Source organism: Lactovum odontotermitis, from assembly GCF_054658595.1.
The window spans coordinates 1-57,671 of sequence record NZ_BAAGGQ010000001.1 but is presented as its reverse complement, the minus strand read 5'-3'; the positions used below and the strand labels follow the sequence as shown (position 1 = coordinate 57,671).

Annotated in this window: 51 protein-coding genes, 1 other RNA gene and 2 pseudogenes (1 of these 54 running past the window's edge); 50 read left to right on the top strand and 4 right to left on the bottom strand. The window is 42.2% G+C overall.

Annotated elements, in window-relative coordinates; all coding sequences use genetic code 11:
- The 31 genes and pseudogenes from ACYQ2E_RS00270 to ACYQ2E_RS00120 all read left to right on the top strand — a co-directional run.
- Window positions 1-1,383, top strand: partial view of an alpha-galactosidase gene (locus ACYQ2E_RS00270; protein WP_460016041.1) — the 3' portion only. 822 nt of this gene lie to the left of the window's left edge; the window shows 1,383 of its 2,205 coding nt (coding positions 823-2,205); its start codon lies off the left edge, out of view; its stop codon occupies window positions 1,381-1,383.
- 13 nt (window positions 1,384-1,396) lie between these two features.
- Window positions 1,397-2,821: a glycoside hydrolase family 1 protein gene (locus ACYQ2E_RS00265; protein WP_460016040.1), complete on the top strand. Its 1,425-nt coding sequence runs from the start codon at window positions 1,397-1,399 to the stop codon at window positions 2,819-2,821.
- Window positions 2,822-2,900: 79 nt separating this feature from the next.
- Window positions 2,901-3,617, top strand: a complete 717-nt coding sequence (locus tag ACYQ2E_RS00260) for a GntR family transcriptional regulator (RefSeq protein WP_460016039.1) — start codon at window positions 2,901-2,903, stop codon at window positions 3,615-3,617.
- 28 nt (window positions 3,618-3,645) lie between these two features.
- Window positions 3,646-4,602 carry a mannose-6-phosphate isomerase, class I gene (gene manA, locus ACYQ2E_RS00255; RefSeq protein WP_460016038.1) on the top strand — a complete coding sequence of 319 codons (957 nt, stop codon included), beginning with the start codon at window positions 3,646-3,648 and terminating at the stop codon, window positions 4,600-4,602.
- Window positions 4,603-4,658: 56 nt separating this feature from the next.
- Window positions 4,659-5,165 carry a hypothetical protein gene (locus ACYQ2E_RS00250; RefSeq protein WP_460016037.1) on the top strand — a complete coding sequence of 169 codons (507 nt, stop codon included), beginning with the start codon at window positions 4,659-4,661 and terminating at the stop codon, window positions 5,163-5,165.
- A 108-nt stretch (window positions 5,166-5,273) separates the two neighbouring features.
- Entirely contained in the window at window positions 5,274-5,858 is a 585-nt protein-coding gene (locus tag ACYQ2E_RS00245) for an ECF transporter S component (protein ID WP_460016036.1), read from the top strand.
- A 71-nt stretch (window positions 5,859-5,929) separates the two neighbouring features.
- Entirely contained in the window at window positions 5,930-6,691 is a 762-nt protein-coding gene (locus ACYQ2E_RS00240) for an HAD-IIB family hydrolase (RefSeq protein WP_460016035.1), read from the top strand.
- Window positions 6,692-6,807: 116 nt separating this feature from the next.
- On the top strand, window positions 6,808-7,791 hold the full coding sequence (gene yidC, locus ACYQ2E_RS00235) for a membrane protein insertase YidC (protein WP_460016034.1): 984 nt from the start codon (window positions 6,808-6,810) through the stop codon (window positions 7,789-7,791).
- Between the two features lie 246 nt (window positions 7,792-8,037).
- Window positions 8,038-9,471, top strand: coding sequence for a 6-phospho-beta-glucosidase (locus ACYQ2E_RS00230; protein ID WP_460016033.1), 1,434 nt, complete (start codon window positions 8,038-8,040; stop codon window positions 9,469-9,471).
- A gap of 106 nt (window positions 9,472-9,577) precedes the next feature.
- Window positions 9,578-10,438 carry a fructokinase ScrK gene (gene scrK / locus ACYQ2E_RS00225; RefSeq protein WP_460016032.1) on the top strand — a complete coding sequence of 287 codons (861 nt, stop codon included), beginning with the start codon at window positions 9,578-9,580 and terminating at the stop codon, window positions 10,436-10,438.
- Window positions 10,439-10,511: 73 nt separating this feature from the next.
- Window positions 10,512-11,471, top strand: a complete 960-nt coding sequence (locus tag ACYQ2E_RS00220; protein ID WP_460016031.1) for a hypothetical protein — start codon at window positions 10,512-10,514, stop codon at window positions 11,469-11,471.
- Window positions 11,472-11,651: 180 nt separating this feature from the next.
- Window positions 11,652-11,744, top strand: a pseudogene (locus ACYQ2E_RS00215) (hypothetical protein); the annotation flags it as partial.
- A 199-nt stretch (window positions 11,745-11,943) separates the two neighbouring features.
- Window positions 11,944-12,807 (top strand): hypothetical protein, encoded by an 864-nt coding sequence (locus ACYQ2E_RS00210; RefSeq protein WP_460016030.1) that lies wholly within the window; start codon window positions 11,944-11,946, stop codon window positions 12,805-12,807.
- A 492-nt stretch (window positions 12,808-13,299) separates the two neighbouring features.
- Window positions 13,300-14,454 carry a PD-(D/E)XK nuclease family protein gene (locus tag ACYQ2E_RS00205; protein WP_460016029.1) on the top strand — a complete coding sequence of 385 codons (1,155 nt, stop codon included), beginning with the start codon at window positions 13,300-13,302 and terminating at the stop codon, window positions 14,452-14,454.
- Window positions 14,455-14,635: 181 nt separating this feature from the next.
- A pseudogene (locus tag ACYQ2E_RS00200) lies at window positions 14,636-15,369 on the top strand (EcsC family protein).
- A gap of 270 nt (window positions 15,370-15,639) precedes the next feature.
- Window positions 15,640-15,987 carry a 50S ribosomal protein L19 gene (gene rplS / locus ACYQ2E_RS00195; RefSeq protein ID WP_460016028.1) on the top strand — a complete coding sequence of 116 codons (348 nt, stop codon included), beginning with the start codon at window positions 15,640-15,642 and terminating at the stop codon, window positions 15,985-15,987.
- An 89-nt stretch (window positions 15,988-16,076) separates the two neighbouring features.
- Window positions 16,077-17,546, top strand: a complete 1,470-nt coding sequence (cls, locus tag ACYQ2E_RS00190; protein ID WP_460016027.1) for a cardiolipin synthase — start codon at window positions 16,077-16,079, stop codon at window positions 17,544-17,546.
- Between the two features lie 98 nt (window positions 17,547-17,644).
- An RNA gene (ffs, locus tag ACYQ2E_RS00185) (signal recognition particle sRNA small type) lies at window positions 17,645-17,742 on the top strand.
- A gap of 220 nt (window positions 17,743-17,962) precedes the next feature.
- Window positions 17,963-19,246, top strand: a complete 1,284-nt coding sequence (locus ACYQ2E_RS00180; RefSeq protein ID WP_460016026.1) for an RsmF rRNA methyltransferase first C-terminal domain-containing protein — start codon at window positions 17,963-17,965, stop codon at window positions 19,244-19,246.
- Window positions 19,239-20,219, top strand: coding sequence for a GNAT family N-acetyltransferase (locus ACYQ2E_RS00175; RefSeq protein ID WP_460016025.1), 981 nt, complete (start codon window positions 19,239-19,241; stop codon window positions 20,217-20,219). Before ACYQ2E_RS00180 ends, ACYQ2E_RS00175 begins: the two co-directional genes overlap by 8 nt.
- On the top strand, window positions 20,219-21,106 hold the full coding sequence (rapZ, locus tag ACYQ2E_RS00170) for an RNase adapter RapZ (RefSeq protein ID WP_460016024.1): 888 nt from the start codon (window positions 20,219-20,221) through the stop codon (window positions 21,104-21,106). Before ACYQ2E_RS00175 ends, rapZ begins: the two co-directional genes overlap by 1 nt.
- Window positions 21,107-21,147: 41 nt before the next feature.
- Entirely contained in the window at window positions 21,148-22,146 is a 999-nt protein-coding gene (locus ACYQ2E_RS00165; RefSeq protein WP_460016023.1) for a gluconeogenesis factor YvcK family protein, read from the top strand.
- Complete coding sequence (gene whiA, locus ACYQ2E_RS00160) at window positions 22,143-23,057, top strand: DNA-binding protein WhiA (RefSeq protein WP_460016022.1); 915 nt, start codon at window positions 22,143-22,145, stop codon at window positions 23,055-23,057. The genes ACYQ2E_RS00165 and whiA overlap by 4 nt, the downstream gene beginning before the upstream one ends.
- Before the next feature lie 360 nt (window positions 23,058-23,417).
- Entirely contained in the window at window positions 23,418-23,735 is a 318-nt protein-coding gene (rplU, locus tag ACYQ2E_RS00155) for a 50S ribosomal protein L21 (RefSeq protein ID WP_460016021.1), read from the top strand.
- Window positions 23,736-23,748: 13 nt separating this feature from the next.
- The gene (locus tag ACYQ2E_RS00150; RefSeq protein WP_460016020.1) at window positions 23,749-24,084 is read left to right on the top strand and encodes a ribosomal-processing cysteine protease Prp; all 336 of its coding nucleotides are present in this window, start codon (window positions 23,749-23,751) and stop codon (window positions 24,082-24,084) included.
- A 40-nt stretch (window positions 24,085-24,124) separates the two neighbouring features.
- On the top strand, window positions 24,125-24,409 hold the full coding sequence (gene rpmA, locus ACYQ2E_RS00145; RefSeq protein ID WP_460016019.1) for a 50S ribosomal protein L27: 285 nt from the start codon (window positions 24,125-24,127) through the stop codon (window positions 24,407-24,409).
- A 164-nt stretch (window positions 24,410-24,573) separates the two neighbouring features.
- Window positions 24,574-25,914, top strand: a complete 1,341-nt coding sequence (gene rlmD / locus ACYQ2E_RS00140) for a 23S rRNA (uracil(1939)-C(5))-methyltransferase RlmD (RefSeq protein WP_460016018.1) — start codon at window positions 24,574-24,576, stop codon at window positions 25,912-25,914.
- A 123-nt stretch (window positions 25,915-26,037) separates the two neighbouring features.
- Window positions 26,038-26,631, top strand: a complete 594-nt coding sequence (locus ACYQ2E_RS00135) for a type IV toxin-antitoxin system AbiEi family antitoxin domain-containing protein (RefSeq protein WP_460016017.1) — start codon at window positions 26,038-26,040, stop codon at window positions 26,629-26,631.
- Complete coding sequence (locus tag ACYQ2E_RS00130) at window positions 26,628-27,470, top strand: nucleotidyl transferase AbiEii/AbiGii toxin family protein (protein ID WP_460016016.1); 843 nt, start codon at window positions 26,628-26,630, stop codon at window positions 27,468-27,470. Before ACYQ2E_RS00135 ends, ACYQ2E_RS00130 begins: the two co-directional genes overlap by 4 nt.
- A 128-nt stretch (window positions 27,471-27,598) precedes the next feature.
- Window positions 27,599-28,594 (top strand): Fic family protein, encoded by a 996-nt coding sequence (locus ACYQ2E_RS00125; RefSeq protein WP_460016015.1) that lies wholly within the window; start codon window positions 27,599-27,601, stop codon window positions 28,592-28,594.
- 19 nt (window positions 28,595-28,613) lie between these two features.
- The gene (locus ACYQ2E_RS00120; protein WP_460016014.1) at window positions 28,614-29,237 is read left to right on the top strand and encodes a class I SAM-dependent methyltransferase; all 624 of its coding nucleotides are present in this window, start codon (window positions 28,614-28,616) and stop codon (window positions 29,235-29,237) included.
- A 60-nt stretch (window positions 29,238-29,297) separates the two neighbouring features.
- Here ACYQ2E_RS00120 and ACYQ2E_RS00115 read toward each other — a convergent pair whose 3' ends face one another.
- Window positions 29,298-30,173, bottom strand: coding sequence for a helix-turn-helix domain-containing protein (locus tag ACYQ2E_RS00115; RefSeq protein ID WP_460016013.1), 876 nt, complete (start codon window positions 30,171-30,173; stop codon window positions 29,298-29,300).
- Between the two features lie 129 nt (window positions 30,174-30,302).
- On the opposite strand from ACYQ2E_RS00115, the gene ACYQ2E_RS00110 reads away from it, so the two are divergent.
- The 4 genes from ACYQ2E_RS00110 (at window position 30,303) to ACYQ2E_RS00095 (ending at window position 39,911) form a co-directional block, all read left to right on the top strand.
- The gene (locus tag ACYQ2E_RS00110; RefSeq protein ID WP_460016012.1) at window positions 30,303-31,910 is read left to right on the top strand and encodes a glycoside hydrolase family 43 protein; all 1,608 of its coding nucleotides are present in this window, start codon (window positions 30,303-30,305) and stop codon (window positions 31,908-31,910) included.
- A gap of 27 nt (window positions 31,911-31,937) precedes the next feature.
- Complete coding sequence (locus ACYQ2E_RS00105; protein ID WP_460016011.1) at window positions 31,938-33,395, top strand: PTS mannitol transporter subunit IICB; 1,458 nt, start codon at window positions 31,938-31,940, stop codon at window positions 33,393-33,395.
- An 86-nt stretch (window positions 33,396-33,481) separates the two neighbouring features.
- Complete coding sequence (locus tag ACYQ2E_RS00100; RefSeq protein ID WP_460016010.1) at window positions 33,482-34,669, top strand: AI-2E family transporter; 1,188 nt, start codon at window positions 33,482-33,484, stop codon at window positions 34,667-34,669.
- Between the two features lie 139 nt (window positions 34,670-34,808).
- Window positions 34,809-39,911, top strand: coding sequence for an accessory Sec-dependent LPXTG-anchored adhesin (locus ACYQ2E_RS00095; RefSeq protein ID WP_460016009.1), 5,103 nt, complete (start codon window positions 34,809-34,811; stop codon window positions 39,909-39,911).
- A gap of 111 nt (window positions 39,912-40,022) precedes the next feature.
- On the opposite strand, the gene ACYQ2E_RS00090 is transcribed toward ACYQ2E_RS00095, so the two are convergent.
- On the bottom strand, window positions 40,023-41,135 hold the full coding sequence (locus ACYQ2E_RS00090; RefSeq protein WP_460016008.1) for a hypothetical protein: 1,113 nt from the start codon (window positions 41,133-41,135) through the stop codon (window positions 40,023-40,025).
- 148 nt (window positions 41,136-41,283) lie between these two features.
- Between ACYQ2E_RS00090 and dprA the strand changes: the two genes are divergently transcribed.
- Together dprA and ACYQ2E_RS00080 are read left to right on the top strand one after the other, a co-directional pair.
- On the top strand, window positions 41,284-42,141 hold the full coding sequence (gene dprA, locus ACYQ2E_RS00085; protein ID WP_460016268.1) for a DNA-processing protein DprA: 858 nt from the start codon (window positions 41,284-41,286) through the stop codon (window positions 42,139-42,141).
- 35 nt (window positions 42,142-42,176) lie between these two features.
- The gene (locus ACYQ2E_RS00080) at window positions 42,177-43,097 is read left to right on the top strand and encodes a phosphodiester glycosidase family protein (protein WP_460016007.1); all 921 of its coding nucleotides are present in this window, start codon (window positions 42,177-42,179) and stop codon (window positions 43,095-43,097) included.
- 52 nt (window positions 43,098-43,149) lie between these two features.
- On the opposite strand, the gene ACYQ2E_RS00075 is transcribed toward ACYQ2E_RS00080, so the two are convergent.
- Both ACYQ2E_RS00075 and ACYQ2E_RS00070 read right to left on the bottom strand, forming a co-directional pair.
- Entirely contained in the window at window positions 43,150-44,103 is a 954-nt protein-coding gene (locus ACYQ2E_RS00075) for an LCP family protein (RefSeq protein WP_460016006.1), read from the bottom strand.
- Window positions 44,104-44,420: 317 nt separating this feature from the next.
- A complete protein-coding gene (locus tag ACYQ2E_RS00070) occupies window positions 44,421-44,726 on the bottom strand; it encodes a hypothetical protein (protein ID WP_460016005.1) in 306 nt (101 codons plus the stop codon).
- A gap of 58 nt (window positions 44,727-44,784) precedes the next feature.
- Here ACYQ2E_RS00070 and ACYQ2E_RS00065 point away from each other — a divergent pair, with 58 nt between their 5' ends.
- The 13 genes from ACYQ2E_RS00065 to ACYQ2E_RS00005 all read left to right on the top strand — a co-directional run bounded on the left by ACYQ2E_RS00065 (window position 44,785) and on the right by ACYQ2E_RS00005 (window position 57,567).
- On the top strand, window positions 44,785-45,336 hold the full coding sequence (locus ACYQ2E_RS00065; RefSeq protein WP_460016004.1) for a hypothetical protein: 552 nt from the start codon (window positions 44,785-44,787) through the stop codon (window positions 45,334-45,336).
- A 227-nt stretch (window positions 45,337-45,563) separates the two neighbouring features.
- Window positions 45,564-46,325, top strand: a complete 762-nt coding sequence (locus ACYQ2E_RS00060) for a Wzz/FepE/Etk N-terminal domain-containing protein (RefSeq protein ID WP_460016003.1) — start codon at window positions 45,564-45,566, stop codon at window positions 46,323-46,325.
- On the top strand, window positions 46,325-47,038 hold the full coding sequence (locus ACYQ2E_RS00055; RefSeq protein WP_460016002.1) for a CpsD/CapB family tyrosine-protein kinase: 714 nt from the start codon (window positions 46,325-46,327) through the stop codon (window positions 47,036-47,038). The genes ACYQ2E_RS00060 and ACYQ2E_RS00055 overlap by 1 nt, the downstream gene beginning before the upstream one ends.
- A 37-nt stretch (window positions 47,039-47,075) precedes the next feature.
- Entirely contained in the window at window positions 47,076-47,768 is a 693-nt protein-coding gene (locus ACYQ2E_RS00050) for a sugar transferase (protein ID WP_460016001.1), read from the top strand.
- Window positions 47,769-47,770: 2 nt separating this feature from the next.
- Window positions 47,771-48,541, top strand: a complete 771-nt coding sequence (locus ACYQ2E_RS00045) for a tyrosine-protein phosphatase (protein WP_460016000.1) — start codon at window positions 47,771-47,773, stop codon at window positions 48,539-48,541.
- 15 nt (window positions 48,542-48,556) lie between these two features.
- Window positions 48,557-49,714, top strand: coding sequence for a beta 1-4 rhamnosyltransferase Cps2T (cps2T, locus tag ACYQ2E_RS00040; protein ID WP_460015999.1), 1,158 nt, complete (start codon window positions 48,557-48,559; stop codon window positions 49,712-49,714).
- Between the two features lie 2 nt (window positions 49,715-49,716).
- Entirely contained in the window at window positions 49,717-51,021 is a 1,305-nt protein-coding gene (locus tag ACYQ2E_RS00035; protein WP_460015998.1) for a glycosyltransferase, read from the top strand.
- A gap of 134 nt (window positions 51,022-51,155) precedes the next feature.
- Window positions 51,156-52,355, top strand: a complete 1,200-nt coding sequence (locus ACYQ2E_RS00030) for an EpsG family protein (RefSeq protein WP_460015997.1) — start codon at window positions 51,156-51,158, stop codon at window positions 52,353-52,355.
- Between the two features lie 43 nt (window positions 52,356-52,398).
- Window positions 52,399-53,388 carry a stealth conserved region 3 domain-containing protein gene (locus ACYQ2E_RS00025; RefSeq protein WP_460015996.1) on the top strand — a complete coding sequence of 330 codons (990 nt, stop codon included), beginning with the start codon at window positions 52,399-52,401 and terminating at the stop codon, window positions 53,386-53,388.
- Complete coding sequence (locus tag ACYQ2E_RS00020) at window positions 53,348-54,367, top strand: glycosyltransferase (RefSeq protein WP_460015995.1); 1,020 nt, start codon at window positions 53,348-53,350, stop codon at window positions 54,365-54,367. The genes ACYQ2E_RS00025 and ACYQ2E_RS00020 overlap by 41 nt, the downstream gene beginning before the upstream one ends.
- Window positions 54,364-55,452: a glycosyltransferase family 4 protein gene (locus ACYQ2E_RS00015; protein WP_460015994.1), complete on the top strand. Its 1,089-nt coding sequence runs from the start codon at window positions 54,364-54,366 to the stop codon at window positions 55,450-55,452. The genes ACYQ2E_RS00020 and ACYQ2E_RS00015 overlap by 4 nt, the downstream gene beginning before the upstream one ends.
- A 76-nt stretch (window positions 55,453-55,528) precedes the next feature.
- Complete coding sequence (locus ACYQ2E_RS00010) at window positions 55,529-57,004, top strand: lipopolysaccharide biosynthesis protein (RefSeq protein ID WP_460015993.1); 1,476 nt, start codon at window positions 55,529-55,531, stop codon at window positions 57,002-57,004.
- Window positions 57,005-57,306: 302 nt separating this feature from the next.
- Window positions 57,307-57,567, top strand: a complete 261-nt coding sequence (locus tag ACYQ2E_RS00005; protein ID WP_460015992.1) for a hypothetical protein — start codon at window positions 57,307-57,309, stop codon at window positions 57,565-57,567.
- Window positions 57,568-57,671: the final 104 nt, after the last annotated feature.

Below are 57,671 nucleotides of genomic sequence, written 5' to 3'. Positions count from 1 at the left end.
GGCTTAGGTGACGAACATTTTTCCTGGGAGTTGAAAAAAGCTGCTGTTTTTGAAAGTCCAGAAGCCGTCATGACTTTTTCAGCACATGGATTCGAGGGCCTTTCACATCACTTTCATCGGCTGATACGTCAAAATCTGTGCAGAAGCAAATACAGTCGCAGTACGAATCGGCCGATTCTGATAAATAGCTGGGAAGCAGCGCTTTTCGATTTTACAGGACAAAAACTGATTGAGTTAGCAGAGTCTGCAAAGGACATCGGTGTAGATTTGCTGGTCATGGATGACGGCTGGTTCGGGAACCGATATGATGATAACCGTGCACTAGGGGACTGGACTGTCAATGAAGAGAAACTCGGCATGAGCCTGCAGGAGTTGACAGAGAGAATTAGTGAGCTAGATTTAAAATTCGGCATCTGGTTTGAACCAGAAATGATTAGTGAAGACAGTGAACTTTATCGCTGTCATCCTGACTGGGCCATGAAATTCCCGAATCGTCAGCCTAATTTAGCTCGGAATCAGCTTGTTTTGGACTTATCAAAAGCAGAAGTCATCGATTATTTATTCGAAAAAATATCTGCTGTCCTGGATTCTGCAGACATCTCCTATGTTAAGTGGGACATGAACCGCCCGGTCACCGACTGGTACTCTGACCAGCTGCCGGCTGAGCGAATGGGTGAACTACAGCATCGTTATGTTCTGAATCTCTATCAGCTGCTTGAACGTCTCACCTCAAAATATCAGGATATTCTATGGGAGGGCTGCTCAAGCGGCGGTGCAAGATTTGACCTAGGCATGCTGGCTTATCAGCCGCAGATTTGGACTTCAGATAATACAGATGCGATTAACCGTCTGAAAATCCAATACGGGACAAGCTTTCTCTATCCACTGTCTGCAATGGGTACGCATGTGACAGATGTTCCAGCCGGCTTGACTGGCAGAGTAACTGATGTACAAACACGTGCTTATGTGGCGATGGCGGGGACTTACGGCTATGAGTTTGATACAAGGAAACTGTCAGAGGCTGAGAAAGCTGAATTGTTGACATTCACAAAGTTTTACCAAAGGAACCAGGCGCTTATTTTTGACGGTGACTATTACCGTTTGTCCAGTGCGGCAGACAGTGACAGAGCTTACACCGCCCGGCAGATTGTCGCGCCAGATAAGTCGATGAGTCTCATCACAATTGTTTACACAGATGTTTGCGCTTATCCGGCACCAGTTTATTTGAAATTGAGAGGATTGGACAGCGCGTCAAAATACCAGGTTCAAGGAGCGGAATTTTTAGGAAGTACTTTGATGAACGCAGGCTTGAAGTTGAAGATTCCCAGAGGAAGTACACCTTCAGAGCAATTACTCATTAAAAAAATTAGATTAGAAATATAGGAAAACAAAAAACATGAGAGTAGAATTTCCAAGTGATTTTTTATGGGGTGGAGCGACCAGCGGACCTCAGACAGAAGGGCGATTTAAAAAGCAGCATGACAATATCTTTGACTATGATTTTGATTATCATCCCGAACATTTTTGGCATCAAGTAGGTCCAGATACGGCGAATGATTTCTATCATGACTTTCGTGAGGACATCAAACTGATGAAGACCTCCGGTCTGAAATCTGTCAGAACCAGTATTCAATGGAGCCGGCTGATTGACGATTTCGAAAGCGCAAGTGTCAATCAAGCAGCCGCCGAATTTTACAACAATGTGATTGATGAATTCATTGCCAATGGGATTCGTCCTATGATTAATCTTCATCACTTTGACCTTCCAGTTGAGCTGATTCATCAGTACGGCGGCTGGACGAATAAAAAAGTGATTGAGCTCTATGTCAAATTTGCCGAAAGATGTTTCGAGCTCTATGGTGACCGAGTGAGCGACTGGTTTACACATAATGAGCCGATGGTAGTAGTAGACGGCGGATATTTGTATCAGTTCCATTTTCCGGATTTGGTGGACGGGAAAAAAGCTGTGCAAGTGGCTTATAATCTGCAGTTGGCATCAAGCATGGCCATTCAGAAATTCCGCCAAGTAAACCAAAACCCCAAGGCAAGAATTGGAATTATTCTGAATCTCTGTCCAAATTACCCAGCTTCCCAGGAGCCAGCCGACAAATCCGCCGCGCATTTTGCCGACCTTTGGCAGAATCAGCTGTTCATGGATGCTTCAGTTAAGGGTGAATTTCCAGCTGAATTAGTTGAGATTCTTCGAAAAGACGGCGTCATCTGGGAATCAACAGACGAAGAACTGGCGATTATCAAAGAAAACCCAGTGGACTACCTTGGAATAAACTTTTATCATCCAAATCGTGCGATACGTCCCCATTTTTCTAGCGACAGCCTTGCGGTTGACTGGATGCCGAATAAGTACTTTGACGATTATGAAATGCCGGGAGCCAGGATGAACGTAGACAAGGGCTGGGAGATTTATCCTCAGACACTCTATGAAATCGCTAAAAATATTCAGGAAAATTATGGAAATATTCCCTGGTATGTGTCAGAGTGCGGAATGGGAGTCAGTCGTGAAGAACGTTATCTCAATGCGGATGGACGAATTGATGATGATTACCGGATTCAATTCCTCAAAGAGCATCTTTACTGGCTGCAGAAAGCAGTTGCAGAAGGCTCAAACTGTTTCGGCTTTCATGTCTGGACACCGATTGACTGCTTCAGCTGGCGTAACTCCTTTCGCAACCGCTATGGCCTAGTATCAGTAAACATTCATACTCAAGAAAAGCAGCTCAAAAAGTCCGCCTATTTTTTCCGCGACTTAACCGAGCAGTCCGGATTCGAAATTTCAGAAGAAATTGTTAGAAAATTCCAGTAGTGTCTGTTCTGGGATAAATAAAAATGTCCGAATTCTGCTATACTATAATAATAGAAAATACATTTAGGATGTTTTTATTATGAATAAATATTTAAAAATTCGTAATGATGTCAGGAATGACATCATTTCCGGAAAATATAAACCAGGTGAACTGCTGCCGAACGAAAATGATTTTACCGCCATTTACAACACGTCAAAAATGACCGTCAAACATGCGATGGATGAATTGGTGCGTGAAGGCCTGATTATAAAACGGCGCGGCAGCGGAACCTTCGTGAAAGAGCTGAATCAGCAGGAACTCGAAAGCCTGAAAGTTGCGAGTCAATTTCAAGGAACGACAGCTCTTTATCCCAACAAAAAAATCAAAAGTGACGTCCTGGTTTTTGAATTAGTCCTTCCGAGCAGAAAATTAATGGATGAGCTGCACGTCAACGCGCTGGAGAAGCTTTACCATGTCAGGCGTGTCCGGACGATTGATAACGTTCCGTTTGTGATTGAAGATATCTATATGCCTGCGGATATCATCAAAGACTTGACACTTAGTATCTGTGAGAGCTCGATTTACGAGTATATAGAGGACCAGCTCAAGCTATCTTTAGGCAGCGCGCACCGAAAAATTGAAGCGCGGAAAGTCACCGAGGAAGAAAGAGGTTATCTAGAGTTAGAACCAGGTGAGCCAGTAGTCGTGAGCTCACAGGTAGCCTTCCTATCAGACGGAAGAGCCTTTGAAAGCTCTCAGTCAATCCACCGCGCAGATCACTTTGCCTTCGAGACAGTCATCATACGGAGAGTGTGAACGCTCTTATTCATGCTATAATAAACCTATGGAAAAAGAACCTTTATTTTTAAAATCAGAACTTCACGAGAAAATCTGGGGCGGCGACCACCTCAAAGAATTCGGCTATGACCTGCCGTCTGACAAAATCGGCGAGTACTGGGCGATTTCGGGGCACCGCAACGGTGTTTCTACTGTAAAAAACGGCGAATTTGCGGGGCAAAGCGTGGCTGAGCTCTGGCAGAATCACCGGGAGCTTTTCGACAATGCACAGGGCGACGTCTTTCCCCTCCTGACCAAAATTCTCGATGCCAATGACTGGCTGTCTGTCCAGGTGCATCCTGACGATGACTATGCGCGCCTGCACGAAGGACCACAGGAGTTAGGCAAAACGGAGTGTTGGTACGTCATCAGCGCAAAACCGGGGGCAGAAATCGTTTATGGACATAATGCCAGAACACGTGCAGAATTGGCCGAAATGATTAGCGCAGGCGAATGGGACAAGCTTTTGCGCAAAGTACCGGTCAAAGCTGGTGATTTCTACTACGTTCCAAGCGGCACGATGCATGCGATTGGCGCTGGAATCATGATTCTCGAGACGCAGCAGTCGTCGGACACGACTTATCGTGTTTATGATTTTGACCGCCGCGATGCAGACGGCAATCTGCGTGAGCTGCATATTCAGCAGTCGATTGACACGCTGACGATTCCCGGCGATAAACTGCCGTCAAATCAGACGACGACTGAGAAGTTTGACGGCGTCAGTATCACAACGCTGGTTAAGTCTAAATTTTTCGACGTTTACAAGTGGGAGATCAGCGGGAGCCATGAGTTTGTGAAAACGGGGGCTTACACACTGGTTTCGGTACTGGATGGCAGTGGTAAATTGATAATAGACAATAGTGATTACCCTGTCCAAAAAGGTGACCATTTCATTTTGCCGTCTCAGATTGAAAAGTGGACACTGTCTGGAGACCTGATGCTGATTGCGTCAAATCCAGAGTAAAAATTTATTACAAAAGTCACTTGCTTGGCAAGCGATTTTTTGGTATACTTAAGAAAATGAATATTAAAAAATTCGGAATTTTTTTCGCTTTGTTTCTGTCAATCATTAGTTTTTCAGCTTGCGGCAAAAAAAAGGACACGGCTGCGTCAAACTCATCTTCCACGTCTTCCTCTTCTTCATCGCTGCCGGCAATAAGCACTGACCTTCCGACAGATAAAGTGACAGACGCCAGCAAGGCCGCAGCCAAGTCAGAGTTGGCTCTCGACGTGTATTTGAGTCAGGTCATTCCGCAAGTTAACAACATTAAATCGCAAGTTGCAGATACATACAGTGATATCGGCGTTGTCAAAGACGGGACGCACGGTTTGAGAATTACCTATCAGCTCAATAAACCTTACACGATTGAAGATGATACAGCTCAGCAGATTCGTGATTCTTTAAAGTCGTTCAATGGCTCATTGTTAGAAAATATGGGGAAAGCCGGCGTCGTTGACCCTACCTTGCATTTTGTCGTCCTGAACGGCGATGGCTCGGCGGTCATTGATGAAATGTTTACTCAATAACGGGAATTAGGACAAAAATTGTTAGAGTGTTCAAAAAAGTGAAAATTATGAGATAATTAAGCAAAAAAGTGGAAAATTTCCATTTTTTTTAGTATAATGTTTACCAATATGAAAAAATCAAAAGCTTCTGATATTGCAATCCTGTCACTCTTAGTGGCGCTCATCATTGTTATTCAATTTCTCTCCAGCTATGTTTATCAAGTTTGGCCGATTCCTGTGCAGCCGACGCTCGCAAGTATTCCGGTTATCGTCGGAGCTTGTATTCTCGGCTGGCGCAAAGGTGCGATTCTGGGCTTTTTTATGGGTCTGATTCTCTTTGTTCAGGCTTCAATGACGGCCGGACCGACAAACTTCCTCTTTACACCGGTTTACCCTGTACCAGGCACACATTCAGGCTCATTTTGGGCAATCATCATCACTTTTGTTCCGCGTATCTTGATTGGCGTGTTTGCCGGTTTAGTTTATAAAATCGGGAAAAGTCGTGTGACAGCCGGGATTGCCGGATTTGTTGGCGCCATCACAAATACAATCTTTGTGCTAGGCTTTATGTATCTCTTTTTCGGAACTGTGCTTAAAATGACCTTTGGTCAGCTCCTCGGCATGATTATTGCCGGAAATTCTATTGTCGAAGTCATTGCGGCCGTAATTCTGACAGCAGCAATTGTTCCTGCGCTTGAAAAGAATCGTCATTGATTGATGATTTTTTTTTACAAACATGTTATAATAATTCTGAAATCGAATTCATAACAAATGGAGGCTGTCTAATGACAAAGAAAATTCTGAGTTTCGACATCGACAATACACTTAACGAGCCAAAAATGCCCATTTTCCCTGAAATGGCTGAGCTGCTTGCTGAACTGTCGCAAAAATATATTGTGGCACCTATTTCCGGGCAAAAATTTGATCAGTTCCTGATTCAGATTATCAATAACCTGCCTGCCAGTGCAAAGCTTGAGAATTTCCACCTTTTTGTAGGCCAGGGAACTCAGTATTATTCCTATGTTGACGGCGAATGGAAGCAAATTTATAATTATGCCTTGACTCCGGAGCAAGTTGACGGAATCTGCGGAGCGCTTGAGAAAGCAGCGAAAGAACTGGGCTATTGGGACGAATCCGTCCTCGCACCTGGAGATGAAATCATCGAAAACCGCGAGTCCATGATTGCTTACTCAGCTATTGGCCAAAAAGCCGGTGTCAAAGAGAAGCAGGACTGGGACCCAGACATGGTCAAACGTAATAAAATTGCGAAATTAGCTGCTCAATACGCACCAGAATATGAGTTTGAAGTAGCCGGCACGACGACTATTAACGGCTTCGTACCAGGCCAGAACAAGGAATTCGGCATGAATCACATGATGGAAGAACTTCACGTGACGAAGCCGGAAATTCTGTATTTCGGCGACATGACGCAGCCCGGCGGTAATGACTATCCAGTCGTTCAGATGGGCATTGAGACCATCACCGTGGCCAATTGGCAGGAAACAGCCAATATTCTTCGCGGCATTATTGCGACAACAATTGAATGATTACTCATGCGGAAAAGGAAGCTTGTTCTTCCTTTTTTGTATTTGTCTGAAAAAATTTGGGGAAAATACTACTTTTGTTGCAGAAAAACACTGTGTAATATGATACAATGGAAATTATGAAAAAATTGAAGAAAAAACTGATACTGCTGAGCTTTGTTTTCTCGGCGTTGGTTTTGTTGGCCGGCTGTGTGCAGACAACGAAGAATTCGGCCGGTGAAATTGTGCCGACAGGTGACGGCTGGGTTTATAACATTCTTGTTCGGCCGATGTCGGCTTTTGTTGACTTGTTTGCGATACATCATGACGGTAGTATTTGGCTGGGCTACGGCTGGGCGATTATTCTTGTGACGCTGATTATTCGCTTGTTCTTGCTGCCTTTGGCGCTGAATCAGCAGTATAAGGCCACTTATATGCAGGAAAAGACAGCTTATCTGCAGCCGGTTTTCGCACCCATCAATGAGCGTTTGAAACAGGCACGTGCCAATAAAGACCAGGCTGGCATGATGGCGGCGCAGCAGGAGATGATGCAGGCGCAGAAAGACAACGGCATTAATATGCTGTCATCCATCGGCTGTCTGCCGATATTGCTGCAGTATCCGTTCTTCATTGCCTTGTATAATGCAGCGCGATACACAAAAGGAATTTCCGATTATCAGTTTGGTCCGATTGATTTGGGCGCGATTTCAAGCTCAGGTTATGGCTTGATTCTGGTTGCACTGGCTGCGTTTTTCTATGCCGCGCAAACTCTGATTATGTACCTGGCAATGCCTGAGGAGCAGCGCAAGCAGCAGCGGACGATGATGATTATCTCGCCTGCCATGATTGTAGTCTTCAGTTTTATGTCGCCGAATGGTGTAACATTATACTGGGTAGCCGGCGGTTTGGTCATTGTGCTGCAGCAGATTATTGTGACTTACGTCATTAAGCCGCGTTTGAAGATTCGTATTGACAAAGAGTTTAAGGAAAATCCTCCGAAGATTGCAGATTTACCGAAAGATGTGACGCCTGCTTCTGCGGTTTCTGAAGGCGAAAAACTGATTTCTCAGTCGAATTCAAAACCAAAAAAGGGGCGGAATGCCGGAAAGCAGCATCGGAATTAGAGCAAACTTTTCCTTTTATAAAATAACTAATAATAACGAATCGCTGTTCGAGATGAATAGCGATTTTTGTATGAAATAATCTACTGGTCTTTCACTTTGTGTTGTGATAGAATCTTATTAAAGAACCAGAAAATTTAAATGGTTAAAATGTTAATTTGATAGTCTAGTAATGGACTGCGCTTATCGAATAAAAGTGTTTGAAAATAAATGAAAGGAAACAGATGATTCAATCGTCTGGATAAAAAAATGACATTAAGAAAAGACTTTCTCTGGGGAGGCGCAGTGGCTGCCCATCAGCTGGAGGGCGGCTGGAAGGCCGGCGGAAAAGGTGTCTCGGTTGCGGACGTCATGACGGCAGGCAGTAACGGAGTACCGCGCCGCATCACAGATGGCGTGCTGCCGGGAGAAAACTACCCGAACCACGAAGCGATTGACTTCTATCATCGCTACAAAGATGATGTCAAGCTCTTTGGCGAGCTGGGAATCAAGTGTTTCCGCACCTCAATCGCCTGGACACGCATCTTCCCGAACGGTGACGAAACTGAGCCAAACGAAGAGGGATTACGATTCTACGACGACCTCTTTGACGAGTGCCTGAAATACGGCATTGAGCCTGTGATTACGCTCTCGCATTTTGAGATGCCTTATCATCTAGTCACCGAATACGGCGGTTTCCGGAATCGCAAACTGATTGACTTTTTTGTACATTTTGCCGAAACTGTCATGACACGCTACAAAGATAAGGTCAAATACTGGATGACCTTCAATGAAATCAACAATCAGTCCAATTTTGAGCGTGATTTTGCGCCGTTTACAAATTCCGGCCTGAAATTTGCACCAGGTGAAGACCGTGAAGCAGTCATGTATCAAGCAGCGCATTACGAGCTAGTCGCGAGCGCCAAAGTGGTCGAAATCGGTCATCGCATCAATCCGGATTTTCAAATCGGCTGCATGATTGCCATGTGCCCCGTTTACCCGGCAACATGCAAGCCCGAGGACATGATGGCCGCAACCGTGGCCATGCAGCGCCGCTACTGGTTTGCTGACGTACACGTTCGCGGACATTATCCAACTTATTTGGAGACCTATTTCAAGCGTAAGAACTTCCAGCTGGACATCACAGAAGAAGACCTGGAAGAATTGGCGCTAGGCTGCGTTGATTACATCGGTTTCAGTTACTACATGAGTTTTGCTATCGCAGACCGGAATCCTTCAGGCGCCCCTTATTTCGACTACAATGAAAGTCTCGACCTGGTCAAAAACAACTATGTCAAAGCTTCCGAGTGGGGCTGGCAGATTGATTCACTGGGCTTACGCTGGAGCCTGAACTGGTTCTATGAGCGCTACGAAAAACCTCTTTTCATCGTCGAAAACGGCTTCGGCGCTGTTGACAAGATTGAGGCGGACGGCAGTATTCACGATTCATATCGTGTGGACTACCTGAAAGCTCACATTGCCGCAATGAAAGAGGCAGTCGACATTGACGGCGTGGACCTGATCGGCTACACGCCCTGGGGCTTTATCGACCTCGTTTCAGCTGGCACAGGCGAGATGAAAAAGCGCTACGGCATGATTTATGTTGACAAGGACAACGAGGGCAATGGGACGCTGGCGCGTCGCAAGAAAGACAGTTTTGACTGGTATCAAAAGGTAATCGCTACAAATGGCGAAGAACTCTGAATTTGACAAAATTCCTGCCAGAAATAACATCTTAAAAAATCCGCTTTCAGCGGATTTCTGCTATAATCTAGATAGATTACAAATACAGAAAACGAAGGTAAGAACAATGAAATTCGGCTCAGTAGAAGCTGGCGGCACAAAATTCGTCGTCGCCATCGGCAATGAAGATTTCAAAATTCTGGAAACAGAGCAATTCCCGACGACAACACCCGCAGAAACAATCGCAAAGACGATTGATTATTTTACAGCCCATCCTGTAGATGCACTGGGCATCGGCTCATTCGGCCCGATTGACATCAATCCGGACAGCTTGACCTACGGCTACATCACAACAACGCCCAAGCCCGGCTGGGAGAATACAGACTTGCTGGGCGAGATTCAGACAGCTTTGCAGATTCCTGTTGCCTTCACGACCGATGTCAATAGCTCGGCCTATGGCGAAGCAATGGTAACAGGCGAAGACAGCCTCGTCTACTTTACCATCGGCACAGGCATCGGCGGAGGTGCCCTGCAGCACGGCCAGTTCGTCGGCGGTGTCAGCCATGCGGAGATGGGGCACCAGCTAGTGAAGCGTCATCCGGATGATTTGGATTTTGCCGGAGTTTGTCCATTTCACGGCGACTGTCTAGAAGGCGTCGCGTCTGGCCCAAGTCTAGAAGTGCGCACGGGAATACGAGGCGAGGATTTGCCGCTGAATCATGAGCTTTGGGACATCCAGGCCTACTACATCGCTCAAGCGGCGGTAAATACAACGCTGACGCTTCGGCCAGGAAAAATTATTTTCGGCGGAGGAGTGATGGCTCAGACACACATGATGGCGCGTGTCCGTGAACAGTTTGCCAGTCTGCTCAACGGCTACGTCCAGCTCCCATGCCCGCTAGAAGATTACCTGCTCACACCAAGCGTGCTGAACAACGGCTCCGCCACAATAGGGAATTTTGCACTAGCTGCTCAAAAATTATTGTAAAAAATGCAGTTTCCTGAACAATTTTTGATAAATGTTGAAAAATGAAGCATATTACAAGGAGATTTAAATACACATGGTACAAAACACAATTGCCATCGTCTGGGACTTTGACAAGACACTGATTCGCGAATACATGCAGACGCCGATTTTTGAGAAATTCCAAGTAGACCAGGCAAAATTCTGGGCAGAAGTCGACCAGCTGCCCAAAAAGTATGCCGAGCAAGGCGTGAAAGTCGAGCGTGACACGATATACCTGAATCACATGATTACCTGCGTCAACCAGGGCATCTTCCCAGGTCTGAACAACCAGATGCTCTACGATTTAGGCAAACAACTGAGTTTTTATGCCGGCGTTCCGGAAATTTTTGACAAACTGCGTAAAGTTGTTCAGGAAAATGCAAAATACAGAGATTGCCGCATCGAAGTCGAGCACTACATCGTCAGCACAGGCTTGACCCAAATGATAAAAGGCTCCGCCGTGAATCCGTTCATCAACGGCATCTGGGGCTGCGAGTTCATCGAAACCCCCGTGAAGTCGCAGCTAGTCTCGGCCAACACGGAACAGCCGATTGTTTTCGACATTGACCCAGGCAAGGCGATTTCGCAAATTGGGACAATTATCGACAACACGTCCAAAACTCGCGTCATTTTCGAGCTGCGCAAAGGCGTCAACAAGCATCCGGAGATTAACGTCAACGGCAAGATGAACGCCGATGCCTACCGGATTCCTTTCAAGAACATGATTTACATCGCCGACGGGCCAAGTGACGTGCCGGTTTTCTCCGTGCTCAAGAAAAATGGCGGCAAGTCTTTCGCAGTTTATGGACGTGGTGACGAAAAAGGTCTAGAACAAGTCGACGCACTCCTGCAGGACGGCCGAATCGACGCCTTCGGCGAAGCCGATTACACCGAGGGCAGCACCTCTTTCCTCTGGCTGAAAAACAAAGTCGAGCTGACGGCCGACCGGATTTATCAGGAGTATCTGGAGGAGATTAAGGCGGCTACTAGTGTGGCGCCGGGGCATTTGGCTTGATGTGGAGTGAAAGGATAGAGTGAAATACTTGCCTCACTCGTCATGGCAGAAAGAATAATTGGGGCAATCGCCATGGTAATTGGTTCACCCCCTATCTGCCCTGTTTTTTATAACATATAGTTTATGTTGTGCAAGCGCCATTGTCGACGGGATGCCGCATGGTAAACTAATAATACAACTAGATTCGGTGAAACACTGGACAGTGTCGCTGATTTTGTTTTTAGAGCGATTGTCTTTGTAAGTTTTATTTCGCTTCTCAAATGGGAATCCTAGATGTTTTGCTGGATAGCGGTAATCGCTTTGTTGCGATTTTTATCATTAGGTATTGGTGCCCTAAAGTATCGTGCCTTTTCTTTCTTACACACCTGAACAAACAAAGTAACGGGGGTAACCTTGGCTTTCTTAGCACAATCAAGTTTGCTGCAGTGAATTCTAATAAAAATGACGATAGGTTAAAGTTAGGAGGACTTTTATGTCAGAAAGAGCATACAGTATTGAACTCAATAAGTCTATAATGGCAAAGCAAGCAAGTGAATTATCAAGAAAGGGGGTTCTGATAGATTCGAAAAAGTTTCGTTGTAGTGACCCCATTTGTGCCATTGATTTAACCTGCACAAACTGGAATCATAATGGAAAAAAATATTATTTTACCCCCTCTTCAAAAGATGATTTGCATATTGTCGGCTGTACAGAAATTTCTGTTAGTGAAGCAAGAGAACAATCGAAAAGAGAAGCACTAGGGGCAAAGGAAACCATTAACAAAAACGGTTTGATCAAAATGACTAAATCTGTTAACAAAGCAAGTACAACTATTAAGCCAACAACTATTAATGGGCAACTAGATACAGAGAACTCATCTTCCAATTTAAACATTGGAATAAAAACAAGAGAAGAAACTAGACATATGTATTCAATTGCAAGTTTTGTGGACTTGTTTACTGACATTGATGTGGATAATGATAAGCAATTTGTAGTTATTGAAAATCAAAAGATATCTTTAAATACTCTGTTTGTAAAATCTAGTGAACCATATGTTGATGGGAGTATAACAAGAATTTTCTACGGAAAGGCGAAACTTAAGTCTACTGCATTTAACAGAGAAAAGTTAAACTCTAATAAAGGAGATGTTGTCGAAATAGAATTCATTGATAGTAACTTCCCAAAAATTTATTCTAATATTGTTATGCTTTCTGAAAGAGCAGTCACTTCAAATATTCTTGAATATCTTGATTCAAATAAATATCCTACTGTATTTTTTCGTGGGAAGTTATTGACTGATGGCAAAAAATTTGAACCATTTAATGATAAGTTTTACAAGGATTTGCAATTTATTTAGGCGGTATGAACAAGTAGAGATGAAGAGAAAGCCGCTTTTTCAGAATAGCTTATCATGACAGGGCAAAGCTATGATATTTCTCAGCAACTAGCAGAATATAGCATCCGTTGGGGGCTTTTTGTTGAGATGAAGTGATGCTATTTCTCTCCTTATTTCAAGATAAAGCATTAGGTCGAAACAAAAGGGCTATATTTTGCTTGTTATTCCAAGTTACTCGACTAAGTCAAAATAAGAATGATAAAATACTGCTATTTCAAGTATGGGACGTGAATATTGATGAAGTATCTTGAGGTATATGGGCAGGTTAAAATTCAAGAAAATTCAAAATATATAGTATATTTTAATCCTGTTTCTTGACAACCGTAAGAAATAGGACTAAAGCACCTACCGGTAAATTCTTTGAGATAATAAAATGTCTGCGAAACAGCCAAAACACTGCTGGAGTTTCATATTTGCGATATAATAAAAGTATCATAATTTTTAAGGAGAAAGATGGATTTTACTGAATATGAGCAGCTCTTATCAAACATTCCGAATACTGATGTGGCTGAAAAATCATTCTCTATTGAAGAACTGACAAACGTGGTACTGAATGCACCTCAAAGTGTCGTCAAAACAAAAACTGAGACTATTGCCAGAATTTTTGGAAAAACAAGAGGTGAAAATTTTATTTCTGATTGGCTGGCATTTTTGATGAAACATAACCCCGAAGTACTGCGAGCTGTATTTCAAAGTGCGGATATACCCGCAGAAGATTTAGAGTTTGATGTTGAGAGAGAACATGTTTTTTCTGATGGAAGACGAATTGATCTCCTACTTACGGGAGAAAATGTTATCGTTGGCATTGAGAATAAAATTGATTCTGGAAAACAAAATGACCAGCTGAAGGACTATTCTAAGTCACTTGAAGGGCTTGCGTCTGGAGAAAAATCTGTTGTAAAAATATTTTTGAAGCCGGCATCTAATGAATCTGAGGCTACCGACGGATTCATTGAAGTCACATATGAGCGATTATTGGAAGAGTTGAAATTAATTCCGATGGACTTCATCTTGGACTTGCGCGGGTCATTTTTACTATTAGATTTTATAAAACACATTGAGGAGAATATCATCATGGGAAATAATGAGGATTTTGAATTCAGCGAATGGACAGCTTTTTTGTCTAGATATCAAGAACAAATAAGTGCAATCAAACGACATGCTAAAATGGAGTCGGTTAATGTTAATCAATTCATTAAGGATAAAATGCTAGCGGTGGTAGATTATTCTGATGATTGGAAACTTGGCAATGATAAAGAGGAGCCTGCTTATATTCAACTCTATAAAAAAAGTTGGCAGGAGTTCAATGGAGTTTCATTGCCATTCATTCATTTTGAATTACTTAGAAAAGATGAAAGCCCTTTACCGGCCTCCTATCTTATTAGATTAGATATTGAGAGCGGGAAAAGAGAAATTCGTCAGAAGGTAGTTGATTCTTTACATATTCGAAAGGGAACATACGAGCTGACGTCAACTATGAAAATTGATTATACGAGTGCTGAAACATTTAACAAAACTGTTGATGATATCATGGAAGCATTAAAACGTTATATAAATGAGTGGGTGCCGAAAATTGAGTCAGCAATTGATGAGGTAACTAGAATATGATATTGATTTCGGCAGGGAAAATCTGAAGGAGATAATTTTTAGTCAAAAAACAAGGATAAAATATAAGTGCTAATTCAAAATTCGCAAAATATACTGTATATTTTAGTCCTATTTCTTGACAATCGTGAGAAATAGGACTAAAAACACCTACAGGTAATTTTATTGAAAGAAACGGGGGACAATGAGTAAACTAGAAGAAATCAGAAAAAACGTAAAAACAGTCACAGATAAAAGCGGCACTTTGTCGCAGGAAAAGATGACGCAGGCTTTGGACTGGTGTTACAATCGGACTCTCCAAGGATTGCCCGGCCAGAAAACGATTGATGAATTGATAAATGATTATCTATCAAAATACGATAAAGAAACAGCAATCGATAAACTGGTGAAATATCAAACGACCAAAGCGGCGATTTCCGGATTTGTGACTGGATTTGGCGGCGTGATTACTATGCCTGTTACGATACCGGCTAATATCACGTCAGTTATTTTGTTTCAAATGCGTATGATAGCAGCGATTGCCAAGATTCGCGGTTATGAGTTGAGAAGTGATCAGGTGCAGACGGTGGTCTATAAGACCTTGGCTGGAACAACGGTCACAGATATCGTGAAAAAGAGGGGGATTGCTTTTGGCAATAAACTTACAATTAGCGTGATTAAAAAAATTCCTGGAAAAGCATTGACAAAAATTAATCAGGCAGTCGGCTTCAGGCTGGTAACAAAATTCGGCTCAAAAGGTTTGATAAATCTTGGTAAAATGGTGCCTGTCGTTGGCGCTGTGGTAGGTGGGGCTTTTGATACAGGGACTACTTTGACAATTGCGCGTGCAGCTAAGAAGAATTTTCTGAGACGGGAATTAATCTTGGAGACGGGGCAATCATAGAAAAAGATGATTTAGAAGATGGCAATATGGTTTAATGTTGAAGGGTTGAGTAAAGAAGCTTTGAACAGTGAGCTTTAAAAGGGCCGTGTTCAGATGCTGGAGGGGGAAAGTCAGCCAGCTGATGTTGATTTTTCAGAGCATAAAAAGTGATTTTCGATGAAGCGTCTTTAGTTGCTTTGACTTGCAAGTTTCCGCCAAATCTGATAAAATAAAACACGTGCCTAAGCACAAATAAAACTGTTTATCCGCTGAGCCGGCGAGTCATCTCGAGAGTAAGAGCTATATGATAGACCAGAGGAGAAAAAATGAATCTGATTGATTCGATTAATGCTGACCAGCTTCGCACAGACCTGCCTGATTTCCGTCCTGGAGATACGGTTAAGGTGCACGCAAAAGTTGTCGAGGGAACGCGCGAGCGTATCCAGATTTTTGAGGGTGTTGTTATTGCGCGCCAGGGCTCAGGTATTTCTGAGACTTATACTGTTCGTAAGATTTCAAGCGGTGTAGGCGTAGAGCGTATTTTCCCGCTTCACACACCACGTGTTGAAAAGATTGAAGTTGTTCGTCGCGGACAAGTTCGTCGTGCGAAATTGTATTATCTGCGCAATTTGCAGGGTAAAGCTGCTCGTATTAAGGAAGCTGCACGTAAGTAATTGCTCACTAAATCCGGATATTTTTCGGATTTTTTTATATATTTGACTTAAAAAAACATTTTGGAAAGAAATTCTGATAAAATAAATTTATGCAACTTGATTTCTCTGCACCTCTCGGGGTGATAATTTATGAATTAACGATTATTGTGATTAACATTATTTTGTCGTGTATCATTATTTTTCGTGAGCGGAAAAGTACGACTTCGACTTGGGCCTGGCTTCTGGTGGTCAATGTTTTTCCGATTTTAGGGTTTATTCTATATTTGCTGGTGGGACGCGGAATTTCTTACCGGAAAATCTTCAACTTGCGTGACGAGATTCGTCCGAATTATGAGCAGGATTTGGCTGTTACGGAAGAATTGCTGGATGAGCCGCGGCTTTTGGCGCGTATTACAGATAATGCCGGCATTGCGCAGCTGATTCATTTCCTGTTCAAGGATGAAGAGTCAGTGATTTCGATTAATACAGGGGTCAAGCTGTTTGTGGATGGCCGGAAAAAGTTCGATAGTCTGCTGAAAGACATTCGGGCGGCTGAACATCATATTCACATGGAATATTACATTTTTCACTTTGACAATCTGGGCCGGGAAATTTATGCTGAGCTGGTGGCGGCTGCAAAACGCGGGGTTGAAGTCCGTGTTATGATTGATGCCTGGGGCTCGCACGGGACAAGGAAAAGTGATTTTAAGGAGCTGGTTAATGCGGGCGGACATTTTACTTATTTCTTCCCCTCACTGATTCCGCAGATTAATCCGCGTTTCAATTATCGTCTGCATCGCAAGATTGTTGTGATTGACGGGGTGATTGCTTACACCGGCGGTTTTAATGTCGGCGACGAATATGTCACTGTGACTAAGAGATTCGGCTACTGGCGGGATACGCATCTGCGCTTGACGGGAGATATTGTTTATAGTCTGCAGGATCGTTTTGTGATGGACTGGAACAGTCAGCATCACGATGAAATCAAGGAACTGGTTCAGGACTATTATCCGCCGGCAGTTTCTGACGGCAGACTGGTTTCGCAGCTTGTGACTTCGGGGCCTGATGAGCGTAAACAACAGATAAAATATAGTTATATCAAGATGATTAATTCTGCCCGGAAAGAAATAATTATTCAAACGCCGTATTATATACCGGACGATCCGATTCATGATGCGCTAAAACTGGCGCTGGCCTCCGGTGTGTCGGTGAAAATGCTGATTCCGAATAAGCCGGACCATCCTTTTGTTTACTGGGCGACTTATTTTTATGCGGCCAGTCTGATTAATTTTGGTGCAGAAGTTTATACATACGAGAATGGTTTCATTCATGCGAAGACCATGATTATTGACGGCGCGCAAGCCTCTGTGGGCTCGGCCAATTTTGACAACCGCAGTTTCCAGCTGGACTTTGAGGCCAATGTGCTGATTTATGACCGAGATTTTGCGGACACACTTCGAATTGACTTTATGGAAGATTTGAAAGTTTCCAAGCTGCTTACGGCAGAGCGTTATAATGAGCGCAGTTACTTTATTCGCTTTAAAGAAGGTATTGCCCGTTTAATCAGTCCGCTTTTGTAGAAATCTGCAAGCGAGTAAGTGAAGAAAATGGACAGAGGGCATCGAACTGTCAGAATTGATACACAGTTTTCTTGCTTGATTTTCAAAGAAATATGTTATAATAATTACGGAGCAATGTATCCCGAGTGAAGTAGGTCAGGTCCTGACGGAAGCAGCCTTAAGCCCGGTGTACATGTGCTCTTTTTTGGTATGTCATCTATTTCTGATAAAATTCACTTCGAGTGATAGAGTAAGCACTCGTCATTATATTTTTTGAGGCTCTAAATATTCATTACCCAAATCCATATCTTTCATATTTATCACTGTTGAAATTATAATGTAAAATGGGGTAAAAAAACTAGCAAGAGTAATGTTGAGGAATCATTTGAGCTTAATCGCTCCCCACTCTTTTAACTTTTCTGTTATAATTCTATTTAATGGAACTTCCTGCAGAATTTATAAAAAAATACCAGCCGATTTTAGGCGACGCGTTTGATGCATTTCTTTCAAGCTTTGATGAACCGGCAGTCTCAGCCTTTCGCCTGAACCCTCTGAAAGTCGTCTCTGTCGATATCGGCAAGTTTGAAAAAATCCCGGATTCAAAATTCGGCTATTATGGGAAAATCTCCGGTAAATCAGCAGAATTTCTGACCGGGCTGGTCTATTCACAGGAGCCGGCGGCGCAGATGGCGGGTGAATTTGCGCAGTCTGATGCGGGCATGCGTGTCCTGGACTTGTGCGCTGCACCTGGCGGGAAGTCCACGCATTTGCTGTCTTTTCTCGGTGAAACAGGTTTGCTGGTCTCAAACGAAATTTCCGGCAAACGCTCGAAAATCCTGGTTGAGAATCTAGAGCGCTGGGGCGCACGGAATTCAATAATTACAAACGAATCACCAGAAAATTTAGCCAAGGTTTTCTCGGCTTACTTTGATTTGGTTGTGGTCGATGCGCCATGTTCGGGCGAAGGCATGTTCCGTAAGGACCCGGAGGCCATGCAGTACTGGTCGCAGGAATATGTGCTGGAATGTGCTTCCCGTCAGCGGGAAATTCTGCTGGAAGCGCTCAAGATGCTTGCGCCGGGCGGGAAGCTGGTTTACAGCACTTGTACCTGGTCACCGGAAGAAGACGAAGCACAAGTAGAATGGCTGCAGACTGAATTTCCGGAGCTTATGCTCTTGCGGCAGCAGAAGTTTTGGCCGCAGGAATTCCGAGGCGAGGGACAATTCGTAGCGTTATTGCAGAATCAGCTTGAGCTTCATCGAAAAGGAAAAGCGGTGAAGTCTTCAGGCAAATCAAATTTGACAGCAGCGCAGCGCAAGCTTTGGCAGGAGTTCACCTCCAAAAATCTGAACATCGCCTTATCTGACGGGCTCCTGCAGACCTTCGGCGACCATCTCTATCTCTTGCCAGCCGGTCTGCCGGATTTATCCAAACTGAAAATCGCTCGAAACGGTCTGCATCTCGGTGTTTTCAAAAAGAACCGTTTTGAGCCGAGTTACGCGCTCGGTATGGCTTTGCGGGGCAATGAATCTGTCAATCAGGTCAATCTCGATGAAACGCAGTTTCGCGCTTACATTGCGGGAAATCCTGTAAAAGTTCCAGGAAAGCTGAAAAACGGCTGGTACCAGATTTTGACTGGCAGAAACGGCTTAGGCTTTGCAAAAGTGGTTGACAATACCGTAAAAAATTATTATCCGAAAGGATTAAGACGTTATGACTAAAAATGAAGAACTGTTGGCGCTCGTTCGTTACTGCTTTCCAACTGCACGTTCCGGACGTGAAGACGTTTTTCGTCAAGTTTTAGATTTCTCAACTGTTTATTCGGCCGAAGCTGAAGGCAAGCCTGTGTCAATGCTGCTGGGCTTGGATTACAAGGTCTTCTGGGCTGGAAAAATCGCCGCAATGACAGGCGTCGGCCTGGTCGCAAGCTATCCGGAGGCACGAGGGCAGGGGCATATCCGCCAATTAATGACGGAAATGCTGGAAAATGAGTACGAAAAAGGGACAGAACTCTCTTATTTGTCTCCTTTTTCCTATCAATTTTACGAGAAATTCGGCTACGAATATACATTTGACCATAAAATGTATGAAATCCAGATGACAGACTGGCCGCGCGGCCAATTCGGCAAGGTAGAGCGTCTGGATTTCGAGACAATTCTGCCGGAAATGAAGCGAATTTATGAAAAAGAAGCAGCTTTTGGCGATGTGGCACGCACGGAGCTGCAGTGGGTTTACCATTTTCAGACCCGCTACCAGCCGCGCTTTGCACTAACCAGCAATGGCGAAGGCTATCTCATCTATGAATATAAAGGCTCGGCTTTTGAAATTTTGGAACTCGTCGCACTCACTGAGACGGCCAAACAGCAGCTTTACAGCTTTGTCGCGGCTCACAGCAGCGGTTTTGAAAAAGTCATCTGGCGTGCGCCCGAAAATATCCGTCTTGAGGAAGAAATGCCCGAGCCGAGACGCGCTAAAATTCAACTGCAGCCGGACATGATGGCCCGAATTGTCAATTTGAAGAAATTCTTTGAGCTCAATGGCCAGCCGGACTTTGCAGTAGAAATTTCAGACCCGATTCTGCCGCAGAACAATGGCCTCTACGGCCCAGGCGGGAAGCCAGTGAAATTGACAATCGGCCAGTTCACCGCCAAAATTCTACGCGAGAAAAAAGCCGTTTTAAGAGAGGATTTCTGATGACTGAAAAACTAGACTTAGTGATAATAACAGGCATGTCAGGTGCCGGTAAAACCGTGGCTATCCAGTCCTTTGAGGACATGGGCTATTTCACGGTTGACAATATGCCGCCGAATCTGATAGAGAAATTCGTGGAACTGCTGACAGACGGCTCGTCGACAATTGACAAACTGGCCTTAGTTGTCGATATGCGCAGCCGGGCTTTCTTTGAACACGTCCAGGCAATCGTGGCAGACCTGTCCGATGATCCGCGCGTGAATTTTAAACTCCTGTTCCTGAATGCCAGCGATGAAGAATTAGTTGCGCGTTATAAGGAAACACGGCGCAGCCACCCTCTGGCCGCGAATGGGCGCACCATGGACGGCATTGTGCGGGAAAGAAGCATTTTATCCCCGCTCCAGTCATTTGCGGCCAGCATCATTGATACCACAAACCTCACGCCCCGCCAGCTCCGCGCTGAAATTCTGCAGGAATTCTCCAAGCATGAGTCATCCATTTTCCGCCTGGAAATCATGTCCTTCGGCTTTAAATACGGAGTTCCGCTGGATGCCGACCTGGTCCTTGATGTCCGTTTTCTGCCGAATCCCTACTATGTGCCGGAGCTGCGCAATCACACCGGCCAAGACCCGGAAGTTTACGACTATGTCATGAACAATGAGACTGCCGAATCATTTTACACGCATTTGATGGCACTTTTAACACCGATTCTGCCGGATTATGAAAGAGAAGGCAAGTCTGTCCTGACAATCGCTTTCGGCTGTACAGGCGGACAGCACCGCTCTGTGGCCTTTGCTGAGCGCTTGTCAAAGGCGCTGGCGGCGGACTGGCGCGTGAACACTTCACACCGCGACAAGGACAAGCGAAAAGAAACAGTCAATCGCTCCTAAATCAGAAGTAAAAATTTTTCAGTAGTGAAAAGAGGTAATAGATGCGTAAGGCAAAAATTGTTGTAATCGGCGGAGGAACAGGGATTCCGGTTATTCTTGACTCGCTTCGAAAAGAAGAGGTCGAGCTGACAGCCATTGTCACAGTAGCTGATGACGGCGGCTCCAGCGGTAAATTGCGCTCTGCCATTGATGTGGCGCCGCCCGGAGATTTGCGTAATGTCCTGATTGCCATGTCAGATATGCCGAAGTTTTATGAAAGAATGTTTCAGTACCGCTTTTCAGATTCAGACGGTTCAATGGCGGGTCATCCTTTGGGCAACCTGATTATTGCCGGCGTGTCGGAGATGTGCGGCTCGACCTACAATGCGGTTCAGATGCTCACGCAGTTTTTCCATATTGAAGGAAAAATTTATCCGGCCAGCGAAAAGGCGCTGACGCTGCATGCTGTCTTTCAGGACGGGCATGAAGTTGTGGGGGAGTCACACATTGCAGCCTATAAAGGACTGATTGACCATGTCTATGTGGATGAAACGTCCACAGGAAAGCCGGCAGTCGCTTCTCGGAAGGTCGTGCAGTCTATTTTAGACGCGGATACCATTGTATTAGGCCCAGGCTCGCTTTTCACGAGCATTCTGCCGAATCTGGTGATTCCGGAAATCGGCAAAGCGCTATGTGAGACCAAAGCGCAGGTGATTTATGTCTGTAACATTATGACGCAGCGCGGCGAGACTGAGCATTTCACTGACGCGGACCATGTCCATGTTTTACAGCAGCATTTAGGCACGAATTTCATTGACACTGTTCTGGTCAATTCAGAGCCGGTGCCGAAAGAATACATGAACAGCAACAAATTTGACGAATACCTGGTTCAAGTCAAGCACGATTTCCCAGGACTCGAGCGTGAAGGCGTCAGAATCATTTCTAACAATTTCCTGAAACTCCGCAACGGAGGGGCTTTCCATGATGGAGAAGCGGTTACCGAAGAAATCATGAAGATTAACGAGTATCGAAATGTGACCGTTGAGCATTCAAATTCATGACTTTCAGCACAGATATAAAAAAAGAAATCACAGCAATGCCTGCAACCACCGGCACACTCATGGCGCTGGTGCGCATGAACGGAAGCCTGGGACTGGGCGACGGCGCTCTGAGCTTGTCAATTTCAACTGAGAAGTCGGCGATTGCGCAGTACATTTACAAGGCTTTTCTGGAACTCTTTGAAGTCAAGGCAGAACTGCAGGTTCACCAGAAGTCGAATCTCTCAAAAAATCGAGTTTACACGGTTTTTATAGAAAAGGATGCAGCGGCTCTTCTGGGCGAGCTATCATTGGCTGACAGTCTGATGCTGGACAATGGGCTTCCAGAAGCGGTTAAGTCTGATAAACTCTTGCAGTCGGATTATCTGCGCGGGGTTTTCCTGTCCTCTGGTACCGTGACCAATTCTGACAAATCGAGCTACCAGCTCACGCTGCGCAGTACTTACTGGGAACATGCTCAGGATTTGGCCGATTTGCTGGCAGCATACGGCCTCAAGGCTAAGGTTTATGAACAGCGAAGCCATTGGCTAACCTACCTGACAAAGGCTGAAGAAATTGCTGATTTTCTGGCGCTAATCGGGACGATGCACTCGCGGCTGGTTTTTGAAGACAATAAAATTGTCCATGAGTTGCGCGGGCTGGCTAATCGTCAGTCGAATTTTCAGTCGGCCAATATCAGCAAGACGGTCAGTGCTTCGCAGGAGGTCATCAAGGCGCTGCAGACGCTTGCCGCCGCCAATGAGCTGCCGCCGAACATGATGAGTCTGGCGCAGCTTAGAATTGACCATCCGGAGGCGAGTCTGGACGAGCTGGGAAAGCTTCATGAGCCGCCGCTGAGTAAGTCTGCGGTTAATCACCGTTTCAGGAAAATTCTGGAGCTGGCGCGGGAGATTGGAACGGAAAATAATTCTTAATGCAGTTTTTTTACCTCCTTATATATTAATACGGAAAAAATCGTGAAATGTTTCAACACAAAAATAGCGCAGCTGTTCAAAAACTCGTCTGTGCAAATATTTGCAATTTCTGCAGAAAAGTGTATAATATAAACGTTGTCTTTGTGTTCGCACGAAGTACAACCACATGAAGCAGGTAACGACTTGTTCTTAAGCCCGCTTTGCTTTTGAAAGCCAACCTAGCTTTGCATTCTTTTACCGGTGTTTACGCCAGGTGCCAAAGCGTTTTGGGTGAAAAAGCAGGGCTTCAGAGCAGATTCGATAAGCGGAGTTCCCGCCTGCCGCAGTGAGTCTGACTATAACACGAAAGGAGAAAACACAATGGCAGATACTTATGCAATTATTAAGACTGGCGGAAAGCAGGTCAAAGTCGCAGTCGGCGAGCCTGTCTACGTTGAGAAGCTTGACGCAGCTGCAGGTGACACAGTCACTTTCGAGGAAGTTATCCTCGTCGGCGGTGCCAAAGCTGTAATCGGTGCACCTTTTGTCAAGGGCGCTTCAGTCGTTGGCGAAGTTGAAAAGCAGGGCAAGCAGAAAAAGGTTGTGACTTACCAGTACAAACCTAAGAAGCACAGCCACCGCAAGCAGGGTCATCGTCAGCCTTACACTAAGGTGATGATCAAGGCTATCAACGCATAATCATTATTCATATATGATTAAGGCAGTCATTAAAGAAAAGAATGGGGGAATCTGGTCCTACGAGATTTCCGGCCATGCTGAATCCGGCGAATACGGTCACGATGTGGTCTGTGCAGCCGTTTCAGTGCTTGGCATTACAACTGCAAATAACCTTTACAAAATGGCAAAAATTCGGCCGCTGGCTGAAATGGAGCCGGGTCATTTGAAAGTTGAAATTCCCATTACACTTTCTAAGAAACAGTTGGAGAATTCCCAATTTCTGCTCAAGGCATTTGAAAATGCTCTGGAAGAAGTTGTTGCGGAATACTCACAGTACATTGAACTTACACATGAAAGAAGCAATGGCTGAGCAGGTCAAACCGCGCAGTCAAAGCTAGAAGGAGGCAAATATGCTTAAACTTGATTTGCAGCTCTTCGCCCACAAAAAAGGTGGAGGTTCCACTTCCAACGGTCGTGATTCACAAGCTAAGCGTCTTGGCGCAAAAGCTTCTGACGGACAAGTTGTGACAGGCGGATCTATCCTCTTCCGTCAGCGCGGCACCCATATCCATCCAGGTGCAAACGTTGGCCGCGGCGGCGATGACACACTTTTCGCGAAAATCGAAGGTGCAGTTAAATTTGAAATGAAGCACGGTAAAAAGCACGTATCTGTATACCCAGTTGCTGCTAAATAATAAGATGTGAAACACGCCCGTTTTGAAGCGTAAGAATTTAGGAAAATTAGGTTCTGCCGTCAGGCAGGTTCTAATTTTATCTAATTCTCTAGCTTCTGGCGTGTTGAACTCAATTAAGCCATTCAAAGTCCCAGTTTCGGGACTTTTTTTGTTATACTTAAAACATGCAAAAAAATGACATATTTGAGGCAGAAGTCATCGACTTGACCTATGAAGGACTGGGCGTCGTCAAAGTAGACGGTTTTCCTTTTTTTGTGGAAAATGCTTTGCCAGGCGAGGAGCTTGAGCTCAGAGCAACAAAACTCGGCAAATCGTTCGGCTTTGCTCGGATTGAAAAGTTTCTGGCTCAATCAGCAGACCGCGTGGCATCCGCCAACCTGGACTATTTAAGAACCGGTATCGCTGACCTGGCGCACTTGACCTACGCTGAACAGCTGAAATTCAAGCAGAAGCAGCTGGAAATAGTTCTGTACAAATCAGGTATAATTGTGCAATCTCAGGAGATTCTGGCAGCCGACAAAACGACAGGCTACCGCAACAAGGCACAAGTCCCTGTCCGTACAATAAATGGAGAGTTGGAGACGGGCTTTTTCCGCAAGCACTCACATCAGCTCATTCCGATTGAGGATTTTTATATACAGAATCCGGAAATTGACGCGCTTGTTCTTGCGCTGCGCAATCTCCTGCGCAGTGCGAATCTGACGGCCTACGACGAGAGGACCAATCAGGGGCTGGTCAGAAATATTGTCGTTAGGCGGGCGCATACGACGGGGGAAATCATGCTTGTGCTGGTCTTGTCCAAATCGGTCAAGCTGGATTTCTCTGCGCTGATTTCAGACTTCCCGAATATCAAATCAATCCAATATTCTATCAAGAAAGACGCAGGAAATGCAATCTTCGGTCAGAAATTTGAACTGGTTTTTGGACAAAAATACATAACTGACGAATTACTCGGGAAGAAATTCCAGATTTCGGCGCAAAGTTTTTACCAGGTGAATTCGGAGCAGGCGGAGCGGCTTTACCGGCTGGCTTATGACTTTGCTGATTTGAAGCCGACGGACACGATTATTGACGCATACTCCGGTATCGGGACGGTTGGGCTTTGTGTGGCTGACCGTGTGGCGCAGGTTTACGGCATGGAGGTGATTCCGGAGGCGGTCAGGAATGCTGAGGCAAATGCGGCTTTGAACGATTTTGCGAATGCTCATTACGAGGTTGGGTCCGCCGAGAAAGTTATGCCGAAATGGCTGGCCGAGGGTGTCAAGCCTGATGTTATCTTTGTTGATCCGCCGCGCAAAGGGCTGGACGAGAGTTTTATCAAGACTGCCGCTCAGATGTCTGCGCGGGCTATTGTCTATATTTCTTGTAATCCGGCGACTTTCGCCCGCGATGTTGTCCGCTTTGATGAGGCGGGCTACCGCCTGGAAACTGTGCGGGCTGTTGATATGTTTCCGCAGACGCATCATGTGGAGTGTGTGGGGCTGCTGACGCGTAGAAAACCTTGAATTTAAGCGCTTTACGAAGCATATTGTTCTGCGTGGCAGGGTCTTTTCTTTGTTCTCGTTTACTTTTAAGCCCTTTTATTGTATAATAAGGGGCGTAAAAGTAAATAAAAGGCGGTGAACTCAGTGGTAAAATATGATTTAGTTTTGGAGATGGCAAGAGAAAATAATGGGACTGTCACAACATCAATGGTTGGGGAAGCCGGAATTGCCCGCCAGTATTTAAAGAAATTAGTAGAAAGAAACCTGCTAGAGCATGTTTCCAGGGGAGTCTATGTATTGCCGGAAATCTGGGAAGATGAATTTGTTAATTTTCAATCTCGATTTAAGAAGGGAATTTATTCAAGAGAAACTGCGTTGTTCCTTCATGATTTGACTGATAGAACACCATTGCAATACGCCATGACATTCCCTGAAAGTTATAATTTATCTGGTGCAAAGAAAGAAGGAATAATAGCTAATAGGGCGAAAGAGGGAATTTATAATCTAGGAATTACAAACGTAGAATCTCCGGCTGGTAATGAGGTGAAAGTCTACAGTCCTGAAAAAACACTTTGCGACATTTTACGTCCCCGTAGTGGTGTTGAGGTTGGGGTTATTGCAGAAGCCTTTAAACGATATGCCGTGAGAAAAAACAGGGATATTCCGCTCTTATCCGAGTATTCTAAGATTTTAAAGGTTGAGGAAAAAGTCAGATTATATTTGGAGGTACTGCTATGAAAAATGTGATGCAATTGAAAGCAAAAATGAAAAACATTTCAAAAGAAATACGAATTTCAGCTCAGTTAGTTTTACAAAACTACATGTTAGAACGCTTATTGGAGCGTATTTCACTATCGGACTATCGTGATAACTTTATCTTAAAGGGTGGATTTCTGATTGCTTCAATGGTTGGATTGGATACGCGTGCAACCATGGATATGGATGTAACGATTACGGGAGAACCTGTTAACACAGAAAATATCAGGACAATTTTTGAAAAGCTAGTACAAATACAGTTGGGAGATGATATTTCCTTTAGCTTTAAGAGCATAAGCGAAATTCGTGAGGGTGATGATTACGATGGTTATCGTGTACATTTAATTGGTTATTTCCCTCCGATGGCTGTTCCGCTGAAATTGGATATTACGACAGGCGATAAGATAACGCCTAAAGAAATCAAGTATGAATACAAAACGATGTTAGATGATACCAAAATTATACCTGTGCTTGCGTATAATTTAGAAACAATTTTAGCTGAAAAGCTTGAGGCAATCATATCTCGCGGGGACCAAACAACTCGTCCTCGTGATTACTATGATGTGTATATTCTATGTAAGTTACAAGGTTCGAATATCAACCCCCAACATCTTTCAGAAGCGTTGACAGCAACTGCAAACAAAAGGGGAGTTTCAGAAAACATGAAGGGTTACCGTCGGATTATAGAAACTGTGCGTGTAAGCGAGTCTATGAATAATGAATGGGAAAAATATCAAGATAGCTTTGATTATGCTAAAGGAATAACTCTTGAAGACACTTGTGATGCCGTTATTGAGCTCATGGAAAAATTGAAATTATAAATTTGGTTGTTCCCGCTATCAATCAGTTTATCGCTCAGTTTATCGCTCATTTTATCAATCATTTTATCGCTCAAAATGGTATAATGGTAAGAGATGAAATATTGGAGAAAGGAGCTGGATAAAGTAAGATGAAACCGCCATTTTCAATCACAAACAAGATGTTAAATCTCATTGTAGAAATCACGCAAAGGATAACGCAGTTAGAGCTTGAGCAGGAACGGAATTTACATTTGCGAAAAGAAAACCGGCTGCGCTCAATCCAGTCTTCTTTGGCAATAGAGCAAAACTCCTTGTCACTTGAGCAAGTCACAGATATCATCAACGGGAAGCAGGTTTTGGGTGCGCCCAAAGAAATCCGGGAAGTGCAGAATGCTTATGAAGCTTATGAGCGAGTTTTTCGAATGAATCCCTATTCACTCGAAGATTTTTTAGAGGCTCACAAGCTTTTAACTGATGACCTGGTCAAAGAAAGCGGCTGTTTCCGCTCGGGCGATGTCGGCGTATATGACGGCGCGGGAAATGTTGTTCACATCGGCGCCAGACCTCAGTTTGTCCATCAGTTGATGCGCGAGCTGTTTGAAAGGGCGGAACAGGATGACACGCCAGATTTGATTAAATCCTGCGTTGTTCATTTTGAAATCGAGATGATTCATCCTTTTCCGGACGGAAACGGCAGGATGGGGCGGCTTTGGCAGAATCTAATCTTGTCAAAGTGGCAGCAAGTGTTCGAGTGGATTCCCATTGAGACGATTATCTATGAAAATCAGCCGAAGTATTATGAGATGCTCGCGATTGGCGACAAAGTCAATGATTCAACTGAATTTATCGAATTCATGCTTGTGGTGATATGCGATACTGTTTCACAATTTAAGAACTCAAAAGTGATTGATAAACTGAGCGATAAAGTGAGCGATAAAATGGACGATAAAGAAATCGCGTTCTTCAATATCATTTATCCATACTTGTCGGAAAATCACGAAATCGGCAGCAGGAAAGCGGCAGAATTGAGCGGAAAGCCGAGTGCTACAGTGCGCCGATACTTGGTTAAGCTCGTGGAACTAGGTATATTGCGCTCCGCGGGTGAAAATAAAAATCGAACTTATTATCTGTCTGAAGAAAAATAGTATAAAGAGGTGACTGAAATTGTCAAAAAATAATCCGCACGAGCACAATCACGAGCTGGAATCCAGCCAATACTACGACCAAATCGCCGGCAACTTCGACCACAGCTGGGACGGTTTTTTATCGAGCTTTTTCAAGCGTTTCATCGTCAAGCATCTGGAAATCCCGAAGGAAGCGCAGCTCTTGGACGTCGGCTGTGCCAATGGCAAGCTGCTGTCAATGCTGGAAAAGAAGCAGCAGTTTCACGGTACGGGAATTGATATTTCTGAGAAGATGGTCATCGTGGCGCGTGCGCTGCATCCAGAATTCAAGTTTGTCGCGGGCTCAGCACAGGACTTACCTTTTGCGGACAACAGTTTTGACATCGCTGTCTGCTCGGCCAGTTTTCACCATTTCCCGGACCCGGCCGGATTTTTGGCAGAAGCTTCGCGCATTATTAAGCCTGACGGAAAACTTGTGATTGCGGAAATCAGGATTCCAGTTGTGACGCGGATTTACAACCGCCTGGTCACGCAGAATTCTCACGAGGGCGATGTGAAAATGTATCGGCCGAAGGAACTGAGCCAGATTTTCACGGAAAATGGCTGGACAATCAGCAGACGTAAGATTTCTAGACAAATTCAATATTATGAGCTGAAAAAATGAGTAACAAAACACGCGTAACATTTTGAGACAACGCGTGTTTTTTCTGCGCTTAGTCGCTTATCAGAGAATATTTTTCCGGTACTGGCTGGGAGAAAATCCTGACCATTTTTGAAATTGGCGGCTAAAATGGGCTGGATTTGAATAGCCTAATTTCTCTGAGATATTTTCGATTGTGATTTCAGGATTTGTCAGCAGACGCTTGGCTTCCATAAATTTTAAATATCCTAAATATTTTTTGGGCGACATTCCGTAAATTTTCTTGAAAATTTCAAGGCCGTGACTGGCGGAAATGTTGGCCTCGGCGTAGATTAACCGAATGGCTGGCTCAGTTTTTCCGACTGTTTTCTCTTCAAAAAACTGCTGGAAATTATGCTGGATGATTTCAGCAATGTTTCTTGCCAGGCTGAGACTTTGGATATCAGAATTATTTTTGAGGTCATTTTCAGATATTCTTATCAGCTCAAAAATCAGTTTGAGCAAAATTTGAACGGTGAGTATTCGGTCAGATAAGGAAAAAACGTCCGTTTTCTGGTAGAGGCAAATCCATTCCTGAATAATCGGCCTTAATATCTGATTTTCTTCTGCTTCATTAGGGAAAATCAGCGGAATATTTTTGATTAAAGTATAACGCAAAGCCGGTTCGTCAATGTCAAAATGTGCTGTAAAGTAAGTCATGCCGGCTTGTGAAATGCAGAGGTTGAGATGGCGCATTCCGGGCGGAATGACTAAAATGTCTCCTGCGTTTAAAAAGTAATGTTTCTGATTGATAATGGTTTCCTGGGTGCCGGACAAAATCAGCAGAATTTCAAAGGCAGGGTGGGCGTCTGGATAGGTAGACCAGCCCTGTGAGACTGTCTGCATGTGGGCTGAAAAGAATTTGATGCTGGTGTCCAGATTGGGCAAAAAGGTCAGGTTCTGATAAAGTTTGTTGGTCATTTGCGTTAATATTTGCTCCGTGTTTTTGGGTAAGTATTTCGTGGAAAAGAGTATTTGAATCCGGGTTAATTTACAGTATACTGTATTTGTTAACAAAAAGGAAGCGCTTCTGTAAGATTTTCGGAGGAAATGATTGTGATAAAAAATCCGATTTTAAAAGGATTTAACCCTGACCCATCAATTTGCAAGAAAGATGGTACCTACTATATTGCCACTTCGACCTTTGAATGGTTTCCTGGTGTTCAAATTTTTGAATCGAAGGATTTAAAAAACTGGAAATTAGCTGTTCGACCGTTGAATAGGGTAAGTCAGCTGGATTTAAAAGGTGTGCCGGACAGCGGAGGTGTCTGGGCGCCTCATCTTAGCTATGAGGACGGCCGTTTCTGGCTGATTTATTCGATTGTCAGAGAGCATCGGGCTTTTAAAGATGTGCGGAATTATATGGTGAGCGCTCCCGATATTTGCGGTCCCTGGAGTGAACCGGTATTTCTAAATGCGCGCGGATTTGACCCGAGCCTGTTTCATCATCCAAGCGGGAAGAAATATATTCTCAATATGGTTTATGATTTTCGCGGCAATCGTCCCTGGAATTACGGCATTGAGATACAGGAATTTGACCTGAAGCTGGGAAAACTTGTCGGACAATCCGAGCTGATTTTTAAGGGGACAAACCTGCAGAAAACGGAGGGGCCGAATCTCTATTTTATCAATAATTACTACTATCTTGTGACAGCAGAAGGCGGTTCTCAGTGGGGGCACTCGGTCACAGTAGCCCGCTCGAAGCAGCTTTACGGCCCTTACGAAGTTCATCCGGAGAATCCGATTTTAACCGCCTGGTATTCACCAGAAAATGAACTGCAGAAAACAGGACATGCGTCGCTTGTGAAAACGGATAACGAGAAGTGGTACATGACTTTCTTGACAAGCCGTCCGATTAAAAGAAAAGGCAAGGGGCTCTTTGAAGAGAGAGGCTTTGCGACCCTTGGACGCGAATCCGCCATTGCGCAGCTCGAGTGGAAAAATGGCTGGCCCTATGTCGTCGGCGGGCGGACAGCACAAAGTAAAATTAAAGATTCAGGATTAGCAGAGCATATTTGGGAGAAAAATCCTGAAAAAGTCGACTTCTCATCTGGAATCAGCTCGGATTTTCAAACGCTCCGCGTGCCTTTCGACTCAAAAATGGGTGAAATAACGGCTCAAGGTTTGAAACTTTACGGCCAGGAGTCCTTGTATTCGGTCTTTGAGCAGTCTTTGCTGGCGCGCAGATTTGAAGCGCTCAATTTTACAGCAAGCACCGCCGTGAGCTTTGAAGCAGAAGACTTTCAGCAGTCTGCCGGCCTGACCTGCTATTATAACAGCAAAAACTGGACATCTTTTCAAGTGACGTACAATGAGGAAAAAGGCAGGATACTGACTCTGTTGGCTTGTGAGGGCTCGGCTTTAAGCGCTCCCCTATGCGGAAGCGAAATTCCGCTGGAAGAAAATAAAAAAGTTGAGTTGAGAGTCAAAGTTACAGCGGATTTCTATCAGTTCGAGTATTCATTTGACAGTGAAACATGGACAAAAGTCCCAGTGAAATTTGATACCTACAAATTATCAGACGATTACATTGCCAAACCGTTCCTGGGACCGACCGGCGCAGCATTTACCGGTGCCTTTGTCGGCGTCCACTGCAATGATTTGACGGGAAGACGCAAAGCAGCAATCTTTGAATATTTTACTTATTCAGAAGAGTAAAAACTCAAGGGGGAAAAGGAAAAAATAATGGAAAACAAAATGGAAACAAATGTGCAGAATACACAGCAACATACACGGCAGCTGCGCGTGAAAATTCAGAAATTCGGGAGCTTTCTAAGCGGCATGATTATGCCGAACATCTTGGCCTTTATCATGTGGGGTTTGCTTGCAGCGCTTTTCATTCCCACAGGCTGGCTGCCCAATGCCGACTTTGCTAAAATCGTTGCGCCAACCATAAAATACTTGCTGCCGCTCCTAATTGCTTATACAGGCGGAAAATCAGTTTACGGCGCACGCGGCGGCGCAGTGGGCGCTGCTGTTACCATGTGCCTTATCGTAGGAACAGACCTGACCATGTTTCTCGGCGCAATGGTCATGGGTCCTCTCTCAGCCTGGCTGCTGAAAAAACTGGACAGCCTCTATGAGGGCAAAGTCAAACCAGGCTTTGAGATGCTGATACAAAACTTCAGCGCCGGCATCTTTGCGGCAGTTTTAGGACTCTTAAGCTACGTTGCCATTGGCCCTATTTTTACGACCTTAATGAATGTCCTCACAAATGCCGTCAATGGCCTTGTGTCTCACCATTTACTGCCTTTAGTGAGTATTTTCATGGAACCGGCCAAAGTCCTCTTTTTGAACAATGCGATTAATTTTGGAGTTTTTGCCCCAATCGGGCTGCAGCAGTCACAGGAGTTCGGTAAATCCATGATGTTTGCGATTGATAATCCGGGCGTTGGACTGGGCATCCTGCTTTCTTACTGTTTCTTCGGAAAAGGGACAGCCAAAAGAACAGCTCCAGGCGCGATTATTATTCACTTTTTCGGCGGAATTGCGGAAATATATTTTCCCTATGTCCTGATGCAGCCGCTCTTAATTATCCCTGCTATTCTCGGCGGTATGAGCGGTGGAATCACATTGATGCTGACCAATGCGGGGCTTATCTCACCGGCTTCACCGGGCTCTATTTTCGCCTTTTTAGCAGTGACGCCCAAGGGAAGCTATTTGGGGATGATTCTTGCCATTTTTGTTGCGACAGCCGTCACTTTTGTCAGTGCGTCAGTGGTGCAGAAACTGGCAGTGGCTAAGGATGATGAAGCCTTTGAAGCAATGGAAACTGTCTCAAAGAAAATGAAGCAGAATGGGAAAATTACTCAGACAGCAGGAGCAGCAGCATCTGAGATTTTACCAAGTGCCCGTCATGGCTTGCAGCAGATAGAAAAAATCATTTTTGCCTGCGACGCCGGTATGGGCTCAAGTGCAATGGGCGCGTCCATCGTCCGCAAGAAAATAGAAGAATTAGGCCTGCCAATCAAAGTTACTAATGTCGCCATTCGCAATTTGGTCGCCGACAGCAGCAGTCTAGTGATTACTCAGGAAGAGCTGCAGGAGAGCGCAAAAAAGAAGGCGCCTCAGGCTCATTTCCGTGCTGTTGACCAGTTCTTGAACAATGCTTTGTATGACCAGATTTTGTCAGAATTACAATAAATGTTTAAAAATGTCCCAAAGTTTAAATTTGCGTTACAAAAAGATTTGACGCGAACTTCCCGCCACTGGTGTGATATAATTAGAGCATGAACGAGCAAGAAAATAACGAAAAGCATTTCAGTCTCTCCTGGTTTTTCCGTTGGTTTGTCGACAATAAGGCCATTACTTTTTTACTTGGTTTGCTTTTACTGCTGCTGAATGTTTTCTTGCTCTACAAAGTTAATTTTATCTTTAAGCCGATTCTGCAATTTTTAGGAATCATTCTCCTGCCGATTGTGCTGGCGGCCATTTTCTATTATTTGTTAAATCCGATTGTCGATTTTGCGCAGAAGCACAAGGTTCCCAGAACCGCTACAATTGCACTGCTCTTCGCACTTTTGGCGGGTCTTCTGGTGTGGGCGCTGGCCGTGGTAATTCCTGCGGTGACGGAGGCTGCAGAGAGCTTTATAAAGCATTTCCCGACCTATTTGAATGCTGCGGAGAAACAGGGGCGTGCGTTCATCAAAAACTACAATCTGTCCAATTTTAACATTGACGTGGATGCAATTGTAAAGAAAATCGGCGATTCGGCTCTGGACTTTGTCCAAGGCTTCTATGCAACGGCAGTTTCGGGTGTGGGCGGCTTCATTACAACAGCTACTGGAATTGTGATTGATATCATTATCTTCCCGTTTATCCTGTTTTATCTGCTGCGCGACGGCAGGGGGATTGCGCCTTATATCACGAAATTTCTGCCAACGTCTTGGCGTAAAGACATTTTCACGCTTTTGACCAAAATCAATACTCAGTTGTCCAGCTTTATCCGCGGTGAGGTGATTGTTGCGCTTGCGGTGATGATTATGTTCGGGATTGGTTTGAATGTTATTGGCCTGCCCTATGCGATGGTGATTGCAATTGTGGCTGGGATTTTCAATCTGATTCCTTATCTGGGCTCGTTTCTGGCCTTTATTTTGGCGATAACTGTCGGAGTCATGGTCAGTCCTTTCATGCTGCTGAAAGTCTTGGTTGTCTTTGTTATTGAGCAGACAATTGAGGGACGGTTTATTCAGCCGCTGGTTATCGGCTCGCAGATGAAGATTCATCCGATTACGATTCTGTTCATTCTGCTGACAGCCGGCTCTTTCTTCGGCGTTTGGGGAGTTTTCCTCGGCATCCCGGTTTATGCAACATGCAAAGTCGTTATCACACACATTTATACATGGTATCGCTTGCGCTCTCCTCTTTTCCCGGATGAGTTTTCAGACGAGGCTGAAAAGAAAGGTGAAACAGATTAATTTTCCAGATTATCTTTTCACGTGATTATAAGTAAAAAATATGATAAAATAAGATAATTGTGGACGCTTCAGTGTTCAGAAAAATTTGCCCACTGAGGGAAGAAATGTTATTGACGTTTCACATATATTAGGAGCGTAGATGGAAGAAGATCTCTACGGAGCGAATCTCAAAAAAGGTTATCAGAACGGGACCAGTAAAAACGGTAAGCGTAAAAAGGGTTCTCCAGAGGAGCCCTCTTTGTCGTCCTCTCAATCATCTGCTTTATCGGCAAAGGAACGCTTAAATCGTGTAAATGACCGCTACAAGGCTTTTTCAGAATCTCATTCTGAGTCTGTTAGTTTGTGGGGACGGGACGGATATGACAGGGGTGACGACGTTCCTGAGTCAGAAACGGCAAGGGAGCGGAAACCGAAGAAATCTTCAAGAGTTCACAACCCTCTTCAGCAATTTAATGAATTTATGCCGAATCCTGATTTGGATGACAATGACCCTTTAACAGCATTGCGACATGTGGAGCTAGGAGAAGAAGTGCACGGGCCTGAATTCGAAACTGAAGCGGCTGAAAAAGAAAATTATAAACAGACAGAAACTCAAGAATTGCGCCGTCTGCTCCTGGACGAAACAACTGATTTTGTGTTTGACCATGATGATGAAACAATTTGGGAAAGGGCTGGTCAACAGCCGGAAAACCGTGAAGATTTCGGAAACTTTGAACCCGATACTCTTGATGATGATATCGAATTTGCCGAATTAAAAGTTACACCTCCAGAGACCGAATTTGATGAATTTGAGTCATTAGAGAACTCAGAAAATCTAAAAGTTTTGACTGAACTGTCAGAAAATGACTCTATTTTTGATTCACAAAGTCTTGAGGAAAGTCTGTATGATTCAGAAAGTCTTAAGGAGAGTCTGCAGGAATCAGAAACTGTGCAGAGTTATTCTGAAAATCCGGAAGTTTTATCCGAGCAATCATTGCAGCTTTCAGATTCTGTTTCTTCCAGCCAGTCTTATTCTGCAGGAATATCAGAGATTAAGTCCGCTGAAATTTCTGAGAATTCTGGAATTCAGGAACAGGCTCTTTCTCTTGACTTGTCGAATTCTCTGAAAGCTTCTGCCTCACAATCCGAATCAGCTTCTGTTTCTGAGCAGGAAAGTGAACAGCAGAGCATGAATGCGAATCTTGACCAAAGTACTGAGATGACTTCAGAGGAATTATCCGCCTCGCTTTATGAAAGTGAAATTTCGGCTGTCAATAAGAGTGAATCATTATCAGAGCTTGAATCTCTGGCTGATTCACAATTGGAAAATGATACGAGTTTGACCGCTCATTCACTTTCTTTAAGTAATTTCGGCTCAGTTTCCGCCTCCGCTTCACTCAGTGAATCAGGCTCGCAGCTGGGCTCAGTCTTAGCTTCTGAATCCCAATCTGAGTCCGTGGATAAATGGCAGTCATTACAAGTTTCTATGGTTCAGTCTGAGCAGGCTTCTGTATCTGATTACGCATCGGTCAGTGAATCCGAGCAACTCATGTTTGAAGCTATGGAAAACGAGAGTCTTTCCGAGCAATACTCAGAATCTTTAAGTATCTCTGCGTTTGAGGCTCATACAGTGAACCGCAAAACTTCAGAGTCTCTGTCAGCATCTGGTCTGCAGAGCCTAATCTTTTCGAACAGTGAATCGTTGGACCAGTCTTTATCGGACTTGGCAAACCAGGCTGAAATCAGTTTACAAGTTTCTGAGAGCTTATCAGAGCGGGAGAATGATGTAGAAGTCATTCGGGCATTTGAAGCAGATTCACTTATTGAGCAAAAAAGTTTGCAGGATTCAATTTCAATGTCAGGATTTGAGTCTGACTACTATCAAATGTCATTTATGACCAGCAGATTTGAGTCTGACTCTGAACGGGCAAATTTGGAAACTTCATCTTCACTGTCAGATTCTGCTTTGAATTCTGATATTGAACGTGAAAAAATCGCAGAATCTTATTCAGCTTCTTTGAGCGATTCCTACTCTTTGGCGCATTTTATCAAGCTGTCCGAGAGGCAGTCAGAGGCTGATTCTCAAGCAGTATTAGAATCAATCAGTATTTCTGAGGATAACTCCTTATCGTATTCTATAGGAATTCTTGCCAGTCTCTCCGAATCGGAAAGTTTGATGACGTCTGAAACACTGTCGGACAAACAGTCGTTGAGCGAGTCCAATTTCACATCAGCTGTTGCCAGCGGTTCCTGCTCGATTTCAGATTTCCAGAGTCAGCTTATCAGTGAATCAGTTTTAACTGAATCTTTTGAATTGTCAGAGTCGATGTACCTGTCTTCGTCTGATTCGATTTTAACGGCGGTTTCGCTGCTTGAGTCTGAAAGTATTGTGGAATCATTTTCTATGAGTGAAAGTTTGTCACAAGAGGAAATCTCCGTTGCTTTATCAAATTCACTCTCAACATTAAACAGTACGCTTAAGAGCCAGTCACTGCAAGCTAGCGAGGAAGATTCTGAGGCAAATTCAGAAGAAATAAGTGCTGAAATTCTTTTATCAGAAGCTGAATCACAAGAAATTGAACTGCAGATTTTGAATTCAGAGTTTGAGTCCTCGTCATTACAGGAATCGTTTGAAGTCTCTGCAATTGCTTCTGAAGAAATTAGTCTTTTACAAGAGTCTGAGGAAAATTCAGTAGAAAATTCAGCTAGCTTGAGCAGAGGGATTGAGACAAGTCTCTCACAATCAACTTCAACAGAAATTTATATTGAGAATTCCTTAAGCTTATTAAAATCAGAATCAGAACATGAGTCACAATTTTTCAGTGAGCAGAAGAGCGAAGAATTGTCACTTTCTACGGAGAATTCTTTAGAGACAAGTACGATTGATTCAGAAATGGATTCAGAGTCCATGTTCGTTTCAGAAATTGAAAGTGATTCAGCTTCAGAGTCTGAGAGCATGAGTATCAGCGGCTCAGACAGTTTATTTGAGCAAATTTCTCTAGAAAAATCAGAATCCGAGAGTCGAAGCATCAGTGAATCAGACAGTTTGTCCGAGCAAAATTCTCTAGAAGAATCAGAGTCTGAGAGTATGAGTATCAGCAGCTCAGACAGTTTGTCCGCGCAGATTTCTCTAGAAGAATCAGAGTCTGAAAGTACAAGTATCAGTGACTCAGACAGTTTATCCGAGCAAAATTCTCTGGAAGAATCAGAGTCCGAGAGTACAAGTATCAGCGCTTCAGACAGTTTATCCGAGCAAAATTCTCTGGAAGAATCAGAGTCCGAGAGTACAAGTATCAGTGACTCAGACAGTTTATCCGAGCAAAATTCTCTGGAAGAATCAGAGTCTGAAAGTACAAGTATCAGTGACTCAGACAGTGTGTCAGAGAGTCAGCTATTGAGCGAAGAACTTGAGAGCGAATCTTTACAGCAGTCACTCGAAGCATCCGAGTCTGATTCCTTGGAAGTCTCTGAAAGCTTGAGTCAGAGTGAGTTTTCAGCCAGCGAGTCAATGCGGGATTCAGCAGAAATGTCTGACAGCGAGTCAGTGTCTAGCAGTGAAAGTACTTCACTTGAACAGTCGGAATTTGAATCTACTGAGCAATCCGAGTCTGAATCTGAGTCATTGCAGGAATCAGAGAGTCTGTCTGATTTTGAGCGTGAAACCAGTGAATCTTTATCCGGCTCAGAGTCGCAGGAACTCTCTGAATCTATGTCTATCAGTGATTCTGAAAGCTTCTCAATATCAATTTCCGAGTCAGACTCAATCAGAGATAGTTTAAGTGAATCGGACTCATTGATGATTTTCGAATCAATTTCATCGTCCGACAGCGAGCTGCAAAGCCTGTCTGCTTCAGAGTCTGAGTCCGAATCTGAGATGCAGCATTCGCTAGAAACTTCATTGGAAATTTCGCTGTCCGAAGAATCACAGAGCGCCTCCGAGTCGTTAAGTCAAGCGGAAGAGGAGTTTGAAAGTCTTGAGACCTCAGCCTCGGATTTGGAAAGTGAACAACTCTCTGAATTTGAATCAGAGTCAGTGTCTATTTCAGACAGCTTGTCTGAATCAGCTTCATTGCTTGAAAGTGAAACTTTGAGCGAGTCTGCTTCGCTTGCCTTATCGGAGGAGATACAGCTGTCACTTTCGGATTCGGAATCTGAAAGCTTGTCGGAACAGCTTTCCTTAGAGAATTCAGAAATGGTTTCCGAGTCAGAAAGCCTGTCCGAGCAGAACTCTTTAGAGGAATCAGAGTCAGAGAGTGAAAGCATCAGTGACTCTGACAGCTTATCCGAGAGCCAGTCACTCTCAAACAGTCAGGAAGACAGTGAGAGCTTGTCGGATCAGGAATCTTTGGAATCACAAATTATTGTAGAATCTGAACAGTTGTCATTAGAAATCTCATCCTTTTCGTTTTCTGAGGTCGAGTCAACTGAATTATCCGAGCTGCAAAGCGAAGAATTTTCAAATAGTTTAAGCGAATCAGAATCTTATCAGTCATTTTCATCCTCAGAGTCAGAAAGCCGTTATCAGAGCCGCTCTGAATCAGTAAAAGCTTCTCTGGATGACCAGTCACTGGAAGAATCGATGCATGTCTCTATGATTTCAGAGTCTGCGAGTGAGTCTGAATCGTATGAGGTTTCGGTATCTGAGCAATTCAGTGCAGAAGTTTCAGACAGTTTGTCGGAGAGCCTGTTTGAGTCAAATCAGCAATCAGAAGAAGAGTCAGCTTCTGATTCTGAATTCATGTCCCTTTCCCTTAAAACAAGCGAATCTGATTCTGAATCGCTTTATAGCTCTGAGAGTTTGTCAGAAGGGGATTCTGCAGAATTATCAGATATTATCTCGAATCAGATTTCTCTGTCGCATCTTGAGTCTATCTCAATGTCCCGGCTGGCCTCTGAATCAGTCTCTGTCAGGTCATCCGAATTAGCTTCATTAGAAGATTCATACTCAGATTCAGATTCCCTGGCGATATCAGCAGAGCAGTCTGAGATTTTGTCCGAATCAGCTTTCATCTCTGAGTCAGAATTTCAGTCTATCTCGGCCTCCAATTTTGAGTCTGCCGGCGATTACCTGCTGCAGGTTTCGGAGTCCCTGTCCCTGATGATGAATAGTGAGATTAGTCTGACTCAGCAGAATCTTCATTCCAGTTCCAGCACGACGTCTTCATCTTCATTGTTTGAAGAAACCGGAGCGGATGAACCAGACTCCGACTCAGAAAGTCGGAAGTCTAGACGCGGCTTGTTTGACCGTTTTAGAAGAGAATAAAAAAGCATAAATCTCCAGATTGTAGACGAAAATATAATCTGGAGATTTTTCATTTTCCGTTTTTTATGACATGAAAAAAAGCCCAGTTGGACTTTTTTATGATGCCGAGAGTTAGTCATTTGTAATGACGGGGTCAAAGTTTTTAATGATTGGCTGCTTCACTTCTTTGTCCAGCCAGTTTTCAAAGTCTAAATCGAGTTTGCTGGGATTTTCGTTCAACTCGGCAGAGCTTGAGTAATAGTTGATGTCATTACGGCTGGCCTGGGTTAAAGACATGTTTTCACTTTCATCTCTATATTTACGGCTGTCAAAAAATGAAGTTTCTGCTTGAGCTGCAGACTTTGTCTGATTCAGTGTTTCATCAATGTTTGATTTGGGCAGCACGGCTCCGTCGTCAACATATTGATTCTCCATAGATTTAAGCTTGGCGTTCCATAGATTATATTCGCGGTTGGCCAGAAGATTTTCCAGCTCTTCATTATTATGACGGATTAGCTTGTCAAAGTCTATATTATTTGCTTCAGGGAGAACATCGCCGGCGGCAGAATCGACTTGCACTGGGGATATTTGCCCCGTGTTCTCAGCAATATTGGCAGATACTGGTGAAGCTTCTTTTAAGTCTGTTAAGCCAGTTAAGCCAGTTTTACTCTGTTTTAAAGCTTCTACAATTTTCTGCGCAGAATTCGACAGATTGGAAAATTCGTCCTGTAATCCGGTCACTTTCACCTGGATTGTCTCTTGACGCAAGTGAGAGGAGTTCAGCTTGCGCTGAAGAAGCAGCAAATCTGATTCTATCCGCTTCAGCTTGTTTTCTTTTGATGAAATGTAAAGTGCGAGTGTGTGCGGCTGTGCTAAAGAAGCCGGAGTGATACCAGCCGGCAGATTTTCAAGCGTGTGTTCTCCATTAAAGTTCCCGGAAGAGAGCTCTTTTAGCTCATGCTGGAGATTATCTCTTTCACTTTGCAATGTCTCAGTATTTCGTCTGAGCTTGGCAGTGGAAGACTTAATATCATTCAAAACATTTCCAAAAGAATTTAAGTGCTCACTCACCATATTCATTTGAGTGGAAAGTTCAGGAACTTTTGACAAAAGCAGCTGGATATTTTCGCCGTCTTTCGGGCGATTAGCAGCTAAAACTTGAATCTCCGAAACCAGCTGTTTCGTCTCAGGTTTTTCGAGGATGTTTTCAAAAAAATTAGAGGTATTTTCGTTTATATTTGACATAATTACTTAAATTTATTATATTACATTTCCCTTTCATATGCAATTTTATGAATTTTATGAAACAAAATCAGAATTTTTACGTATAAATAGTTAAGGGGGAAATTTACACAGATTTCTCCCAAATATAATAATGATGAGGCATGAAATGTTGACAAACTTTGAAATTTATCGCTATAAGTCCGCAGGAATCAGTAATTTGGGAATTTTGAAACTGGTAAAGTTTTACCACCAGCATCCGAAAGTCAGAAAATTGAATTTGCGCCAGACAGGACAGATTACAGAGACACGTTCTCTAGCAGACTTCATTGAGCGCTATAAGAGCCAGGAAATCAAAGAAATCAAGAGGAAATATCAAAAGTTTCCCAGCATATCGATTTTAGATGAAGATTATCCGGAAAACCTACGGCAAATCTATAATCCGCCTGCTATACTGTTTTATAAAGGAAACATAGATTTACTCAAATACCCGAAGATTGCATTTGTCGGCTCAAGAGACTGTGATATTACCGGAGTCAAATCGGTTGAAAAGCTCATCAAAGGATTAGGACAAAATTTTGTCATTGTCTCAGGCTTAGCCAGAGGAATTGATACAGCCAGTCATATAGCGGCAGTAAAAAAGAATATCGCAACAATTGCGGTCATCGGAACTGGACTCAATGTCTATTATCCCAAAGAAAATCGCTCACTGCAGGAACATTTGATGGAAAAACAGTTAGTCTTAACAGAGTACGGAGCAGGTGAAAGGGCTCTAAAATTTCATTTTCCAGAGCGGAATCGGATTATTGCCGGACTCAGCCGCGGCGTTGTTGTGGCAGAAGCAAAAATGAGGTCGGGCAGCCTGATAACAGCCGAACGCGCGATAGAAGAAGGGCGTGACGTTTTTGCTATCCCGGGCAGCATCAGCGACGGAAAGTCTGACGGCTGCAATCACCTGATACAGGAGGGAGCAAAACTGGTCACCAATGCTCAGGATATTCTCGAAGAGTATCATTTAAATCTGAATTAGTTGTATAACAGTAATTTTTTTGTTACAATGTGGCAATGAGAAAGAATGGAATCAGGCATTATCAGAAGAAACGCTCGAAACTTGTTCCAGTGCTGCTGACAGCTCTGATTGTTGTGATACTGGCAGCTGTTGTTTTTGTGCTGGTGACAAAACAGACCAAAGGAAGCAAAAAGACAGAGACAACGACGTCGCTGTCTGCAAAGGACCCGACCAAGACAACGTCCAGTAATGGTTATGAACCCAGCAGTTCGATACCCGTTGCTTCCGGGACAGCAGAGCTGACAGAAGATACTGGAGGCGCTCAGTGGGTTCAAGTCAAGTCAGCCACTCAGACGACAAAATTCACCGACCTTTCAAACGGCAGCATTAAAATTATAAAAGCCAACAATCCGCAAGTTCTAAAGACGGCAGTGTCAACTACAACTCCGGCGGTTCTGATGGCGGATGTCGTAGCCCGCTTTCCAAACACTGCCATCATGAATGCTTCGGGCTTTGACATGAACACGGGCTTTGTTGCAAGCTTTCAGATAAATAACGGACAACTCTTCAGAGACTGGAGCAGCAGCACCGAAACAACATTTGTCATTAATAAAGACGGCACCTGTGCTGCCTATGATTCCTCAACACCGGCCAGTGAAATCCTTCAAAAAGGTGCAGCCATGAGCTTTAGCTTTGGCGGTATCATAATGAAAGACGGCGCGATAGTTCCAAGCGACGGCTCATTCGACTGGAAAAAGCATTCGCTGATTGGAAATGACAAGGATAACAACATTTATTTAATCGTGACCGATACAAATTATGGCTATGATGGTCTGCTGCAGGCAATATCAGGATTCAACATGCAGAACCTGGTCTTAATGGACGGCGGCGGCTCCAGCCAGTTGACCTTAAATGGTGAAACACTCTTTCCGAGTGAAGACAATCGGGCTGTTCCGGATTATATTGTATTGAAGTAAAAAAAGAAAAGCGGCCAGCTGAGCCGTTTTTCTTTTTGGATTTTTTACATTATTAGTTCAAAGTCTGTAAAAATTGGGCTTTGACAGTGTCAAGTTCAGTCTGAGGGATAACTTGAGTGCCGCTTTCGTCAGCAGTGGTAGAATGTACATTCATTTTATTGAGAGACAGGGAATTGCGATAGTCTAAAGCAACTTTGACGAAATCAGAGAAACTCAAATCAGTTTGCAGATTGTCAGAAATAGAGTTGAGAATCTTTTGATAATTCTGCAGCGTAGGCGTTTTCCTGATATTTTCGAAAACAGCCATGGCCACATTACGGCGGCGGTCTGCCATCGCAGTCGTATCAGAAGCATCAATCAGCGATAAATAAGCTTTAACCTGCTCATTCGTTGACAATTTCAAACTTCCCTGGTCAAACTTAAACCCGCCCGCAGTAAAAGCTTTAGGATTTTGAATGCTAATACCACCCGTTGCCTCAACAAAATCGCCCAAACCATCAAGATTGAATACAATCACCTTGTTGAAGGTCAAACCGAGCAGCGCCTGCATTTTATCCTGCAAAGCCGTGCCGCCGCCGGACTGATAGGTTTGAAGAATCGTTGAGCCGTCCGGCAGAACTTTGACTGGATCAATGTTTACGACCGTCGTCTTTTTCGTATTTGGATTTACCGAAGCCGCCAATGCTGCAGCCACGACCTTTTTTCCATCAACCGAAGAAGTCCCGATAATAAGAGTTGAGAAAGGAGTCGTCTTTGACAAAGTAACCGGTGCGGTCTTAAACTCTGATGTCTGAGTTTGAGAAATCGCATTCCGCGCGTCAAAATAGACTTTTCCGACCGCAGCACCAGCGGCCAGAATCAGCAATATAAGAATTCCTAAGAAAATTTTTAAGCCGCGATGCTTTTTTTTATGCTTCCGTCTTTTTTTTACTTTGATACGCCGGCGGTTACTGTTAGTCCGGGAATAGGCAGAATGTCCATTCTCAGTTTCTTCATCTGAGTACATAAATAACCTCAATCTAAAAGCTGTTTTTAAAATTATACCATGATTTTCGGATTTTTGGGAAAATGTTCGGGGTTATTTTTTCTTTTCTTGTACAGAAAGTCTACTCTGAAAAATAAAGCTGCTTAATAATGAAGATTTTCGCGGCGAAATTTCATCGAAAGGAACGCTGTATTTTGACCAACTTCTATTAACGGTTGAAATGACGAAGATATTGGAAAGTAATGCCAGTGTTTGATTAAATTTCGGCAGAACTGGCTGAATATCGAATATAGCCTGATGATGAGAATAAACAAGGTGAAAAAGTTTATTCACTGCTGTCACTTTTCATTTATCGGAAAACTTAAATTTTCACGCACTATCACATTACGCTTGACAAATATGCGGGAGAGGAGGTATAATACAACAATAGCAGTTTCTGTATACTTAAGATTTGCGAGAGACTCTGCTTCAAGGAGTATATTACTTTTTTCGGCCGTTTTTTTCATGGAAACACGAAAAAAACGAACTGGGCTTTGAAGTCTGCTGTCGTCGAAATGAGAAAGGGGTGAGACTAAAATAGAGATAAATTCTAATAAAGGCTGGTTGAGACGTCGGGCCGATAAATCAGATAACTCGTATTCCATTTCAAATTCCCCCGGGACAATCGGAAGTCTGATCCGCACGATCACTCAGCGCGGATATGTGGAAAATGAAAATGATCTTTTTGAGAATCTTGGTAGCGAATCTGCGCGGATTAAATTCGGTACAAGAATTGAGATATCTGTATTTGCTGATGAGAAAAGGGTGTTAGTTGCTTATCAGGCACCGAACTGGAAAGTGACAAGTATCATGGGCGGAGAGAGCCACACACTCTATCATGGATCTAAACTGCCCTTTGCTAAAAATCTGACGATTCCCGATGCCGATAGACTTGAAAAATTAACGCGTACGGAGAATGAAAAACTCCAGGATGAGGTTATATCTAAAGGCTATGAGCTGGTAATGAATGGCTGGTCAGACTGGTCGGACTTTCTGTATACCGGCGGCTTTGTAAAAGTGGGGCAGGAAAAAGAAGAGATTTTTATTTGTTATCACAATCTCGGAAATGGTAATGATAACAAACGATGGGGCGCAAATAGCGGAAGATGGGAAGTGAAAATCTCTGCAAAAAAAACTGTATACTTTAACAAACTTCCCACAGCTGAAGAAATTGCAAAAATATTGAAAGTGAGTCACAAGGGAGAAAATGAATAATGCGTGATTAATAGGATTTTAAAAGCGAAACAGGATGATAGCCGATGGATATATTTTTATGTAATGGTATTTTGATACTTGGTGTGACGAATTATTTGTAACTTAAGATTACGATTACAAATTCTAAGAATCTCAATTTTTTCTTTCTTTACTTTAGAAAAATTGATTATATTATGTTATAATGATTAGTACTGATTAGATGTCTATTTTAGAAAAAAGGAATGAAAATGAACGAAGTTGAAGAAAATTCAATAAATATCCGAGAATTATTCGGTATACTCCGAAAGCGGATTAAGCTCATTGTTTTTTTTGTTGTTTTAACAACTGCAATCGGTGCTGCTTATACATTTTTTGTTGCAAAGCCGGTTTATCAGGCTTCAACGCAATTGGTTGTTAAGCTGCCGGAGACAGACACTGGGAACGGGACAAACGTTGGTGCTGCATCAGGTAATGTTCTGCTGGTTAATACAATTAATCAATTCATTGTCAGCTCATTTGTTTTAGAGCAGGTTCAAAAAAATCTTAACTTGAACGAAAGTGTCGAAGCGCTTCAGCAAAGTGTCACGGCTTCGAGTGCGACGAATTCATTTTTTATCAATATCAATGTTCAAAATCAAAATGCTAATTTAGCTAAAAAAATTGTGGATGAGATTGCAAATGTGATTAGTAAAGATGCACCGGAGCGAATGAATGTTGCAAATGTCAATGCTTTACCATCTGCCTCGGACCCATTGCAAGTGGGCCCAAATAAAAAGTTGTATCTAGTTGTATCTCTTTTGGCTGGTTTTTTGATTGGTTGTGGCTTAGCTCTACTCTTTGAACTCATGGATAACACAATCAACTCAGAAGAAGATATGGAACGGATTCTAGGCAAACCGCTGCTCGGTATCGTCCCTCTTATTGAGGGGAGTAATAGTATAGGGAGTGGAACGACTTTGGCATCGAAGTCTTCGGGTAGAAATGGTAAAAATAATAGGAGGAGAAGATAATGGCAAAAAAAAGTCAGAAAAATGTTGCTTCGTCTGCTAATAATTGGAAAAACCATGTAATCATGGATCCGAGTTCGATTGTTGCAGAGCGTTATCGTACGCTTCGTACAAATATTGAATTTTCATCTCGTGATCATGAAATCCGTAGTATACTGGTTGCTTCTGCGGGTCCTGGAGAGGGAAAGACGACGACAGCGGCGAATCTTGCGGTTGTTTATGCACAGACGGGGCGCAATACGCTCTATCTTGACTGTGATTTGCGCAGTCCGACGGGGCAGCGCGCATTTAACGTGCCGAATGCTGCTGGGATGACAAATATTCTGACGGGGAAAAACACAGCCAGTCAAGTGGTTCAAAAAGTGGAAGCTATTCCTCATCTTTATGTTATTACTTCCGGACCTATCCCGCCAAACCCGTCAGAGCTGCTTGGCTCGGGCAATATGGCGGAAATCATGCAGACGCTTTATGGAATCTTTGATAACATCATTATTGATTCGCCGCCGATTCTTACGGTGACAGATGGTCAAGTTATTAGCCGTTATGTTGATGGCGTGCTGGTTGTTGCGCGCAGCAAGAAGACGGATAAGCGTGCACTTTTGAAAGCCCGGAAACTTCTGGAACAAGTTCATGCGAATATCATCGGTTCAGTCATGAACTCAATTGAAACTGAAGAAAGTGATTATTACTACTCCTATTACTACGCAGAGGAATAAAAAGAATGAAAAGGATCGAATTACTGTTATGGAAAAGATGACGCCAGATCGTCCGCAATCACATAATCCATATATTCAGCGTCTCCTAGATGAAAATCTAGTTGAAGTACGCCCGCTCTCGCGCTGGCAGATTTTCATCAAACGTATGATGGATATTATTGGTTCCTTAGTCGGTTTACTTTTTTGCTTAGTTTTTGTGATTGTTCTTTTCATTCCATACAAGCTCGGAAAAAATCGCGGCCCGATGTTTTATAAACAGAAACGTTATGGCCAATTTGGTAAAACCTTCCAGATTTATAAATTCCGTACCATGATTGTAGGCGCTGAGGATTTACTTTTAAGTGATCCGGAGCTTTTTGAGCGATATCAGGAAAACGGAAATAAATTAGAAGATGATCCTCGTGTGACGCGTCTCGGACGTTTTCTGCGGAAATTCTCTATTGACGAGCTGCCGCAGTTTTTCAATGTTTTCATTGGCGAGATGGCACTAATCGGCCCGCGTCCAATCTTAGAGATTGAATTAGGTGAATACGGCGACCGACTGCCTTATCTGGAAATCGCTCGGCCGGGATTGTCGGGCTATTGGACGACCCATGGGCGCAATAAGGTTTGTTTTCCGGAACGGGCGGATATGGAACTTGAATATCTGCGACTCCGCTGTATTCGCTATGATTTATATCTGTTATGGGAAACTGTGGTTCAAATTTTTGTAAGTAGGGAGACATACTAATCATGCGTAATATTATCGATTTGCATTGCCATCTCTTACCCGGAATAGACGATGGACCGACTGAGCCCGGCTTGACGCTTGAGATGCTGAAAAAGTTTGCTCAGGAAGGCGTGACAAGGATCAATGCCACGCCGCACTTTGACCCGACCTTTCATACGACGCCGCAGACCGTCTTTGAACGTGTGAATCTTGTGAATCAACTTTGCCGCGATTATCATCTGCCGATAAAGATTTTTCCCTCAATGGAAGTACATATTTTCGGCGAGCTGATTGAAGCCTTGGAAGGCGGTCATCTTCTGACGGTCGCCAATCGCACCCGCTATATGCTGCTTGAGTTTGACTCAAATGATGTCCCGCTTTATGCGGAAAGTCTGATTTATCAGATGCAGCTGAATGGGGTTACACCAATCATTGTCCACCCAGAGCGCAATCTTGACATCATGCGTAATCCCGATAAATTACTCAACTTTGTCGAACAAGGTGCACTCACGCAAGTCACGGCTTCCTGCATCACCGGGAACTTCGGCAGCAAGTTCAAAGAGAATGCGGAGATCTTGTTTAAGATGAATCTGGTGCATACGATTGCTTCAGATGCGCACAATGTCACCAGCCGTTCTTCGAAAATGGCGCGTGCCTTTGAAGTTATCGCTGACAGGTACGGTCAAAGGCTGGCCGATAGGCTGAATCAGAACGCTTTGGCGATTATTAACGATCAGACGGTGGTGATTGAGGAGCCGCGGGAGCTGAAAAAGAAAGTTTTTGGCTTGTTTTAGAGAAAGGAAATGTTATTGGTAACTGAAAAGCATGTATTTATTATAGGCTCCAAGGGCATCCCTGCAAAATACGGCGGTTTTGAAACTTTCGTTGAAGAATTAACCAAAGGGCGGGTGAATCCTAATCTTCATTATCATGTAGCTTGTCTTGCTGAAGAAAAAAAAGAAAATTTTTTCTACAATCAGGCGGATTGTTTTACAATCAAAAAACAGCCGCTCGGTCCAGCTAATGCCATTTTTTATGACCTTAGCGCATTGAAATATTCGCTCAGGCAGATTGAGAAAAATCATTATGAAAATGCAATTATTTATATCCTGGCTTGTCGAATCGGACCTTTCATCGGTCGATATCGGACAAAAATGAAAAAACTCGGCATCACGCTCATGGTGAATCCGGATGGTCATGAATGGCTGAGGGCGAAATGGAGTGCTCCTGTCAAAAAATATTGGAAATACTCTGAAAAACTGATGGTTAAGCATGCAGACCTGCTGATTTGCGATAGTAAGAATATTGAAAAATATATTCAAGATTCTTACAAACAATATCAGCCGAAAACGGCCTATATTGCTTATGGTGCGGATATGACGCCAAGCCGGCTTTCAGATGATGATGAAAAATTAATTCAATGGTATCAGGAAAATGGGGTCGCTCCAGATGATTATTATCTGGTTGTTGGACGTTTCGTCCCAGAAAACAATTACGAGACAATGATGCGCGAGTTTATGGCGTCAGATTCAAAAAAAGATTTTGTTTTAATCACGAATGTTGAGAAAAACAAGTTTTACGAAAAACTGCGTCAAGCCACAGGATTTGATAAAGATCCGCGGGTCAAATTTGTCGGAACGGTCTATGACCGGGAACTTCTTAAGAAAATTCGTGAAAATGCATTTGCTTATTTCCATGGTCATGAGGTTGGCGGAACGAATCCGAGTTTGATTGAGGCTCTGGGCTCAACTAAGTTAAATCTTCTGCTGGATGTCGGTTTCAATCGGGAAGTGGCAGAAGAAGGGGCTTTGTATTGGACGAAGAAGAGGGGGGATTTTTCTGGTTTGATTAATAATGTGGAGTTTGGAAATTATTCTGAGTTGGAAGCGAAAGCGAAAAGTAGAGTGCAACAGTATTTTTCTTGGAAATATATCGTGACTGAGTACGAGAAAGTGTTTGAAGAATAAATATGCGCATTTTACACTATGGTTTAGGATACCCTCCGGAAAGAACTGGCGGATTGATTCAATATGTGATGGATCTGCTGAGCGAGCAAGTGAATCAGAAGCACGAGGTCGCATATCTTTTTCCTGGCAGGTTAGATTTTTTTAATTCATCTGTCAGAATAAAACAAAATGTTCCCAGAATTGATGGAGTGGCTTCCTTTGAAATCATTAATTCTTTACCTTTAGCAGTTTTTGGGGGAATTAAAGAACCAGAAAAGTTTTTAAGAAGCGTTGACTGCTCAGTATACGAAAATTTACTAAACGAATTTAAACCTGACATCATTCATATTCATTCACTGATGGGAATCCATAAAGAATTTTTTGAAGCAGCTTCTGAAAAGAGGATAAAAATAGTCTATACAACACATGATTATTTCGGATTGTCTCCTAACCCAACATTTTACTTCAATAATAAATCCTGGGACAAAGAAAATACTTTGAATTATTGGTTGAATGTTAGCCAAGGAGCAATGTCAACGAAAAAGCTCAAAGTTGTTCAGTTATCTTTTTATGCAAAATTAAGAGACAAGATAAAAAAATTTAAAAGAAGTTCGTTTCAAAAAGAAAGCTATTATTTTCTGAAAAACAATGAGGACTTTTCAAGTGAAACAAGAAAAGATTTTAAAGATTTGAGAGAATATTATCAAAGCATTTTCAATTTAATAAACGTTTTTCATTTCAGCAGCAATACAGCTAAGCAAGTATTCGAGAGAAATATATCAAAGCCTATTAGCGGTGAAGTCATTAATATCACCAATTCAACAATTTTAGGTGGGAAAAGGCAAATTGTGTTAGATATGAGTAAAATTAAAAAGATTACCTATATTGGTCAGTACGCTAGCTTTAAGGGATTTTATGATTTTATTGTGTTAGCTGAAAACTGCGCAGATAAGAGCATGCAGTTTGAAATATATGGCGAGAATATTGATGTTCCTTTACCAGCGAATGTAGTAAATAAAAAAAGATTCTCTTCAGGTGGGAGGGATAAAGTTTTTAAAAATCTTCAATTGCTGATAATTCCTAGCAGGTGGAAAGAAACATTTGGATTTTTAGAGTTAGAAGCATTATCATATCAGTGTCCTGTCTTTGTTAGTGACAATGTCGGTTCCAAAGAATTAATTCCTGAATCTTTTGTTTTTGAGGAGGGAAAGCTAGTTACTTTTGTTAATAATGCAATAGCTCTAACTAAAAAAGGGACTTTTGAGGTTAGACTGCCTACCTTCCAAGAGCATGCATTCGCTTTAAATAAATTATATGAAAAAGCCTGAGCAAGGGATTTTAAAACTCAAATAACATAGAAGTAATCCAGATTATTTTCAGTTATTGATTGTTGAGATCCTATGATGGAATTATTTAGATAAACTTTTTATCTATAAAAATTGTTGAAGAAAGGGTAGTATTAGTGGTATATGCAGGTTCAATCTTTTTATCTTTAGTATTATTTGGCTTTGCTTCAAAAATACTTAAAAAAGGAGTGCTTTTTCACTTTTTTTCTTTACTTGCTCTTTTGCCTCCCGTAATTGTAGCTGGTATTCGAGATTTGACAGTTGGAGTTGATTTAACTTCGTATGTAATTCCGCATCTTGGATTTGCAGGGACATTTTCAAATTACGTAGATTTTAATAACTTTATGTACAGCTTTAGTACCTATTATTTCTCAATGTTTGGAGCTGTTTATCATACAGAATTCGGATATAATTGCCTAGTATTTTTTGTTTCTCGATTTACAAGTGACCCGCATTGGCTGATGTTCGTAATTCAACTTCTAATCTCGTATTTTGTGTTTGTAAGCGCAAAAAAGATTTCTAAAAAATATCAGGTTTCTGTAACAAGTTGCATGTTTATTTATTATACAGGTTTCTATATAATTGGAATAAATTTAATGAGGCAATCCATCTCAATGTCACTTTTGCTTTTAGCGATTGTGTATTTACTTGAGAAAAATTATATAGGATATTTTATATTTCAATTTTTTGCTTACTCTTTTCATACAATAGCATTGATGGGAGTACTTATTTTCCTAATAGTTTTTATCATCCGACGTAAGCCAAATGTCAATTATTCACTTCTTCTATTTTTCGCCACCTTTTTAACGGTTTTCTCCCTTGCTTTTGGAAGAGTCACTTTTTCTTTGCTATATAGTATTGCAAGTTATATGCCTTTCTTATCAACACATCTAGGTTCTTTTAGCGGAGGAGGAGGTAGCAATGTTATTTTGCGGCGCATGCTGGTGTATCTCATTTTTGGATTTAGTTTTCTTTTTACGCTTTATCTGTCTAGAGACCATAAAAGTCTCTACGCTCAAACTGAGGATGGGATGATACAATTGCTTTCGCTTTCCGCGGTATTAACTGCTATTAGTCTTCCAATATTGTCCACGGTGACATATCAATCAACAATATTTAGAACTGGATTTGTTTTAGAGTTTATATTAATTATTGCTATGCCGCTTACGCTAAAGTTATTTCCTGTTAGTGAAAGAAAAACTATAAGGTTTATAGGCGGGCTCCTAGGAGTAATTGTATTTTGTTATTTTCTGTATTCAAGGTATGCAGACACCTCTCCGTATACTTCTCAAATTTTGGAAAACTTTTTAAGATGAGAACATGAATAATAGAATTATATAGTTTTAAGGAGTTAAAATTTTGTTTATAGATTTTGTAATTACATGGGTGGACAGTGCAGATATAAAGTGGATAAATAAGTACAATCATTTTTATTCAGACACCTTTTCAGAAATGAATGGCGAAAAGAATTTTCGGAATTGGGATATTTTGAAATACTGGTTTAGAGCAGTTGAAGAGAATGCGCCGTGGGTACATAAAATTTTTTTTGTAACAGAAGGACATTTACCACAATGGCTGGATACTAATAATGAAAAATTAGTAGTAATAAAACATGAAGATTTTATTGATAAAAAATATTTACCAACTTTTAACTCCAATGTTATTGAGCTGAATCTACATAAGATACCAACTTTGAGTCAGCATTTTGTAAGTTTTAATGATGATATGTTCGTTAACGGTTTAGTTGAACCAAAAGATTTTTTTGACGGGAATCTTCCGCGTGACACGGGGGTGTTTAGTCCAATTGTTCCTACACCCGGCGGAATTGTCAATATTGTCCTAAATGATGTCACGCTTATAAATAAACATTTCGATTTGCGCTCAGTTTTGAAAAAAAATTGGAGGAAATATTTTAAGCTATTTTATGGAAGAGAGTTAATGAAAAATATCCTTGTGTTACCGTGGAAGCCCATTTTAGGTTTTTACGATAACCACACTCCGATATCGTACAACAAAGATATTTATACTGAAGTTTATGACAGGGAGAAGAAAATGTTTGAAAAAACGTTCTCGCATAGATTTAGGACTCCGGAGGATATTTCTCATTGGTTAGTAAGATATTGGCAACTGTGTTCAGGGAACTTTTCTCCACGCAAGGCCTCTTTTGGAAAATACTATTCTTTAGGAAGTGAAAGTGAATCATTGATACAGGATTTGAAATATCAGAAACATAAATTAATATGCCTAAATGATTCAGAAGTCAAAAGTGAAGAGTATGTTCCAATCCACCAAGAAATAGGAAAGGCATTTGAAGAAAGATATGGTAAAAAAAGCAGTTTTGAAAAATGATGTGTCAGTGTCAGTGTTATTGGCAACTTATAACTCTTTTAGTACTTATGATAATAAAGATTATCTAGAACAGCAGCTTAATTCAATCATTCAACAGAGTGAATTGCCAAATGAAATAATTTTTCTTGATGATTGTTCCAGTGATTCTACACAATCATATGTTAATGAGTTTATTAGTAATAATAAGACCAGCATTAAGATGAGGCAAATAGTTCAACGAGAAAATGTTGGTTATGTCAGCAATTTTCTTACCGGGATTAGAGAAAATAAAAATGATATTATTATTTTCTGTGATCAGGATGATTTGTGGAATATCAATAGAGTTTCTGAAATTAAAAGATTTTTTCGCGAAAACCCTAATATGCTAGCTTTACACAGCGATTTTGATGTTATTGACGAGAATAATACCGTTATTCTTAAAAACGTTCAAGGCTATGATAAAAAATTGGAGAAGCTGACTTTAGAAAAATTTGTTAAAAAAGTTGCCTATGCCGGCATGGCATTAGCATTCAGAAGTAAGGGAATGTCAGAGGAAATACTTACTATTTCAGAAAAGTACAACATCCCTACTCATGATCAAATAATTTGTTGTCTTGCCACAATCCATGAAGGTTTTTATACCACGAATTTAAAGTTTTCTGAAAGAAGGTTTACAGGTCATAATGTTGGATTAGGTTCAGTGAGCAAGCACTACGGATCAGTAAATGTGAAGAATCGAATTAATGGAATAAAAAAATATCAGTTAACTTATGAACACATCGGTGAATACCTGGCTCTGATGAATTCCAGTGATGAAATCGACTTGTGCAAGTACAAAAAGAATGCTGATATTAGGTTAGTTTACCTGAAAAAGAATTCTATAACAAAATGGTTATTAAATTTAAAAAATATAAGATTATATCCTTCTAATAAAGCGTATTTTGGCGACTTGGTTGTCATATTGAAAGATAAACTAAGTATTTGGAGGAACGAGAAGTGATTAATTTACAAGAGAAGAAAAGAGTGAACTTTATATTACCTGAGAATTGGGATGTGCCAATTGGTGGGTATAAAGTTGTTTACGATTATGCCAATTACCTTTCAACACATGGCTATAAAGTCGCAATTACTTTTTTAGATCGAACAATCTTAAAACCTTCCAAGTATGCGATTGTTAATTTAAGTAAAAGATTATTTAGACGTGTTCATCCCTCAAGGGAAGTAACTTGGGCTCAATTAGATCCTAGTATTCAACTTTTTTCTGAAGTTTCAAATCCGAGAAAGATTATTGATTCTGATTTTGTATTTGCTACTGCCGCAACAACAGCAAACTTTGTACAAAGCCTAACATCTGAAAAAGGAAAAAAGTATTATTTCATTCAAAATTATGAAGCTGAAGCTTACGGCCGTTCACAGAAAGCACTTGAAGATACGTATAAACTTGGATTTAATAATATTGTGATCTCAAAAAGTTTGGAGAAAATTGTTTCGCAAGTAAGTGGTAAAAATGCTTCTTTTCTTCCTAATTTTTACGATGAAAAAAATTTTTGGTTAGAAGAGAGTATTGAGAAAAGGGAGAACGTTATCTCTCTGCTTAGCCACTTTCAACTGTCAAAAAGAACAAAATTCGGGCTTGAGATCATTGCAGAAGTTAAAAAAGTGATTCCTGACTTACAAGTGGAACTTTTTGGGGCTTCTAAATACGAGGAAGAACTTCCTAATTATGTTCATTTTACTTATAGAGCTGATGTTGAACAGCTTAGGAAGGAAATTTATGGCCAATCGAAAGTTTATTTGATGCCTACTGTCCTTGAGGGGTGGGGCTTAACTGGAATGGAAGCTCAGGCATCTGGAGCTGTTCTGCTTGCTAGTAGAATTGACGGAATTACAATGTATGCTACCCCTTCAAATAGTGTGTTAGTGGAGCCAGATAATAAGCAAGCTTTTGTTGATGCTCTCATACGATTGTTACAGGATGATGCGGAGCGTATAAAACTAGGAAAACAAGCACTGCGAGATTTGAAAAGATTTAGTTTAGAAAGCTCAGGAAAAAAATTGGTTGAAATACTAAGAGGTGACAAGTAAATTGAGCGGGGATTCTAGAACAAGGTTTACACTAATTAATTCTGGTGTCGGTTTTATAGCACAAATGATACAGCTTATGATGAAATTTGTTTCGCGAGCTGCGTTTTTGCATTATTTAGGAGTGGAATTACTTGGGCTAAATAGTCTCTTCACGAACTTATTAGGTTATCTCAATTTTGCTGAACTTGGAATTGGTTTTGCCATCACTTATTCTTTGTATCGCCCCTTGGCGGAGAAAGATGAAGAACAAGTTTCCGCAATTATGACACTTTACAAAAAATTATACCGGGGGATTGCTCTGTTTGTGCTTGTAGCGGGTATAATTCTTTCCTTTTTTGTGAAAGATTTGATTAAGGGGGGCGCTGGAAATTTATCAATTAATATCCAATTGGCCTTCATTTTAGCGGTTATCAATCTTTCCTTTTCTTATTTTGTCACTTATAAACGAACGTTGATAACAGCAGATCAGCGTGATTATTTAAATCAGATTAATTTAGCTGGTTTTAATATTGCGGGACAAATTCTTCAAATCATTTTGTTAGTTTTTACTAGAAATTTTTATCTTTATTTACTGATTCAAGCAATTGTAACCTTACTTTCAAATATTAGAATTAATCATGTTTCTAATAAGATGTATCCTTATTTGAAGCAGAAGTCCAAGGGAAAAATCAAGCCCGAAACAATCGGTTATCTTAAAAAAAATGTGGTTGGTATGATTTCCTCAAAAGTCGGTGGAATTGTTGTTAATAGTACTGATAATTTGGTTTTGTCCATCTTTGTCGGATTAGAGTCAGTGGCTTTGTATGCAAATTACTTGGTTTTGTTAACAGGAGTGACAACTCTTTTGACTCAGGTTCTTTCTTCTGCAACCGCGTCAATTGGTAATCTTAAAGAGTCGGGAACGACAGAAGCACATAAAATAAATACTTTTTACAAATATTTCTCAATATGTAGCTTATTCTCAATTGTCTGTGCAGTTGGTTTTTCAACTTTTTCTTCATCTTTCATCAGGATTTGGCTAGGGAAAAATATGATATACAGTTCCCTCCCCTTATTTTTTATTTCTTTTAATTTTCTTTTACAAACTTTGAGAGTAAGTATTATTAATTATACAAACGCTTATGGTCTTTATTGGGAAGAAAGGTGGAAACCAGTTGCTGAATCGATTATTAATTTGCTTATCTCAGTTTCTTTAGTCTATTTCTTCAAATTAGACGTGATAGGTGTGCTGATTGGTACAATCTCAAGTAACTTATTTGTCAATTTTTTATGGGAAATCTATGTCGTAGTAAAACTCGGCTTGAAATCAAACTTGAAAGCTGCTTATTTACTTTATGGAAGCTATATATTTTCAGGAGTTGTGGGGATAATTGTTGGAATAAGCTTAAATGCCAAGTTCAATGCTGCAAATGGTTTGGTAATGGGAATTCTGCTGAGTCTCCTAGCAATTCTCATCTCGCTGATTCTTGTTTATTTTGTTAATACTGCATTCTATCCCCAATTTGCGGAGAGGATAAATCTTAAAACAATCATTTTAAGAAAAAAGCGATGATAAAAAATATTTTGCATATGTTAGTGATGGGGTGGGATTACAGGATGTATTGGAAATTTCAGTTTGCACTAAAATGTTCTTGTAAAAGAAACTTAAACAATCTTTTTTATTAATATTTATTAAAAGAATGGAGAGGCGTGTGAATGGATGTGCATTGCCCGTTTTCGGGATGGGACCGGTATTTGAAACTCCTCCAATTCTTCCACATGATTTGAACGGAATTTTAATTCGAACGAATACAATGGCTGGAAAAGGGGGGGGGGCGTATTTATCAGCAAGTTACGCATGGTCGACGACATCCTTTGATAAAGGAAGATTACACTATAATCGGAAATAATGTCTGTATTTGTGCGGCTGCTAAGGTTCTTGTCCCTATTACAATCGGTGGTAATGTTTTGATTGGAGCAAACGCAGTCGTTACAATTGATGTCCCGAGTAACTCCACTGTTGTCGGATATAACAAAATTCTTCCAGATTGTCCGTTTATAAATGCGGAAGATCAAGGAATTTGGGAATATTTTGTTTCTGGTCTTGGAATCTTGGAATGTTTGTTTTTTGAGTAACAAACTTCAAAAAATGGAAAAAATCTATCTTGGTCTATAATCAAGGGGGAAAAATTTAAAAAAATCTCCATAAGTTGCTGGAGGCAACTTATGGAGATTTTTTT

What these genes read in the sequence shown, in the direction of transcription:
- ACYQ2E_RS00100 (WP_460016010.1), top strand. Translation starts at nt 33,482, where the DNA reads ATGAACGAGCAAGAAAATAACGAAAAGCATTTCAGTCTCTCCTGGTTT.
- whiA (WP_460016022.1), top strand. Translation starts at nt 22,143, where the DNA reads ATGACTTTCAGCACAGATATAAAAAAAGAAATCACAGCAATGCCTGCA.
- ACYQ2E_RS00250 (WP_460016037.1), top strand. Translation starts at nt 4,659, where the DNA reads ATGAATATTAAAAAATTCGGAATTTTTTTCGCTTTGTTTCTGTCAATC.
- ACYQ2E_RS00125 (WP_460016015.1), top strand. Translation starts at nt 27,599, where the DNA reads ATGAAACCGCCATTTTCAATCACAAACAAGATGTTAAATCTCATTGTA.
- ACYQ2E_RS00150 (WP_460016020.1), top strand. Translation starts at nt 23,749, where the DNA reads ATGATTAAGGCAGTCATTAAAGAAAAGAATGGGGGAATCTGGTCCTAC.
- ACYQ2E_RS00175 (WP_460016025.1), top strand. Translation starts at nt 19,239, where the DNA reads ATGACTAAAAATGAAGAACTGTTGGCGCTCGTTCGTTACTGCTTTCCA.
- ACYQ2E_RS00035 (WP_460015998.1), top strand. Translation starts at nt 49,717, where the DNA reads ATGCGCATTTTACACTATGGTTTAGGATACCCTCCGGAAAGAACTGGC.
- ACYQ2E_RS00045 (WP_460016000.1), top strand. Translation starts at nt 47,771, where the DNA reads ATGCGTAATATTATCGATTTGCATTGCCATCTCTTACCCGGAATAGAC.
- scrK (WP_460016032.1), top strand. Translation starts at nt 9,578, where the DNA reads ATGAAATTCGGCTCAGTAGAAGCTGGCGGCACAAAATTCGTCGTCGCC.
- ACYQ2E_RS00090 (WP_460016008.1), bottom strand. Translation starts at nt 41,135, where the DNA reads ATGTCAAATATAAACGAAAATACCTCTAATTTTTTTGAAAACATCCTC.
- ACYQ2E_RS00165 (WP_460016023.1), top strand. Translation starts at nt 21,148, where the DNA reads ATGCGTAAGGCAAAAATTGTTGTAATCGGCGGAGGAACAGGGATTCCG.
- ACYQ2E_RS00180 (WP_460016026.1), top strand. Translation starts at nt 17,963, where the DNA reads ATGGAACTTCCTGCAGAATTTATAAAAAAATACCAGCCGATTTTAGGC.
- yidC (WP_460016034.1), top strand. Translation starts at nt 6,808, where the DNA reads ATGAAAAAATTGAAGAAAAAACTGATACTGCTGAGCTTTGTTTTCTCG.
- ACYQ2E_RS00060 (WP_460016003.1), top strand. Translation starts at nt 45,564, where the DNA reads ATGAACGAAGTTGAAGAAAATTCAATAAATATCCGAGAATTATTCGGT.
- cls (WP_460016027.1), top strand. Translation starts at nt 16,077, where the DNA reads ATGCAACTTGATTTCTCTGCACCTCTCGGGGTGATAATTTATGAATTA.
- ACYQ2E_RS00220 (WP_460016031.1), top strand. Translation starts at nt 10,512, where the DNA reads ATGGTACAAAACACAATTGCCATCGTCTGGGACTTTGACAAGACACTG.
- ACYQ2E_RS00095 (WP_460016009.1), top strand. Translation starts at nt 34,809, where the DNA reads ATGGAAGAAGATCTCTACGGAGCGAATCTCAAAAAAGGTTATCAGAAC.
- rplU (WP_460016021.1), top strand. Translation starts at nt 23,418, where the DNA reads ATGGCAGATACTTATGCAATTATTAAGACTGGCGGAAAGCAGGTCAAA.
- rpmA (WP_460016019.1), top strand. Translation starts at nt 24,125, where the DNA reads ATGCTTAAACTTGATTTGCAGCTCTTCGCCCACAAAAAAGGTGGAGGT.
- ACYQ2E_RS00115 (WP_460016013.1), bottom strand. Translation starts at nt 30,173, where the DNA reads ATGACCAACAAACTTTATCAGAACCTGACCTTTTTGCCCAATCTGGAC.
- ACYQ2E_RS00240 (WP_460016035.1), top strand. Translation starts at nt 5,930, where the DNA reads ATGACAAAGAAAATTCTGAGTTTCGACATCGACAATACACTTAACGAG.
- ACYQ2E_RS00080 (WP_460016007.1), top strand. Translation starts at nt 42,177, where the DNA reads ATGAGAAAGAATGGAATCAGGCATTATCAGAAGAAACGCTCGAAACTT.
- ACYQ2E_RS00010 (WP_460015993.1), top strand. Translation starts at nt 55,529, where the DNA reads ATGATGAAATTTGTTTCGCGAGCTGCGTTTTTGCATTATTTAGGAGTG.
- rplS (WP_460016028.1), top strand. Translation starts at nt 15,640, where the DNA reads ATGAATCTGATTGATTCGATTAATGCTGACCAGCTTCGCACAGACCTG.
- rlmD (WP_460016018.1), top strand. Translation starts at nt 24,574, where the DNA reads ATGCAAAAAAATGACATATTTGAGGCAGAAGTCATCGACTTGACCTAT.
- ACYQ2E_RS00230 (WP_460016033.1), top strand. Translation starts at nt 8,038, where the DNA reads ATGACATTAAGAAAAGACTTTCTCTGGGGAGGCGCAGTGGCTGCCCAT.
- ACYQ2E_RS00210 (WP_460016030.1), top strand. Translation starts at nt 11,944, where the DNA reads ATGTCAGAAAGAGCATACAGTATTGAACTCAATAAGTCTATAATGGCA.
- ACYQ2E_RS00070 (WP_460016005.1), bottom strand. Translation starts at nt 44,726, where the DNA reads ATGGAATACGAGTTATCTGATTTATCGGCCCGACGTCTCAACCAGCCT.
- ACYQ2E_RS00055 (WP_460016002.1), top strand. Translation starts at nt 46,325, where the DNA reads ATGGCAAAAAAAAGTCAGAAAAATGTTGCTTCGTCTGCTAATAATTGG.
- ACYQ2E_RS00105 (WP_460016011.1), top strand. Translation starts at nt 31,938, where the DNA reads ATGGAAAACAAAATGGAAACAAATGTGCAGAATACACAGCAACATACA.
- ACYQ2E_RS00050 (WP_460016001.1), top strand. Translation starts at nt 47,076, where the DNA reads ATGACGCCAGATCGTCCGCAATCACATAATCCATATATTCAGCGTCTC.
- ACYQ2E_RS00130 (WP_460016016.1), top strand. Translation starts at nt 26,628, where the DNA reads ATGAAAAATGTGATGCAATTGAAAGCAAAAATGAAAAACATTTCAAAA.
- rapZ (WP_460016024.1), top strand. Translation starts at nt 20,219, where the DNA reads ATGACTGAAAAACTAGACTTAGTGATAATAACAGGCATGTCAGGTGCC.
- ACYQ2E_RS00110 (WP_460016012.1), top strand. Translation starts at nt 30,303, where the DNA reads ATGATTGTGATAAAAAATCCGATTTTAAAAGGATTTAACCCTGACCCA.
- ACYQ2E_RS00245 (WP_460016036.1), top strand. Translation starts at nt 5,274, where the DNA reads ATGAAAAAATCAAAAGCTTCTGATATTGCAATCCTGTCACTCTTAGTG.
- ACYQ2E_RS00075 (WP_460016006.1), bottom strand. Translation starts at nt 44,103, where the DNA reads ATGTACTCAGATGAAGAAACTGAGAATGGACATTCTGCCTATTCCCGG.
- ACYQ2E_RS00205 (WP_460016029.1), top strand. Translation starts at nt 13,300, where the DNA reads ATGGATTTTACTGAATATGAGCAGCTCTTATCAAACATTCCGAATACT.
- ACYQ2E_RS00265 (WP_460016040.1), top strand. Translation starts at nt 1,397, where the DNA reads ATGAGAGTAGAATTTCCAAGTGATTTTTTATGGGGTGGAGCGACCAGC.
- ACYQ2E_RS00260 (WP_460016039.1), top strand. Translation starts at nt 2,901, where the DNA reads ATGAATAAATATTTAAAAATTCGTAATGATGTCAGGAATGACATCATT.
- manA (WP_460016038.1), top strand. Translation starts at nt 3,646, where the DNA reads ATGGAAAAAGAACCTTTATTTTTAAAATCAGAACTTCACGAGAAAATC.